We start from the raw sequence: 54,090 nt of genomic DNA, 5'->3' as shown, positions 1-54,090 counted from the left end.
ATCGACATTGCCTTGCTCCATCAACACGGTTTCCTGGTCAGGACCGACGAGGATCGCGCCGAACGGATGATGACCGAGCAGCGTTGCACGCTCGGCGATAACGCTCGAATGCCGCAGATGCCGGATGATCTGCTCGCGCGTGGGCGTGAGACCTTGCGGCGGAAAAGCGTCGCTTTGCTGCTTGGGCGCGGGCGCGGTAATGCTCATGGACTTGTCTCCTGCAATCGCCGTTGGAAGGAAAGGCAGCATAGCGCAGGCAAAAAGCCGCTAGCGCGTGCGAGTCGCATGACGCGTATCAGCGCGAAAGGTGAGGGTATTCGGGAGGCATGTTCGCGGTTGGCACGGAGCCTTGAAAACAAAGGGCTTTTCCATCGATTTGGTGGCTTTCGAGCGTCTAAAGGTGAGCGCTTTCGGGAGCCGTCGTATTCGGCTGCTTACGAAGCCGAGCTTCATTGCGCCCGGAAGTAGTCCGCGCTTCGGTCAGGCGCGCTCGCCGGGATTGAGACAGCCGAGTCCGACGAGCGTGGCTTCGACGGCTTCATCGAGCGGCGTATGCGGTTCGTGGCCGAGCGTATGGACGAGCAAGGCGTTGTTCATGCGCACCGGCGTGCGCCATAAGTAGCGCATCTCGCGCAGCTCTCGAAACGTCGTATTGAAGGGCGATGCCAGCGCGAGCAACCACCACGGAAACCCGACGATGCGCGGCCGGTTGCGCGCGGCGACGCGCTGGATAGCACGAGCGAACTGCATGCCGTCTTCGTCCCAATGTCCGCCCATGTGAAAGCGCGCGAAGGGTTCGAGCGTATCGCGGCGTCGAAGCAACTCGATCATCGTGCGCGCCACATCGGGTAGATACGACCATTCATGCCCGACACCGCGCGCACCGGGACAACTGATTTTCCTGACCGGTTTGCCCGGCGTCACGAGTCCCTGCGAAAACCAGTTGTTGCCCGCTCTCGGCCCGAAGAAATCGCCCGCGCGCACGATCAGCACGCGCGCGCCGTCCTTGCTCGCGCGTTCCAGTCGCGCTTCCATCTCCACGCGTATCGCGCCTTTTTCCGTGAGCGGACGCTGTGGCGCGCGCTCATCGATGAAGGGCAGCGCGTCCGGCCCGAAGTTGTACACCGTGCCCGGCAGCACGATGGTCGCGCCCTCGGCTTTCGCGGCGGCGATGGTGTGATCGATCATCGGCAAGACGAAGTCGGCCCAGCGCTTGTAGCCCGGCGGATTCACCGCATGCACGATGACCGCGCAGCCCCGTGCGGCGCGCTTGACATCCGCGCGGTTCATGGCATCGCCCTGAATCCATTCGATGCCGTGCAGGTCGGGCCGCGCGTCGGGTGCGCCCCGTTTCATACCGCGCACGCGCCAGCCCGCGTCGCGCAGCTGTCGCGCCACTTCGCTGCCAATTCCGCCGCTCGCCCCGAGCACCAATGCCTGTTCGCCGTGTGTCATGTCTTGCGCCTCTCTTGGATCGAAGACCTTATTCTGTGCCGTGCGACGATACAATAAAATTGCCTAACCTCGTTGAGCAGATATACAAATTCGTATGGCAGACAATATTGGCTGGGAGCTGTACCGCACTTTTTTGGCGGTCTTGCAGGAAGGTTCGCTTTCGGGCGCGGCGCGTTCGCTCGGCATCACGCAGCCCACTGCGGGACGGCATGTCGAGGCGCTCGAAAAGGCACTCGGCGTAAGCTTGTTCACGCGCTCGCAAACCGGCCTGCAACCGACCGATGTCGCGCTCGACCTGCGCGCGCATGCCGAGGCGATGCACAGCACGGCCGCATCGCTCGAACGCGCCGCGACGGGTCATGCGGATGGCGCGAGCGTGCAGGGCGCCGTGCGGATCTCGGCGAGCGAAGTCGTGGGCGTCGAAGTGTTGCCGCCCATTCTCGCGGCGTTGCGCGAGCGGCATCCGCGTCTCGTGATCGAACTCGTCCTCAGCAATCGCGTGCAGGACCTGCTCAGACGCGAAGCCGACATCGCCGTGCGCATGGTGCGGCCGAAGCAGACGCAACTCGTCGCGCGGCGCGTCGGGCGGATCGAAGTGGGCTTGCACGCGCATCGCGACTATCTCGCGAAGCATGGCACGCCGCGCAACGTGGCGGCGCTGGATCGGCATGCGATCATCGGTTTCGATCAGCCGAACGCCTTCGTACGCGAAGCGAGCAAGTCGCTGCCGGAATTTTCGCGCGATACGTTCGCCCTGCGCTCGGACAGCGACCTCGCGCAACTTGCGCTGATCCGCGCGGGCGCGGGCCTCGGCATGTGTCAGGTAGCGCTTGCCCGGCGCAACGAGTCACTCGTGCGCGTGCTGCCGAAAGTATTCACGTTTCAGCTCGAAACCTGGGTAACGATGCACGAAGATCTGCGCGGCAGTCCGCGCTGCCGCGCCGTGTTCGACGCGCTGGCGGATGGCATCGAGCGCTATGCGGACTGATCACGCACTGGCCTGCCGGTTCACGTGGGAATCGTGCATGTGCGGGGGTGCTTCGGTCGGCGAGAATATCGGCGGGCGCGAAAGCTCGCGCTCATCGGCAAATACTCGACTCGCCGGAGCCACTCCATGTCTGCTCACGCATTTGTCAGCGCCAACCTTCTGCTGGCCTATTCCGCTTATTTCGTCGGCACGGCAAGCCCCGGCCCGAGCAATCTCGCGATCATGTCGATTGCGAGCACTTCCGGCCGGCGCGCCGCGTTTGCTTTCGCGGCGGGCGTGATCTCCGGCTCCTTCTTCTGGGCGATGCTCGCCGCGCTCGGCCTTTCCGCCGTGTTGACGGCATACACGGGCTTTCTCGTCGCGGTCAAGCTGTGTGGCGGCGTGTATCTCTTGTGGCTCGCGTTCAAGTCGGGCCGCTCGGCGTGGCGGCCGGCGCGCCGTGCATCGTCGGTGGAAACGACTGAGCAACCAGACACGCGCAAGCTCTATGCACGCGGCGCGCTGCTACATCTGACCAATCCGAAGGCCATTCTCGTATGGATGTCGGTGGCAGCGCTCGGCTCATCGGCGGGCGAGGGCACCGCGCACATGCTCGCGGTCGTCGCGGGCTGTCTGTGTATCGGCGTATGCGTGTTCGGCGGCTATGCCGCGCTTTTTTCGATGGCATCGGCGCGCCGCATCTACACGCGCATCCAGCGCGGTCTCGACGCCGCGCTCGCGCTCGTCTTCGCAGTTGCAGGCATTCGACTGCTGACTTCGCGGGTCTGACGCAATCCGCCGTCTTTTTGTCTTGCCTTTGCGCTCGGGCCGCTTCGCGACTACGCTGCAAAGTGCATCCTCGAAGACGCCCCGACAATGCCCAACGAAAACTCGACCCGTGCCGCCCCGCCGCTCGAACGTGACGCCCTGAGCGGCGTGGACGCGCTCGCGCCCGTTCTGCGCGATGCCTTCGTCTCGCTGGGCCGCGAACTCATCGCGATCAAACCGACGCCCGAGCGCGCGCACTTCGCCACGCAGGCGATGTTCTCGGTGGCGCTCGCGGTCGCGCTGGCCTACGCGTTTCACTTGACGCACATCTGGTGGGCCGCCATCAGCGGCTTCGCCGTCATGCAGACCAAGTTCTCCGCGTGCGCGCAACGCGGCGTGCATCGCGTGCTCGGCACGGTGGCGGGCGCGTTGCTCGGGGCGGTGGCCGGGCCGCTCATCGGCGATGTGCCGTGGCTCTTCGTGCCGCTGCTCGGGTTGATCGCAGGCTTCTCGGTGTTTCGCGCGCTCGTTTCGGATGCCGGCTACGCCTGGGTGCTCGGCGCGGTGACCGCGCTGATGGTGACGTTCGAGGCGCATCGGCTCGATTCGGCATCGGCGACGGCTTCGTTCGCGGTGCTGCGCGTGGTCGAGGTGATCGTCGGCACCGTGGCGTGCGTGGCCGTGTCGGCGCTCTTTCACGCGGGCGTGCAGCATTATCGGAAAAAGCGTGGCGCGGCGCTCGTGCCGGGCGCGCAGGCGTCGTCCACGGCCGACAGGGTGAATGCCAACAGCCTCGCCGTCACGCATGCCATCACGCTCGTTCCCTCCGATGCCGCGCAAGCCGTGCAAGCGCTCGAAGCCGCGCACGCGCAGCACGTTGCCGACGTCATGCGCAAGCGCCTGGCATGGCAGTCCGCGTGGTCGATCATGATTCTCGCGGCGCTCGCGTATGCGTGGAATTTGCCCGGCTTCGCGCAGGCGATGGTAACGGCCGTTGCCGTGCTGATCTTGCCCGCATCCGCACTGGACAAGCCGACGAAAAAACCCGTCACGCAGCGCATGGTGCAGCGGCTCGTCGGCTGTCTGCTGGCGGGAGCGGTGAGCCTCGCGCTCTTGCCGCTGCTGGGCGACAACGCGTTCGCCTGCATGCTCGCGCTGTGCGCGGGCGTGTGGCTTGGCTGTCACGTGCAGACGGGCTCGCAGGGCGCGAGCTATGTCGGGCGGCAGTTCAGCATCGCGTTCATCATGGTCTTCGTGCAGGACCACCATTGGTCGTCGGACCCGATGCCCGCCGTGCTGCGGCTGTCCGGCATTCTGTGCGGGATCGTCGTGCTCGCGTGGGTGATGGCGGTCGGCACGGCGTGGTCCGCGCGGCAGGGCGCTCGCTCGATGATGCGATAAAGCGCCCGCCGCGAAGTCATCGTGAAGTCAACGCATCACGCTTCCTCGGCCCACGCGAGATTCTCGCGCGCCATCAGTGCCGATGAAGCCGCCGGGCCGAACGTTCCCGCCGTATAACCGCGCGGCTTGTCGCCGAGTTCCTTCCAGCCGTTGAGAATGGGCTCGACCCACGCCCAAGCCGCTTCGAGTTCGTCGCGGCGCATGAAGTGCGTGAGACGGCCGCGAATCACGTCGATCAGCAAACGCTCATACGCTTCCGCGCGGCGCTCGGTGAACGCCTGCTGCAGATCGAGGTTCAGATTGACGGGCAGCATTTGCATGCCGCTGCCGGGTTCCTTCGCCATCATCTGCAACTGGATTGATTCTTCCGGCTGCAACGTGATGGTGAGCCGGTTGCCGTAATGACGCGGACCCGCCGGAATGATCGAGAACGGCAAGTCGGCAAAGTCGATGACGATCTCCGAGCGCCGGTTCTGCATGCGCTTGCCGGTGCGCAGGAAGAACGGGACGTTGGCCCAGCGCCAGTTGTTGATATGCGCGCGCAATGCGACGAAGGTCTCGGCGCGGCTTTCGGCGGGCACGTTGTCTTCCTGCAGATAGCCTTTCACCGCCTCGCCGCCGACCGCGCCCGCCGCATACTGACCGCGCACGGTGTCGCGGGCGATATCCGCGACCGACATGGGCCGCAGCGACTTCAGCACCTTGAGCTTTTCGTCGCGCACGGCGTCGGGATCGAGCGAGACGGGCGGTTCCATTGCCACGATGCACAGCAGTTGCAGCAAGTGGTTCTGCACCATGTCGCGCAGCGCGCCGGTGTGATCGTAAAAGCCCGCGCGGCTGCCCACGCCCACCGTTTCCGACACCGTGATCTGCACGCTCTTGATATAAGGCGCTTGCCACAGCGGACCGAAGATGGCGTTGCCAAAGCGCAGCACCATCAGGTTCTGGACCGTCTCCTTGCCGAGATAATGGTCGATGCGATAAATCTGCTCTTCCTTGAAGCGCTTGCCGACGGCGTTGTTGATCTCGACCGCCGAGGCGAGATCGTGACCGAGCGGCTTTTCCAGCACGACGCGCGACTGCTCGTCCACGAGACCCGCTGCCGCGAGATTGTCACAGATGGTGGTGAAAAGTTCCGGCGAGGTCGAGAGATAGAACACGCGCTGCGCGTTCTCGCGCGATGCTTCGGCGAGACGGCGGAAGTCGTCCGGGTTTTCGACATCCACGCGCACGTAGTCGAACAGCGCGAGGAATTTGTCCCACGACTGCGCATCGAAGCCTTTTTCGTCGATGAACGGACGCGACTGCTTCTCCATGAAATTCTTCAGATAGTCTTCGCGCGTCCAGTCCTTGCGGCCGATCGCGAGAATGCGCGTGTCGGGCGGCAGATTGCAATGCGAATGAGCCATGTAGAGCGCGGGCAGCAGCTTGCGTGCGGCAAGGTCGCCGCCGCCGCCGAAGATGATCATGTCGAGCGGGCGTTCATTCGAGGAAGATGTTTGATTCGTCATGGTGCGTGAGCCGTTGAAGGTTCAGGAAAGCCGAAGCGCGGCGACCGTGACATCCGGTCGAGAGAGCTATGTTGCATGGTTTGCCGGCATTTTGCACGGGGCGCGCGCTAACGGCCGTTCGATTCGAGCGGACGAGCTTCGAAGCGCGCGTATCTTGCCCGCCGCGCGCAACCAAAAACTAACGCCAGTTCAGCGATGGATTCGCGCGCAACGCAGGCACGGCGAGATCGAGAAACGCGCGCACCTTCTGCGCGACATGGCGCCCCTCGCGATGCACGAGATGCACCGGCAGCGGCGGCGGTTCGAAATCGGCGAGAAGGGTGACGAGCGCGCCTTCGTTCAGATGCGACGCGATCTGATAAGAAAGCAGCCGCGCAATGCCGAAGCCCGCGAGCGCGGCTTCCATCGCCGAGTCGTTGGTCGTGGTGGAAAGGCGCGGCCGCGCGCGCACGACGATATGCCGCTCGCCCTCGTAAAGACGCCATTCGGGCGGCGTCGAGGAGCCGGTGGACGTGATGATCGTATGGTCATCGAGGTCGGCGGGATGTCGCGGCGTGCCGTGTTCATCGAGATATTCGGGCGACGCGCACAGCACCCGCCGCACGTGGCCCACGGTAATCGCCTGCAGCGACGAGTCCGGCAGTTCCGCGATCCGCACCGCCACGTCGATACCTTCGTCGACGAGATTCACCACGCGATCGACAAACCAGCAACTGGCGTCCGCTTCCCGATAGCGCGAAAGGTAGTCGAGCATCACCGGCATGACATGCAGTCGGCCGAACATGACTGGCGCGGTGATGGCGAGGACGCCACGCGGCGACGAATGAGTGCCGGTCGCGGCGAGGTCGGCGCTGTCGAGTTCGCCGAGAATGCGGCGGCAGTCCTCGAAGTAGCCACGGCCTGCGTCGGTGAGACGCACGACGCGTGTTGTGCGCGTGAGCAGCCGCACGCCAAGCCGTTCTTCGAGTTCCGTGACGACGCGGCTCACCACCGATGGCGACACTTCGAGCTTGCGCGCGGCGGACGCGAAGCCTCCGGTTTCGACCACGGTGACGAAGGTCGACATTGCCTGGAAACGATCCATGTTGGGGCGCACGGCCTGCGGGCTGGGAAGTTGCCGTGCATTCTCGGGCATGCTGGCGTGCCGCGCAATCTAGAGATCGAGTAGCAGCGGCGCGCTTTGTTCCGCGGGAAGCGCGCAGCAGATCAAGGCTTCGTCGTCGCCGACATGAAACGCGGGCTCGCTTGCATAGGTCACAGCGCCTTCCCTGATGCGCGTCCTGCACGTGCCGCATGTTCCGCCGCGACAGTTGAACTCCGCGTCGATGCCGTTTGCTTCGGCCAGATCGAGCAACGAGCCGCTTTCGGGCGACCATTGCACGCGCTTGTCCGACTTGAGGAAACTCACCGATACGGCTTGCGTGGCCGCTGGCGGCATCGGCTTCGTCTCGATACCGCGATCGGCCGTGCGTCGCAGCGATGCGGGACCGAAGGCTTCGGCATGGACGCGCGTGTCGGCCACGTTGAGCGCGCGCAAGCCATCGTAGAGCGATTGCATGAACGCGCCCGGTCCGCACAGATAGAAGTCGTAGTCGTTGAACGGCAGAAAGCTCGTCAACAAGTCGATATCGATCCGCCCCGACACCTCGTAATCTTCCTTGAAGGTCGCGCCTTGCGGGTCGCTCAGCACGCGAATCACGCGCACCGCGCCGCCCGCGCTTTGCACGAGTGCATCGATCTCGGCGGCGAACGCGCGATTGGCGAGCGTTCGCGCCGATACGATCAGCCACGTCGGGCGGATGCGGCGCTTGCGCAGGCCTTCGTAGACGACGTGCCGCAGCATCGCAATCATCGGCGTTATGCCGACGCCCGCCGCGATCAGCACGGCCGGGCGTCGCTCCAGCGCGTCGATGGTGAAGTCGCCCCCCGGCGCGCGCGCCTCGACGACATCGCCCACTTTCAATGTGTCGTGCAGATGCGCGGACACGCGTCCTTCGCGCTTCACGCTGATGCGATACATCCCGTCCGATGGCGCCACCGACAGCGTGTACGTGCGGATCAGCGGCTTCGCTTCGCCGGGAAGATGCGCGCGAATCGGCAAATGCTGGCCGGCCGCGTGCGCCACGATGCCCGCGCCATCCGCCGGTTGCAGATGGAAAGAGCGGATGACATCGCTTTCATCGACGATACGGCTCACCCTGAACGGCCGCCACGCGTTGGCGAGCGCGGCCGCCTTCATGCGTTCGGATGCCTCCGCCCAGTCGCCCGTCATCAGCGCATTGGGCGAAAAGCCTTCGCGGCGCAGCGCCCAGCGCAAGGGCAGCGCATTCTCGCACAGCACGACACGACGCGGCGTGAAGCGCCACAGCCTTTCCGCGCCTTGAAACGCGGCGATTTCGGGTGAATCGGTGAGCACTTCGGCGTCGCCCGTAAGTTGCAGCAGCGTGCCGCTTTCGAAGTCCGTGAAGAGCAGACCGGCGCGTCCGTTCACAAGAATATTGCCGAGCGTGTTGAAGAAGAGATTGCCCGCGAAGTCGGGAATGGTGAGCACGCCATCGTCGGAGATGCGCACGAAACCCGCCTTGCCGCCGCGATGCGACACATCCACTTGACGATGCCCGTCTTCGCGGTCGAAATACGATGCCACGAAGAAGGTGTCGGCGCGTTCGATCATCGCCCTTGCGCGTGGCGAGTGCGGATCTTCTTCGATCGGCTTCGAGTTCGAAGGCTCGGAAGGCTCGCGCACGAATTCGAAATCGCGCAGTTGAATGTATTGCGGGCAATTGCCGAAGCTCTGCTCGACGGCCACTTCGAACGCGCGGTCGCCATGGCGATGAATCACGCCGTTCATGCGATTACGCCGCCGCGTATGCAGTTCGATGCCGAGCATGCCGACCGATGCGCCATCGCTCATGCCGGCATCGGCGGGATCGTTCTTGTCGCGCGGATGCCTGACGGCGAGAGTCGTCGCGTCAGGCGTTTGCAGAAAACCGGGACGGCCCGCGAGGAGCGTGGCCCAGGCGTCGCCGTTTCGATCGACCGCGCCCGTGACGATGAACGGCAGCTGCGCGAAGAATTGCCGATGCTGCTCCGGCATGAAGCTGCGCACCACGCGCCGCCCTTGTTCCTGCATGCGCTCGTAGACGCCCGCGGTTTTCTGCAGCGTGATTTCGCCGCGATGCCACGGCGCGTCCATCGTGACGGGACTGGAGAAGGACATGATCGTCTCAGGCCCGCAGCCCGGCCGCCGTCTTTTGGAACTCGATGAATCCGGGCAGCGCTTCCACGCGCGCCAGCCACGCGTTCACATGGCGATAACCGGACAAATCGACGTTGCCTTCGGGCGCGCTGGAGATGTAGCTGTAGAGCGCGACATCCGCGATGGTCGGATGCGAGCTGCCGATATCGGCGATCCAGTCGCGCGACTGCAATTCTTCGTCGATGACTTCGAGCGAAGCGTGCGCCCGGCCGATGACTTCTTCGGTATCGAACTTCCGGCCGAACACGGTGACGAGACGCGCCGCGCATGCGCCGTAGGCGATCTGGCCTGCGGCAACGGAGAGCCAGCGTTGCACCTGGGCCGCTTCGAGGGGCGTTTCGGGGAGCCAGCGGGCATCGCCGCTTTTCTTCGCGAGGTAGACGAGGATGGCGTTCGAATCGGCGATGACGTGATCGCCGTCGGTAAGCACCGGGATTTGGCCGAAGCGATTCAGGCGCAGGAATTCAGGCGACTTGTGCGCGTTGGCGGCGAGGTCGACGACTTCTTCTTCCTGATCCAGGGCAAGAAGGTGCAAGAAAAGCCGCGCCCGGTGGGAGTGGCCGGAGAGGGGATGGTGATAGAGCTTCATGGCGGGCCTGAGTCCTTATGGCTGGTTGTTGGCAGTCTTCTGACGCGGAGGCGCGTTTTGCAGACCTTTACGGAGGGTCTCTCCGTGTACGAACCAAGTATGGGGACTTGTCCTGCTGAGTTGAATACCAGATGGATTCAAATCACTGTTCTTGTTTGGAGAACGGTGAGGTATTTGGGAGGCTGGAATTCCCGCTTGAGCAAGCTGTTTCCTATTTGCAAGATCCTGCGGCTATATCGGGAATGCATGCATCGCCGAGACCTGCGTTCCCGAGCGGGTACGAGATGCGATTTTTACAAGTTGTTGAGGGCCTTCGTTCCCGAGCGGATACCAAGGCAGCCTATTTGAGGCCAGCGTGGCATAATGTTCCCGAGCGGGAACGAGGGGTCAGCCATGACTGAACAACGCAACCAGATAACAGATGTTGTCGCATTAGGTGCGCTAGTGCGTGCCGTACGCATCGCGCAAGGTTTCAAGCGCGACGAGTTGGCAACGGCGACTGGCCTATCGCCTAAATTCATCACTCAAATTGAGTTGGGCAAGGAAACGGCTCAGGTCGGGAAGGTGCTTCAGTTGCTGAGTGAACTCGGCATGCATCTCTACCTGGAAACGCCCGGCACGACATTTACAAAAGAAAGCCTCGAATCCGCATTGAAGCGACGCCGGTCGCGCCGAAACACTCCACCTGAGGCAACCTGATCGTGACGTCTCGAACTTTGATTGCCTATGCCAACGGGCGACGCGTTGGTACGCTAATCGATGAAAACGGTGTCTGGAGCTTTGGCTATGATCCTCACTGGGTCGCAGCGAAGGATGCCTTTCCCCTATCGCCGGCTTTACCTTTAAGCAGCGACCGCGTCGTCGATGGCTCGTCAAAGCGCCCTGTGCAATGGTTCTTCGACAACCTGCTTCCAGAAGAAGCCATGCGCGAGGCGCTCGCAAAGGAAGCGTCGATGGATGCCAGCGACGCATGGGGATTACTCGCTTATTACGGTCGCGAAACCGCCGGTGCGCTTTCGCTAATGGCCGAGGGTGAAACCGAGCCTAGAGCTGACCGGGCCCCGCTGGCGCTGGAAGAACTCGAGAGGCGCATTCAGGCAATGCCGACACACGCGCTGACTGCGACTTCGCCGAAGCGAATGTCGGCGGCAGGTGCTCAGCAAAAGCTGCTCATCATTCTGACGGGAGAGCACCCTAAACATGAGTTGTTCGAGCCAGTGGGCGCCGAGCCATCCATGCATCTACTCAAGCCGGATATGCGGATGGCCGGCTATCCTCATTCGGCCATCAACGAGTTCTTTTGCGCGCGGCTGGCGCGCCAGTTGAGCTTGCCCATACCCAATACCCATTTTCTGCGCGTGCCTTCGGCGTGTTACGTCATCGACCGCTTTGATCGTGACGTCGCGAGCGCACCAATGTCGCGAATTCACATGCTCGATGCGACCCAACTGCTTAACAAGGATAAAGCGTTCAAATACAACAACGCCAGCGCCAAAGCGCTTGGAGAGTGTGTGTCCCTGCTCGGAACGAAAGCATTCGCCCGACTCGCACTTTTTAGATGGACTGTGTTCAACGTCCTCGTGGGCAACGCGGATGCACATCTGAAGAACGTTTCGTTTTTCTCGCGTTCTTCCGGCTACGCACTTGCACCCTTCTATGATCTCGTTAGTACAGTCGTCTATAACACGCCCTCGTACCATGAACACGGCGAGCGCTGGCCTCATGTGGAGCTCTCCATGCCCATCGGCAACGCAAGGCGCTTTACCGAGATATCGCGTGCAAATGTGCTGGCGTTTGCTGAAGAACTCGGAATGCGTGCGTCGGGCGCGGAGAAGGACTTGGAAAAGATGCTCGCTGAACTGCCCGGCGCCATTGGACGAACGCGCGCAGAGGTCAACATCGTTGCTCAGCCTAGCGCCGGTGAAATTCGGCTCCTGGACAGCATCCAACATATGCCGCTGAGCGAAATGAGCCGAGCCCTGAGCTAATAACGAGCGCGTGAAGCGCAAGTCGATCGATGCCGCTGCACGACCGATAGCAACGTCTTCGCGACTATGCCGGAACTGTCGGATAGATATTCGTTTATGGCCAGTGCGCGTTCGGTTCAACGACGCGCCGCCGCGCCTACGCTATCAATCTAGTCCCGCCGCAGCCTGCCATTCCTCCAGCGCTCGTTCGAGACCACTAAACGTCACCGGCTTATGCATATACCCGTCGAACGACGGAAAGTCGTTGTCGCCCAATTCCGTGCGCCCTGTCATCGCGATCATGTATGCATCGTGAGAAGCGCCTTCGGCCCGCAAGCCCTCACACATTTCACGGCCGTCGCCATCGGGTAGCTCGACATCCGCAAGGATCACATCGAAGGTATGTGCATGCGCAAGTTCGCGTGCGACGCCGCAATCGTGAGCAAGCTGAACCTGATGCCCCAGTTTGCCGATCAGCGAAGCAATGCCTGCCGCGAAATCGCGATCGTCGTCCAACACCAGAATTTGCATAAGTCGCCCCGTTCGCGCGTTGGTTGAGTTGCTAGCTTCCTATGCAAGGACAGTGCCATCAGCCCGCGATAAACACAGCGCCTTGCGCCGTGTGGCCGAGCCAACGAAGCGAACGGTCGTATCAGCCGCGATTTGGAATAGTTACCGGGCAAGCGCGCTCATTGTTGACGAGACTGCTACGCGCACCAGACGCCGCGGGCCACGCGCACCTTAATTCTGGGGCGGCACATTCGCCTTGTTCCCCGCCAGCGGCGACCCATACCCGCCACTATTCGCGTTGTTAGGCAGTCCATTGACTAGTTGCGCTCGCGGATCGCTCGGATTCAAATTCAACTCTCCCGCCTGCGCATTCCCGTGCGTCGGGTACTGGCTTCCAAGCGGCGCGTCCGGCATGAGCTTGGGGTTGTTCTGAGGCGCGCTCATATCCGTTTCCGCACTCGGCGGATGCAACTGCGCAAACGCGCTCGACGCCGCGACCAACAAGCCCGTAAGAACACAAAGGCGAACGTTCATGACAAAACTCCCGAGGTGGCGGCGCGAAGCGGTCCGCATTGCTTGAGTCTAGACCCGCGCCGTGCGACGAACGCTGATCTCCCTACCGTCGACCAGTCCAGCGTTTGTCTCAAGCGCGCGCTATTTCTTGTGTTTCTTGAGTTTGGCTTTGCGCTTGCCGCGCTCATCGATTATCCGCACGCGATGCTTGTCCTTCATCTTCTTCCATTCCTTGCATTCTTCCTTCGTGCGCAGGCAACCAATGCAGAAGCCCGTCTTTTCATCGAACTTGCAGATGCTGATGCAGGGCGAATCGACTCCCATGATTTATCCGTGAAAGTGCCGCATGGGCGTGACAGTGGGCCAACAATTTCGCACGCTGCGTGCCCGCGTCGCCAACTGATTGTTTCGATGATCCTCATAGCGCCGCCTAGCGGTGCCCCGCAAACCCTCACCTTTGACCCGAATTGCGGCATGACGCTTGCTTCATGCGGACAAATGCGTGACACGTCCGTTGCGCCGATGACGCTTTTCCCTCCTCACGAGCGAGCGAATAATTCAAATGCCTCCCGCACCCGGCTCGCGCCGTCCACCCGCTAAGATTCTGCCGCCCGACGCGCCCGGCCTGCGCGCGCTGGCGTCGCTGGTGACTGGTGTCATCGTAATATGCGCTTTGTACTTCGGGCGCGCGGTACTTATTCCGATCATCCTCGCGATTCTGCTGAGCTTTCTGCTCGCGCCTTTCGTCGATATGTTGCGGCGCATTCGCTTCGGGCAAGTGCCATCAGTGATCGTCGCGGTGTTGCTGGCGTTGTCGGTGCTGACGGCTGTCGGCGCGCTGATCGGCGCGCAGGTCGCGCAACTTGCGGGCGATCTGCCGAAGTATCAGGTCGCGGTAGAACGCAAGATCGACTCCGTGCAGCGCCTGACAGTCGGTCGCGCCGATGAATTTCTCGGGCGCGCATCGCGTGCGCTCAAACGCATTTCGCCCGCGCGCGAGCAGGAGCAGCGCACCGCCGAGAACAATCCCGCCGCCTCGCCGATCGATCAGCCGATGCCGGTGGAAGTGCACGAACCATCGCCGTCGCCGCTGGAACTGGCGCAGCGCTTTCTCTCGCCGGTCATCAGTCCGCTTGAAACGACGGGCATCGTGCTGGTGGTCGCCGTGTTCATCCTGTTGCAGCGTGAAGATCTACGCGACCGGCTGATCCGTCTATTCGGCTCGCGCGATCTGCATCGGGCAACCACCGCGATGGACGAAGCCGCGCGCCGTCTTTCGCGCTATTTTCTGGCGCAACTCGGCATCAACGTGAGCGTGGGCATCATCATTTCGATTGGGCTCGCGGTTATCGGCGTGCCGGGCGCATTGCTGTTCGGCGTGATGACGGCGCTTCTGCGCTTCGTGCCGTACGTCGGGACGTGGATCGCCGCGCTCGTCGCAGTGGTGTTCGCGGCGGCGGTTGGCCCCGGCTGGACCATGCTGATCTGGACCATCGTGTTGTTCGGCGTGACCGACATCGTCGCGGGACAGATCGTCGAGCCGCTCCTGTACGGTCACAGCACGGGGCTTTCGCCGTTCGCGGTGATCGTCGCGGCAATCTTCTGGAGCTGGATCTGGGGGCCAATCGGTCTCGTGCTGTCGACGCCGCTCACGCTGTGCCTCGTGATTCTCGGGCGCCATGTGGATCGCCTCGAATTTCTCGATGTGCTGTTCGGCGACCGGCCAGCGCTCACCCCTGCGGAAAACTTCTATCAGCGCCTGCTTGCCAACGATCCCGACGAAGCGCTGGCGCAAGCGGAATCGCTGCTGACGGAACGCTCGCTGATCGCGTACTACGACGAAGTCGCGCTCGAAGGCTTGCGGCTCGCGCACAACGACGTGCTGCGCGGCGTGGTGACGGTGGATCAGTTGCGGCGCATCAACGAGTCGGCGCTCGACATCATCGAAGGGCTGGAGGAAACCGACGATACCGCCGTGCTGCCGCCGCCTCATCGCGAAGATCCGCCCGCGAGTCTGGAGTCGCCGGACGAAGCGGTGCCGCTCGCCTACGAAGCGCCGCCGCCGCATTTCGATGCGCAAGCGGAAGGTCACACGGCGTCGGTGTTGTGCATTGCAGGGCGCAGCGAACTGGACGATCTGGCCGCGACGATCGCGGTGCAACTCTTTAGGAAGCACGGGCTGGGCGCCGATCTGGCGGGCTACGAACGCTTCTCGCGCGGACGCTTCGGCGAAGTGAACCTGCACGGCGTGTCGATCATCTGCGTGGTCTCGTTCGATGCCGCCGAGTCGCCGCCATATCTGCGCAATCTCTTGCGCCGCCTGCATCAGCGTGCGCCGGCAGCCGAGCTGATCGTGGGGCTCGTGTTCCCCGAAAGTCCGCTGCAGGGCGAAGCGCTGGTGCGCACGAGTTCGGCGGCGGTGTCGTTTAAGGAACTGGTCGAGGCATGCGTGGCGGCGGCGCGCCGTCAATCGACCGATGGCGTCTCATGGACCGGACTCGATCCCTCGGATGGCGAAGCCGCGCTCGAAGGACCGTCCGCGCCCGAAGAGGACGCGCCGGCGTTGCGCAACGGCTGAAGCCCGCGGCCGCCTTAGCGGTTGCCGTCGAACAAGTCGTTGAGCATGGTGTCGAATGCGGCTTGCGCCTCTTCGAGCTCTTGCAGGGCGGCGTCGAAGGCCGTCAGCGCGAGTTGCGTCGGGCGGCCGTCGCCCTCGGGCGCGAACTGCTTCTGCAAGGCAAGAAAGGCGGATTGAACCTGGCGCGTCGCGTTGACGATGCGTTCCATCGCGCGCGCTTCTTCTTGCCGGTTGGCTTCTGCGGTCATGTGGGGCACTCCTTGTTGGCAATGCCCGATATTATCAAGCGCGGAAGCCTTCGCGGTCCAACTCCGACTCAAGCCGTCGCTTTTGGGCCGGCGACCGTGAACAATCTTACCGCTTCCTCCAGCACCGCCGCCACTTCGCCAGGCGCTTGGCCGTCACCGCCGCCTGTTCGACCAGCGCCGCGTTCTGCTGGGTCGAATCGTCGAGATGCGAGACTGCCTGATTCACTTGCGCGATCCATCCGCCTGCTCGCTGCTGGCTTTCGCCACTTCCATGATGATCGTCATACGCGGTTCACTGCTTCGTCGATAGCACGCATCTGGCGCGTCGTGCGCGTGACGAGGCGTGCGTTTCGTGCCGATATCGGTGCCGCTTCGCTGGGCGCTTTATTGCGCGCTCCAGCCGCCGTCGATCTTCAACTCCGAACCGCGCATTTCGCTCGCGGCGTCGGAGCAGAGGAACACGGCGAGATCGCCGATCTGCTCCGTCGTCACGAATTGCGCCGACGGCTGCTTCTCGCCGAGCAACTTCGCGCGGGCGTCGTCGGGCGAGAGCGATTCGCGTGCGGCGAGATCGTCGATCTGCTTCTGCACGAGCGGCGTATGCACGAAGCCGGGGCAGATGGCGTTGACCGTCACGCCGCTGCGCGCGTTCTCGAGCGCGGCGACCTTCGTGAGTCCGAGGATGCCGTGCTTGGCCGCCACATAAGCGGACTTGCCGACCGACCCGACGAGTCCGTGCACCGAAGCGATGTTGATGACGCGTCCCCAGCCGCGCTCGCGCATGCCGGGCAGCGCGACGCGCATGGTGTGAAACGCCGAGCTGAGATTGATGGCGATGATCGCGTCCCAGCGTTCCACCGGGAACTGGTCGATGGTCGCGACATGCTGGATGCCTGCGTTGTTCACGAGAATATCGACCGCGCCGAAGGTTTCGTTGGCGAAGGCGAGCATGGCTTCGATTTCGCCGGGCTTGGTCATATCGGCGTCGTGATGCACCGCTTTCACGCCGATGGCTTCGATCTGCGCGAGGGCGCCGTTCACATCGCCGAAGCCGTTCAGCACGAGATTCGCGCCGGCTTGCGCAAGCGCCGTGGCAATGCCTAAGCCGATGCCGCTCGTCGAGCCGGTGACGAGCGCGGTCTTGCCGGCGAGCGATTTCGATGCGAGTTGAGTCATGGACGGATTTCTCGATGAGTTTGAAGGGAGATGCGCGTTCGGCTGACTTTACAAAACGTCGCTAAGTTTGCCTAGTGCGTAAAACACCGCGCATCGAAACACGGCCGCAAGGAGCCGATGTTATCTTTGCCAGCAAGCCCAAGGAGCCCGACCCATGCTCTCACTCATTTACCGCGACTACATTGCCTGCCTGAACGACAAGGACTGGACGAAGCTCGGGCAGTTCGTTCACGACGAGGTGTCGTATAACGACGTGCCAGGCACGCTGGCGGGCTATATCGGCATGCTGGAGCGAGATTACGAGCAGATTCCCGATCTGCATTTCAATATCGAACTGCTCGTTGAGGACGCGCAGACGGTGGCGGCGCGCCTGCTGTTCGATTGCTCGCCGAAAGGGACGTTCCTCGGCGTGCCCGTGAACGGCCGGCGCGTGTGCTTTCGCGAGAACGTGTTTTATCGGTTTCGCGATGAGCGTATCGAGCGGGTGTGGTCGGTCATCGATAAGGCGGCGATTGAAGCGCAAGTCTTGTGAATGATTACATGCCATGTAATCGTTGCGGCCCGCTAAGCCTTTGCTGGCGGGCCACCGTCTAGAATCGTCTACTATTCGTCTGAAACGATTTATATGGCAATTTTCAATTCCGTCCATTCCGCGCCGCGCACGTCGCGGTACAAAGACGTCATCTCCGCCGACTTGTGACCGAGGAGCGCCTGAGCGAATTTCGCATCGTACTGCTCGGTATAGAGACGTGCCGCAAGACTCCGAATCTCGTGGAACGAAGCCGGTGTGCGACCATCCTCCCACGTTAAACCCGGTGTCGAGTTGCGGGTGTCTGCAAATGCTCGTGTGAGTTTTTCAGCTGTTACGCGGGCGCTTCTTCTCTGACCGCCGCGCGTCTCGGTGTAATGCAGCATGTACGCGGATACGGCGTCGTCTCTGCACCGCTTCACCACGTCGTCAAGCGACAGTTTGATCGCCCCTAGTCGAAGCGACAGCGGAATGCGCAGCCGCACAGATCCTCGCCCTTTGGTCTGAACGACCGCTAAGAATCCATCTTTCGCCTCGACAAACTGCATCTTCGAGACATCCTCCCGGCGCTGCGCAGTGATGAGTGCCAACTCCATGCTTCGCGCGATCCACGGATCAGGCGACTTCTGCGCTTGCTTATAGATGGCGAGGAAGTTCTCCAGGGTGAGCCGCGATCTCACGACTTCAATGTCGGGCCGCCGCGTGACGGAAACAGGATTCTTCCCTCCTTCGATCAAGCCTTTCGTCTCAGCCTCGCGAAACATGTCGTGCATGGTCTTGCGTATCAGAGCGGCCATAGGCGCGCCGCGTGCCGTGGTAGCGGTCAGAATAAAGTCGGCGACCTCGCTTGTTTTCACCTCTCTCAGGAGCCTGTCGACGAACGGCGCGGTGCAAACGGCTCGGATGCCGGCGCGAACAGTCTTCATCGTGCTCGGTGTCGGATTGCGAGTCTCCGCATAGATCACAGCGTACTCTGCCGACCAGGCGCGCAGCGTCCTGTCATCCGGTGCAGTCATGCGCTGCACGATCGATCGATGGCCTCGACTCTGTTCGAGCTCTGCGTTGGCGGCGCGCGCTTCGCCAAACGCCTTCGCCTGATCGCGGCCAATACCGTAATCCTTCTTGGTGTCAGGATTGCGCCAGTAGAAATAGCCCGTGCTGTTCTGATACAGGTTCGCGGGCCAGTGCCGGCGCTTTGCTTCACGACGCCTTGCGGCCATTCCCAAATCTCCGTTGCATCTCGCCTGCATCGTCGTAGTAAACGGCGGTCGGTTCGACAAAATACTTGGCGCCGCATTTGATGGGCTGCGGCACGATACGGCCATTTTTACGCCAGTTGCGCAGCGTGTTTCGATGCGGCTTCTCTTTTCCGAACAGCAGTTCAGCCCACTGCTCAAGGGAGACTAGCTTCGCCATTTCTCGACTCCGAGATACGCGCGCGTCACGCGCATGAATTCTTCGATGTTGCAGGTCACTTCAGTTCCGATTCGATAATGGCGCGCAGCGCGGCGACCAACTCAGGGTTCTCGTCGCGCCATTGCTGCCAGCTTGCATCCGTCAGCTTCCAGGTGATCCAATCTGGATGATCAGGCTTCGCATTGAAGGGCTTTCGGCGCTTCTCGCATCGCTCGCACATCTGAGGACGACGCATCGGCAGGTACATGTGGCGGGCACAGAAGTAAAGACCGCAGCCTCGCTCTCCGCCGAATATGTCGCCGCCACACACATACGACAATCCGCGGTCAATCACCTCATTGCATTCCGGATGATCGCAGTACGTCGGTACGCCATAGCCGACATCGCGCTTCCAGTGTTCGTCGTATCCGATGCTCCAGCCCATCATGCTTCTCCTTCCGTGATATTCATGCTTCCGCAGTGGGCGCACATGGCTTGTTCTTGGCTTCGTTGATGAATGCCTGTGCGGCTTCGCGTGACTTGAACCGCTTGAGGCCGCGGCTCTTCGTGTATATCGCTAGCCACACCTTGAACTCAGGATGACGCGTTTCCACGGAATACACAGGCTCGAGAGTTTTGATGTCTAGCCAAGGTCGAACCCGCATAGGCCATTGAGGATTGAGCGTCTTTGATTCAACTCCTGGAATCTTCATCGCTTTTCTCCTGTCCGGTATGCGCGTCATCCAATACCAACTCGCGAATATCTCGCGCAGTACAGACGAGCGCTAACGCAGCGGTTGCAGTCGATGGAACGCTTTCGAGCGCGGCTGCATTGTCGTCGCACATCTGCGCCGCACGCTCAAGTGCCTGCTTTTCAGCGATGATCCACGCTGCCCATGCGATCGGGTGTGCCTCGATCACGCCAAACTCTTTTTCGAACCGCTCTTGGCTGTCGTTCATTTTCATAGATCCTTCGTGATGGCGGCGTCTCTTCGCACGCCACGTGTGCGGCTTAGCGGGATATTGCTTCCCTTCTGCGTTTCAAGATCGCGCACTGTTCCGAGCAGACCCCATTCGCACGGGCGCATGATTCGCTTTGGTGCGGGTCGCTCCGTGGTGCTCTGCGTTGGTAGTTTTCGAACATCGCTCACGTCTTCTCCTTCGTGTCGGTGGATGCGCTCTCGGGCACAATAAATCGCAGGAAGCCCATGCCATTACATTTCGCGCAATGCACGATTCCCCACGGCGGATCGTCATACGCGCCGCGACCGAGGCAGTCTCGGCAGACCTTGACTTCGTATTTCACTTCGAACCCCCTTCCTCGGATGCGCGGTTAGCTGCGATGGCGGCGACGATGGCTGCTCGAATCGTGGTTATCTCGCCATCGAGTTGAATGACGCTTCTAACTGATACATTTCCTGCTGGCGCGACACTTACACACCATCCCATCTTGAACGGTTTATTGGCCGCGTCGAGCCAGTCGAGTAGCTCCGCATCGCGCACATCTGCGGATGCGATGGGGTGGGCGAGAAGCGCTCGCGCATCATCGCCGGACATATACACCGCGAATCTGCCGCCGTATGAATGGCGGGCAAGTGATTCGATTTGAGCTTTCGTTTGCTGATCGAGTGCCACCGCCTCTTGCTTGTCGCTCTTTGCAACAACCCGAACGCCATCATCAATGTCGCATTCGTCTTCTGGACACACGACACCATCGAATTTCGCGGCATGACAAATATCGTAATAGCCTGTGCGGCAACTCTTCGCCTCTTGCTTGTCGCTCTTAGTTGCAACACGACTCTTACGGCAATACGTGCACAGTTCGATTCCTGATGCCGGATCGACTTCGAAATGGTGCTCATGCGTATCGGGGCCGATCGTATCCGGCGCATCGCCCATAGCAAGCGCTTTGCGATAGATTGCGTCGCGTCTGTTTGCCTCTTGCTTGTCGCTCTCTGCTAACACTGCACGGCCATCTCTCAACCGATCCGCAAGTTCCATCGCAGCGCCAACAAAAACTGCGTGATGCGAGATTTCTAATATCGCAATAAGTTCTTCGTTTGAGCGTTCATCAGTCATTTATTCATCTCCGCAATGATTGCGCGTATCAGGCGCCGTGTACCTTGTCGACAGCTTGAATTCGCTCGCCGATCCATCGCATCACAGGCACGGCCATGCTGTTGCCGAGCGCCTTGTATCGAGGGCCATCAGCCGCTGGTTTACCGCGTACGTTGATTAGCGTGTAATCGTCGGGAAATCCTTGCAGGCGCTCGCACTCTCGGGGCGTGAGGCGACGAACTGCGCTGCCGTGCAACACCGCCTGATGGCCACCGCCGTTCTGATGCGAGTCCGAATGGCCCATGCTTCGCATCGTCGAAGCGATGTCACCAACGCCAAAGCCTGTTTGCCCTGAAGCCTTGCAGTCGAATGCGATCGCGTGCAGCACGCTTCCTTTTGTCAACGTCGGCGCTGGTCCGGGTACAACGCGCGACCGGTTCTCAGCGCTGGTGATCTGCTGAAGGTCGAATGCAACAGCGCCAACGCCAATGACGCCACGACCGCCGTTCGGCGTCAGGATCGCGTTCGCAGTCCCGTCCTGTCGATACTCGAGCGCGTGCCCATCGTCACGGCCTCGAATCGCGAGCGTGTATGGTTGACACGGCACGAGCGGCGTGCCGCGCCCGGTGCCGTCTTCGCTCGCGTCGAATCCCTCGCCGCGCAGCGAATGAGCGACTAGGAACTTGCCGTCATCGTCCTGTCCGTTGTGGCCACCTGGGTGAGCGCCCGATGCAAGGGTGCCGGCAATTCTTTGCCCCGATTCCCGGCGCGGCGCAGGATGCCCGAGCATGCTTTCGCGCTCAAAAAGTACCGCTGCGGCACGTCGCCAGTCTCCAAGATGTCCAACAAGGAACACACGGCGGCGTCGCTGGGCCACTCCGAAGTACTGAGCGTCAAGAATGCGGTAGGCGAACCCATACCCGAGTTCTGCCAGCCCTCCGAGGAGGGTGCCAAAATCCCGTCCTCCGTTTGGTGACAAAACACCGGGGACGTTTTCCCAGACCAGCCAGCGGGGAGCCCATCGTGCAGCAATGGCAAGATAGGTGAGCATGAGGTTGCCACGTGGATCAGCCAGTCCCTTTCTGAGTCCGGCGACGCTGAAGCTTTGGCAGGGAGTTCCGCCGACGAGAAGATCGAGAGTTGCATCGGGCCAATCCTTGAACTTGGTCATATCGCCGCGGTTGTCCACGGTCGGGTAGTGATGAGCGAGAACGGCAGACGGGAACGGCTCGATCTCGCTGACGAACTGCGCTTTCCACCCGAGCGGATGCCACGCACAACTCGCCGCTTCGATACCGCTGCATACGCTTCCGAATCTCACGTTCTTCTCCTTTATGGGCGCGGGTGCGATACGCGCCCGGTGGGCTTCCAATCGACCATCGGCGTGTTATAGCCGAGCATTAGCGGGTGCTTCGGATCGCCGCCTTTGGTCAAACCAAAGTGCCGTACCGGCTTTCCGCTCGTGAGAAGCATCGCGAGCACGGTGTCGAAATCGTTGTGCATGTGGCGCGGCACCTTAGAACGGCACCCCCAGCATGGGATTAGCACGTCCGCATCGGCGATGATCTGCAGCAGATGCTGAAGGTTCTCGCGATACTGCTCCGGCGATAGAAGTAGCCGACTGAGTTCGCGCACATCCGTAGCGCGAACAGCCGAGACATTCCCGACAATGAAGCGGCGGCCACCGTTGACCTTCGTGAATCCAATCCATTTACGCACCGTCGCGTCATCCAGCCGCGCATCCGCTGTCGATGGATTCACCCCGAAGTAGGCGAACGTCAGGCCGTCCATTTGAACGTCGCGCTCAAGCCTGAAACGATATGCGCCGCAGGAGCTGAATACTGCGCTCACGCTTTCTCTCCGGTTGCCTTGAAAATCGCCTCTTCAAGTCGGACGATGGTTCCGTTGCCGTTCCGAGGCGGCTTGATGACGCGGATGACGTGGAGAGCTTCGCGCGCGACTGCGAGTAGATCGGGAGCGGTTTCGATCAGGCGGACGTTTGCGAGCGTTTCTTCCGCTTCCCATTCGGGCGGATCTTTATAGATCGGCTTCAGAACGTTGGCGATTTTGAAACGTGTTCCGGCGAGTGAGCCGCGGATCCTCACGTACGGCTTGTCATCTTCATCCGGCAGCACCATCCACGGGCCGCGAGTGTGCTTCGTGCTCATGCTTCAATCCTTTTAAATTCGACGACCCAGACCCATGGATTCGCATCCCATGCGCCGCCACCATTGATTCGGTCCCAAAGATCAGCGAAGACGACGCGCGCATCGCGATCCGCACCGCCGAAGTACTGCTCGCCTTTCTGAACGACGTATCTGCCTAAAGCGGGCAGACGGTACAGTCCTTCGTTCGCCGCATCGGCCTCGCTGATGTCGTTCAAGCGCTCGACGCGCACGCCGGTGATTTCGAGCGTGATGCGCGACGCCCAGCGCGGCATGTGGATGGAAGCCGTCCAACCGCGGCTTTCCGTTTCGTCGAGAGTTCGATAAAGCCGCTCGGTAATGTCTGCCTCGTGCCGCCCGTCGTCTGCTTTGTAGGCGATACCCGCATAGAAGCGCTCGCAGCCATCCGGAAAGGTCTCGACACCGAGGCGATTGACGTCATGCGTCTCGCGCACCCACAGGCGATCACCGGGCGCGCCGTACGGGCACTTCGAACCCCAATCGCCGTCATCGCTGTACGCGCCGAAAATCTCTTCGCCGGGCGCTTCCTCGCCGTTGCGCAGAATCACGGTAGGGTGATAGCGATCGACGACGATCGGCGAAACGTCTTCGGGTGGCTGGTTCTTCACGACGCGCCGCGTCTGCGTCTTGCGTCCTTCGAGAATGGCTCGTACCATCGGCCCGGAAAATAAAATCGGGAGTTCACGCATGGAAAAGCTCAAAAGTATTTGCTTGCTCGCGTTGGGTTTCCTTGCAGGAATGTTGATAGTCGCGTTCATTCATTGGCCGCCGACGCAAAGTTCGGACTGGGCGTCTTGGATGCAAGCGATTGGAGCGATCGTAGGTATAGGCATCGCCATCGCCGTGCCGGCTTATCAGAAGTTTGAAGCAAGGCGAGAATCGCGTAACGCCGCTGCGGCTTCCCTCCGCGCGACTGCAGAAATCGTTAGATTGACGATGCTTGCGGCGAGTGATGCTGTGGACAAAATCGCGCGTGCCTTTGCAGGCCCCAAGTTCGAAAGCGTTAGGTTCGTGGAAACCCGTTTCGAGGAGTTGGCTGACCTTACCTTGCAAGTTGAAATTCACACTCTTCCCACCCCTGGTGCGGTGAAAGCCATGGTAGAGGGCAGGCATGCCACCGAGTCGTTGCGCCGTGCTATGAGAAAAGCCAAGGACGAAAGCATCTCTACGTTTTTCGTTTCGGACGAGGTAGAGAGAGCCATCGTTGATGCGCGTGATGCTTTGATACAAAGCTTCAACGAGCTGGTGAACGAGTGCGTCGAAATAGAAAAAGGCCATGCTCGATGGAGCAAGAAAATCGAACACGTCGTTGCAATGAAGCTTTAGATTTTGTGTCAAAGCAATAACTCCGTCAGTTACCGGATGAAACGCGCGTCGACTCGGGCTGCGCTACCGCATAGACTTGCTTGCCATCAGCGTTCGTCGTCGTCGTTTCCGTCTCGCCCTTGAGCAGCTTGTGCTTCAAGAAGATCGAACGGACTTTCGGGTCGATGGAAGCGAGGATGTCCAACGCTGCCGATCGGAGTTCTTTTGCGTTTTCGGGATCAGATACCGCGGCTTGCTGCACGCGTTCGAAGGTGCGGAGCATCACGCACGCCTCGTCGATCTTTGGCGCGCCAACGCTTACCGCGAAACCCGGTCCGCCAGCGGCAAGGCCAGCCGTTCCGCCGCAATAGTCACCAGAGAACGAGCCTGCGAAGCCAGGGAGGACCGCATTGCCGGTCGTGCGCGCCGTGTAGCTGCCGCTGTACTCGACCTTGTTGGGGCTGTTGAAGGTGATCTGTTGAGCGTTGCCTTGATTCGTCGCGCCTGCCACGGAAGACGTGGTTGACGTGTTCTCTGCGTTGCCCGACACTTGAGCCATCGCGGGTGCAACCGCGAAGAGCGCTATGAGGGCGATGAAAGTCGTTTTCATGTGAGGCTCCTGGGCGCGGGGTCGGTCGCTCGACCCCGCTACCGGTTATGGGAAGCGCTGCGCTTAGTGGATGAACGAGATACCTGCGATACCGCCAATTGCACCGACCGCACCGATAGCGCCGGTTGCGAACTGCGCGCTGCCCTGTGCTGCCGTCGTCGTATTGCCGTATGCCGCGCCGCCATTTGCGATGCTGTTGCCGACGTTCGTCGGGGCATTGCCGACCGCCGAACCCGTCACACCTGAGTTCGAAAACTGCGTCGTGTTGGTGACGACCGTCGCGCCGACGCTATTCACGCCACCGCCAATCGTTGCCGTGCCGCCCGTGTTGTTGAACGCGTTCTGATACGAAGCGCCCGTGGCGCCGACCTGCGCGGCCGTCACTGCATTGCCGTTGCTGATGCTGGCAGCCGAGCCCGACACGCTGCCGCCGAATGCCGATGCTCCGGCGCCGACGACGATCCCGCCTTCGATACCCGTTGCGTGAGCGACATTGAACAACGATGCGAATGCTGCTGCGACGACTGCCAATGCGATTTGCTTCTTCATTTCTGGTGCTCCTCGTGTAATGCACGTGGCGGACGTGCGGCCGGTTTATATGTGCCGGTTACCCTTCGTCCGGCGCCGGGAATATTCACCATCTCCGGCGGGTGGCTGAGGTGCCCGTCCCCAGCTACGGCCTACGCCTGCGGCTTCCGCGTAGGTGCTCAGCGTCCTGTTCAAGGGTGGCGGCTGGTACTGATTTCCAGCACAGAGCGGCGCGCATGTTTTCATAGCAGTCGGATGCATCCCGACCTAGGATGTCTGCCCGCCCGGTTGACTCCACTCGCCGCGCATCAGCCTGCGCATTCGCCACCCTTCAACAAGCCGGATTACGCGCCGGCACGCGGTGGGTTGAAATTCAGTGAACCTCGCGGGTATCGCGCCGTTCGTCGGTGTTTCGGACGATCAGATAAGCGCCGTATCCAGTTACAAGCCAGATGATGAGGAGTGCTACGAGCCAAGGTGTCATGATCGGTGAGCTTTATCGGGATGCGGTTAGCGAGGGCTGACGTCGATGTACGCGAACTGACGCGCAACCTTCGCCGGAACGTGGAACTTGCCAATCTGCACACGCGGCTCGGTCAATCCGAGTGCTTCGCGCTGACGCTTACGCAGGATCGCGCGGCGCTCTTCGATCGTGAGTGCGCTGCTCGTATCGAGGTGGCGCAGGTCGGTATTGCGGGCGGGCGTCTTCATCACAGAAGCCCTTGCAGGTGGGCGCAGATAACCGTGGCAGTAGCGCCTACGAGGCAGATAACGCCAAACGCTGCCGTGAAGACATTCACGGTCTTGAGGTCGGTGTCGTTGATAACGCGGTCCATCGTCTATCCCCGGTTAGATGGTCAAGAGCCAAAGACCACCCGCCGTCGCGAGGATGCCAACGAAGAGACCTACGCTTATTGCTGCGAGCTTTCCCATGTTCGTCTCCCGAGATCCGTGGGTGAGTGCACGGGAGTTACTATACGTCGATGAATAGACATAGTCAATACGCAAATGAATAGATCGATGGATAAATTTGTAACATGCGGGGAAGGTGCTGCGTGTAGGCAAAAAAAATCCCGCACCGGGGAGATTGGTGCGGGATTGGCCTCAAGTCGCGTGGACGACTGAAGTTGAGCTATGGCCGATTCGAGTATAGGAGACGCATCAACGAAGGCAAACGTGCGGCCAACAAAAAACCCGCCGAAGCGGGTTGATGCGCGCAGACCGAAATTTCCCTAGGCAGGGTCTGATGGTGGGTCACGCTCAAGAGGCTCTGCCAAAGTGGAGAAAATGTTGGCAAGGTCTGCGTAACCAAGAATCCCCTTGGCCACATCAACCATTATCTCTTCTAGGGCCGGTGTACGTTGCACTAAGAAGAAATTCAAAGCGAGATAGACAAGGGCAGCCATCAATGCCGTACGCTTGTTTGCGTCGGTGAATGCATGCCCTCTAGCGATAGCTTCAGCGTACATGCCAGCTATCTCGAAGACATCCTCTAGCTGCTCGTAATATCGTTTTGCTTCAATACGAGAAAGCGCGCCCTCGAGCGCGCTTCTATTGATACCTTGTACACCCGGTTCCTCGCTCAACACCACGTCATGAATGACGATAACCAGGTCACAGTCGAGAATCATCGGAACGCTAGCGCTCGGATAACATCATGATGTTGTTCGAGCACAAGTTTCGCCGCTGCAACAACCTTTCGGCGCCCTTCGGTCGTGCGAATATTGATGTCGACGGTAGGTTGTTGTTGATGGGACCGAGCTTTGACTTCGATACCGTGGATGGTCCCGGTCTTTCCTTGGCGAATCATTTGGGCTCTCCTTCGGGTGTTGAACTTTCCTATTGACGGCATTCTACGGCGAAACTGTATGGCAGTGCACAACTGAAACACTTTTAAAGCGTGTCATCGTACACGTCTATTGAAACTGAACACCTTAACAGTCTACCGTTGGACTCTTGGCCTAACATATGTGGTCATTGTTAAGCAGATTTCAAGCCTGAACACCCCTGAACACACGAAGCCTGAACAAAACTGAACATCGCCCCTATTTCGTTGCGTGGGTGTGGTGTTCATCGCCATCACAAACACTTCCTCACCACATCAACGTACCTCTGCTCGCCGAAGGCGGCCCGGCGATGCGTAGCTTCACCGGGCCTTATTTGTCGAGCAGCTCAGCTACGTCGACTGTGGTACTGACAACTAGGCCGGCGATTTGGTCGAGAAACGTGCGCACCTCTTGAGTAAGCGCAGCCCCTTTCAGCTGCCCAGAGAAATCGTCTGCCCGAGCGGAGATCTCTGCTAACCCGGTTTGGTAGGCCCGGATGGCTTTGAACATCTGAATTTTCGTCCAGGCGACATCTTTTTCATTCATAGGTCCGCCATCTTGTGGAAAGACATGGGCGTCACAAACACTTCCGCGCCACATCGATGTACTTCTGCTCGCCGAAGACGGCGCGGCTGTAGAACGTCACTCGCCGCGTATCGCTATCCGCCACAACGTCGAGCAGGAGATATGTTCCCGAGACACCAGTGGTGCTCAACGTAACGCCGCCGGGCGTAGGGACGAAATTGACGCCAAGGTAACCGGCGTCGATCCAACCCTGTTGCACGCAGCCGGCATATTCGACTGCCGGCCGGGAGGTCTTTCCAGAAAATACAGGCGCGCGCTCGCGCATGTCGCCGCTCGATGCGCAGCCTACGATCGAGGCGCTAAGCACTAAGGCGAAAACGTATCTGCGCATGCGTTCAGCCTCTGTAGACAATTGCTTCGTTCAAGGCATATACCACGCGCCGGACGAAATCCTTGTCGCGGGAGGTCAAAGCTTTGATTTCGCCAGACGCGGTTTGCAGTCGGACGTCGTATCTCCCTTTTCCTTTCCACAGATAGATGGCACCGCCCAAGACGAAAATGACGCCCATCGCGATCAAGCTTGGGCTTAGACACAAGAAGACACCGCCGATGATCAGAAGGTAGCCAAAGACGAGCGCCGGATCTTTCTCGATATGTCTCACCGAAGTGACGCCGCTCATTGCGAAGGTGTTCCCCGGAACCAGGAACCGCGCGCTCGTCACGCGAATAGGCCCCTCGTCCATGAATACCCGCTCAGTCCTCGATGACGCTGCCGTCGTTTCTTCCTGCCATGCCGGCTCTCTCGTGGTGTTCATATTTTCCTTGTTGTTTTAATCAGGGCGCCATGCAGAAGGCTTGGCGATCCATCCTACGTAGTGCATCTTCTCGATTTCTTCATCCGCAAACGAGATGGTGCCGTGCTGCTCGTTCGTTGAGATCAAATGCACGCGCCCAGATCGCTTGTACAGGAACTCCTTTACCATCACCCGGCCGTCCTTCGACTTCACGAGCACTTCGTCGCCTGGCTCGATCGGATGGTTCGGCTCGATCACAACGAACTCACGATCCTTAATCCGCGGGCGCATGGAATCCCCGCTGCAACGAATGGCGTACGCGTCCTTGTCCTTCGTCGGCACATCTACGAAGCCATCGCCTTGGCCGACGGGGTACTCCACGTCAGCCCAAAAACCGTTGTCTCCTAACTGGGCCATTCCCACTACCGGTACACCCCGCCAGCCTGTGACAGGGATTGGTTCATACGGGTCGTTGTGCCGGATAGCTGTCTTCCGCGGACCCTTCCCGAGCATCAACCAGACTGAGTTGACACCGAAGGCCTCCTGCATCGCAACCGCCAAATCGACGTCCAGACGCTGAATCTTGCCGCTGAGAAGGTCGAGCACCGTCGCGAGATCTGTCTTCGCGCCCGCTGCTAGGCGGGTCTCGTTCCCGCCTAAGTCCTCCAGCAAAGACTTAATTCTAGCGGCGAGGCCGCCGTCCCCAATCCCGTGAATAACGGGGTCTTTTGGCCGGTGATCGGGGCTATCAGGCCCTGGACCGAGGCCCTCGGCGAGCCAGTTCACATTGCTCTCGAGCGCAGTCGCGAGCTTCTGAAGCGTCGGAACGTCCGGACTGGCGGTCGTGCCTTTCAGGATACGGTTGATAGTCGGCTGAGGAACTCCTGAGCTGCGCGCGAGCGCGCTTTGGCTGCCGATGTTGCGAAGTTTCATCAGCAAATCGAGACGGTCTGAGATGTTCATCCCGTGAATATACGCGGGCGTATAAGAACTAGACAAACAAGTATCCATTGATGTATTGACCGTCTATCCATCTGCGTATAGAATGATTTTTATGAACACGCCAACTGCCCGCCAAATGCTGAAAGAGATCAAGTCCGCTTTGGGGCTTGGTGAGATCGCGCTCGCCGAGAAATTGGGCACCTCGCAGCCGACCGTCAACCGCATCCTCAATGGTCAGCCTGACTGCAAGGGCACAACGCTGCAGGCGATTGTCCGGCTGTACGAGCAGGTGGTGTCTCAGCGGGCGGCTGCATGACCGAGACGCCAATCAGCGCGGCTGTCCAGAAAGAGATTCGAACGATGCTATTCGGTCTTATCGCGGCGGGGATTCGAGGTAACCAACTCGACGAGGCGCGTAAAGAAGCGGTCCTGCAAGCCCGCAAACTGCAAACGGACTCAGCAGGACCAGCAAAAGTAACGAAGTAAGCGGCGCCGAGTCTGCTGCCGGTTTGAGTGGATGGCTCACCGGTCTGTGATTCGCAGTACTAACGGCGCTTTGGTCACTCGCGCTTGTTGTCATTTTTGTTTTACCCCGTCAAACGTGTCGTTTTTTCTTATGACGCCACTTTATACGGGTGAACCCTCAGAAGAAACATTCGTTTGGAGTTGCCGTGAACACAGCCGACGCAGCATACGCAGTAGCACATGAATATCCAGGCGGATGCGAAGCGCTCGCGCCGCGCCTCGGCATGTCTGGCGCTCTCTTGCGCAACAAGGTCAACACGAACCGAACGCCTGAGAACCGCAACGTGCTGAACTTGGCCGACGCTGTCCGCATGACCGACCTGACGGACGACGAGCGAATCCTCGAAGCCTGGCTTGCTCAGCGCAACGCCGTCATGGTCAAGCTTCCGGACGCTTGCGAAGAGCCCGACAACGAAGAGATCGTCGACAAGTTCATGAGTCTGACCGTGCATTACGGCCAGCTCGCCAAGCGCTTCCGCGAAGCCACCGCTGATGGCGAAGTCGACGATCAAGAGATGGCAGACCTTGAACGCATCGGCGGTTTGATTCACCGCGCCGTCGAGGAAATCAACATGCTGACGAAACGCATCTACCGTCGCGAGCCGCAATCGGCTGCCGCGTCGCTCGTGAAGAAGGCTTCGTGATGAGCGCGAGTCCTGACTTCATCCCTACTGCGTTCCCCGACTTCATCACGACCGGCCGCATGTTCGATGGTCCGCTCACCGCCGAATGGCAAGAGCGCGAGCGCGCGCAGCAGCCGAAGAAGATCTGCATCGCGTGCGGTGCGAAGCAAAACGCCGACGGCTCTTTGCCGTGCGGTCACGACAACGACCTGTGAGGTCATCCATGAATCTCATCGCCATCCATTCGCGCCCCATCGGTGATCAGCCTATTCAGACTGCGAACGCACGCGAGCTGCACGCCTTTCTTGAAGTCGGAAAAGATTTCTCTTCGTGGATCACCAATCGCATTGAGCAATTCGGTTTCATAGCGAACATCGACTACGTGACTTTTCACCAAAACGGGGGAAAAGGTCGGCCGACGATCGAATACGCGGTGACGCTCGACATGGCCAAAGAACTGTCGATGGTCGAGCGCACGGAGAAAGGCAAAGAGGCGCGCCGGTACTTCATCGAGTGCGAGAAGCGTGCAAAAGAACAGCCGGTTTATAGCGTCGCATCGGCGTCAAAGCTGGTTGGCGAACTGGCTATTCTCGAATGCTACAAGCGTTTGCTGAACCCATCGCCGTCTAGCCAAGTGGCAATGCTCGCGCATATCGCAGAGTTTCTGACGTACACGCTGCGCTTCTGGCTCGAAAACATCGAGCAGGAGATCGGCGGCGCCCTGCTGACGGCTCTTGAGCGCGACAAGTTTTACGCGGAGTTCAACGTCGAAGGCTTGCTGCGTGCCGACAGCGCTGCCCGCGCGCAGTACTACACATCGGCGCTTCAAAACGGTTGGCAAAACCGTAATGACGTCCGGAAGAAAGAAAACTTGCCGCCCTTCCAGGGCGGCGATGTCTTCACGGTCCAGTCGAACATGATTCCGCTGGATCAGCTTGGCAAAGCTGCGGCGCGACGAGGGGGTGAAATACACCCGCTACCTCGACTCGAAAGGGATTCCGACAACCGGCGTGGGGCACAACCTGCTAGCGAAGCCGCTGCCGGCCGGATGGACCTATCCGCTGTCAGATAGTCAGGTCGATCAGCTGCTCGAGGACGACCTCGACGACGTGTACGTCGATCTCGATCGCAACCTGTCGTGGTGGCGTGCGCTCGACGATGTTCGGCAGCGGGTCATCGCGAACATGTGTTTCAACATGGGCATTGGACGTCTGCTCGGCTTCACGAAGATGCTCGCGGCGGCGCGCGCAGCGAAATATTCGACGGCCGCGGCCGAGATGCTCGATTCGAAGTGGGCGCGCGAAGACGTCGGCATCGGTACGGCCGCGAAGCCAGGCCGCGCGCTGCGTCTCGCCAACATGATGAGGGACGGCAAATGATTCAGCTTCTAAGCAGTATCGGCCCGTGGATCCTGACTGGCCTCCTGGGTGCATGGGCAATCTTCACGCATCTCAGCGCCAAGGCGAAGGTGGCTGACGCCAAGCAGAAGGCGCAGACCGATGTCGAGGCAGCCCAGACGAAGCAGAAGGTCGCGGAAGACAACCTCAACGCTCGCAAAACGGCGGACGTCCAAGCTGACGCCGATGCGGCAAAGACTGCGGCCGTGGCCGCGCAGGAGAGAACCGATGTTGAAAACACTCAGGCGCGTCTCGATGATGACGCTGCTCGCGACGAGCTTCTCGGGCTGCTTCACGGCTCCGGTACAGACAACCCCGGAACTGGTCAAGGAAGTGCCGGGACCGACCCGGGTCGTCGATAACTCGTGTCTGTATTTCAAGCCCGAGACGCCGACTGATGCCGACGTGCGCGCGATGTCTCGACCGTTCCTTGACCAGGTAACGGCGAACCTCAAAATGGGCATCGCGCACTGCGGCTGGAAGTTAGGCGACCGAAAGTAACGCCGTCTAGAATGCCGCTGTATGTCTTTGATTCTAGTAGTGCCGTGTTGTGCATTTCAGGGCTTGCGATTTCGTGCGGAAAACGAACCTAAGTGGATGACAGGAAAGAGAAAAGCGCGAAAACGCCTAATTACATGCCATGTAATTGGCGAGCCTCACGCGCGCTCCTACTCTCTCATCATCGCGATGCAGCCATGTTGGCCGCAGCGTTCGAGAACAAGGAGCCTCTCATGTCGAACCATACCGTTCATACGATTCAAACCGCCCCCGAGCAATCGAAGCCTGTGCTCGAACGCCTGCAACGAACCTTCGGCCTCGTGCCGAACATCGCGGGCGCGATGGCTGCATCGCCCACGCTGATCAATGGCTTCATCGGCTTATTCGAGCGCGTGCACGCGAGCAGGCTCAGCGAGCCGCAGATTCAGACGCTGCTGCTCACCAACGCGGTGACGAACCGCAGCGAATGGGCCGCCGCGTTTCATACGGCGCTCGCGTTGCAACAGGGCGTGAGCCGCGCCGATGTCGATGCCATCCGCGAAGCACGCTTGCCCGCCGATGGAAACCTCGCCGCGCTCTCGGCGCTGGCGCGCACGCTCATCGACAGGCGCGGCCGGATCGATTGCGCCGACGAGAAGCGTTTCATCGATGCCGGCTTCGGCGCCGCGCAGATACTCGATGTAATCGCGGTCGTGGCGGCATCGACCATCACGAACTACACCGGTAGCGTCACGCAACCGCCGCTCGAAGCGCAGTTCGCCGAGTATGCGTGGCAAGCGCCGACACGTTGAGGAAAGCACATGACGACAGCCGCTCACGCCGAGAAAAGTCGAACGTCGAACGCTATCGGCGACCTGCTGCGTTACTGGCGCAATGTGCGCGGCGTGAGTCAGCTCGGCTTGTCGCTGGACGCGGGCGTATCGCAGCGGCAGATTAGCTTCATCGAAAGCGGCCGCAGCGTGCCGGGCCGGCAGACCGTACTCGATCTTGCCGAGACGCTCGACGTGCCGCTGCGCGAGCGCAATGCGCTGTTGCTTGCAGCAGGCTATGCGCCGCTCTATTCCGATGCGCCGTGGAACGCCGAAGAGATGCAGGGCGTCGTGCGCGCGCTCGAACGCGTGTTGCGTCAGCACGAGCCTTATCCCGCCATCGTCATGGACCGGCATTGGAACGTGCTGATGACCAACGCTGCCGCGCCGCGCTTCTTCAATCGTTTCATCGATATGTCCGCGCGCACGGGGCCGCGCAACATGCTGCATCTGGTGTTCGATCCGCTGGGCATGCGCCCGTTCATCGCGGACTGGGGTAACGTCGCGCGCAGTCTCTTGCAACGCGTGCATCGCGAAGCAGTAGGGCAGTTTGTCGATGAAGGCACGCGTAATCTCTTCGATGCCTTGCTCGCTTATCCCGATGTGCCGCGCGACTGGCGCTCGCGGGAAGTATCGCGCGGCGCTTCCGCGTTGCCGGTCGTGCCGCTCGGCTTCGTTTTCGAAGGTACGGTGCTCGACTACTTCTCGATGGTGACGACGGTCGGCACGCCGCGAACCATCGCCGCGCAGGAGTTGCGCATCGAGTGTCTCTTTCCCGCCGACGATGCAACGGAAGCGCGGCATTTGGCGACGTTCTCGACATAGGCGCTTGCAGCGCATAGAGTGCTTCATTCGACTCTATGAAGGAGAAACGTATGACGACCACGGACAAGGTTGCACTGATCACGGCGGCGGGCAAGGGCATGGGCGCGGCCATCGCGAAGGAACTCGCGGCCAACGGCTACAAAGTCGCGCTGATGTCGCCTTCGGGCAGCGCCGTTACGCTCGCGGAGCAGTTGAACGGCTTCGGCATGACGGGTTCGGTGGCGCAGGACGCGGATATCGAAAAGTTCGTGCAAGGTACGCTCGAAAAATACGGCCGCATCGATGCCGTGGTGAACAACACGGGGCATCCGCCCAAAGGCGATCTCCTCGCACTCGACGACGCCAAATGGCACGAAGGCCTCGACCTCATCATCCTCAACGTGGTGCGTGTGCTGCGCCGCGTAACGCCGGTGTTTCAGAAACAAGGCGGCGGCGCCGTCGTCAATATTTCGAGCTTCGCAGCGGTGGCGCCGGAGCCGGTGATGCCGGTTTCATCGGCGTTGCGTGCGGCGTTGAGCGCATTCACGCGCCTCTATGCGGAGCGGCACGCGGCGGAAAACATTCGCATCAATTCCGTGCTGCCGGGGTTTATCGATAGCTGGCCGGAAACGCCGGAGATCGTCGCACGCATTCCGGCAGGGCGCTTCGGTAAGACCGAAGAGATTGCGAAGACCGTGGCGTTTCTATTGTCGGACGGCGCGGGCTATATCACCGGACAGAACATCCGCGTCGATGGGGGAATCGTTCGGGCGCTTTGAATGCGATGCCCTGCGTCCGGCGTCGCATCGTGTGGCCGTGATCTCAAGGCGCGATGGCGTCCGCCGTTTCCTGATCCCAATACGGCGGCAGCGCCTTGTAAGGATTCGAACCGGCAAGCGACGTGACATACACGCCGCCCGCGCCATGTGTCTTCGCATACTGAACGACGCCCGGCAACTGCGCGGCCGTTGCGCCATACACCATATGCACGAAGCGGTTCTTCGGATATGCGGCTTGCCAGCTCATCGGTTGATAGCGCGCGTAACTCTTGACCGTGTTTTCGAAGACCACGAACTGATCGGCGGTCGGCAGGCTCGCATAAAGCTCGGGAACGTTCGTTCCCGGGTTACCCATGACCGAGTATGTCGACTTCAATCCCTTGATGTAGTTGTAGATGGACTGATAGAACTGGACGTGCGACATCTGGCTATCGGCCGTCATCTCGTCGATGAAAAAGCCATCGACCTTATAAAGCGTCACGTACGCGTTGATGTCCGCCACGACCGCCGACAGAGAGCGCTTTGCATACGACGTCGATACATAGCCAATCACCTTACCGCCCGCCGCATGAAGTCGTGTTACGGCGGCGGCATAGGCGACGTCTTCCTTGATACCGGGACCGCTGTTCGGATTCAGAATGGCCGTAGTCGGAACCTTGCGCGCGGTGGCGGTCAAGCTGTTCCAGTTCGAGACGCTGCTCGTGGCATTGAAATACGAGGGGATGACGACGCTGGTGGCCGTGTTGACCGTTGTGGCCGCGAAGGCTGTGCTAGCGGTGCCCAACAAGGCGGCGAGAGGCATTGCCCACTTCAGACAGTTCAAGCATTTCAAAGCTGCGTTCAGCATTTAGCCTCCTGACGCGGTCATTCGAGCCGCTGTCTTTTGGCCCGCCGCACAGACGGCGGGCAACTGGCAAACTCTCGTTAAGAAAGTCCCTTTAGTTTTGCGTCGCCGGATCACTCCGGTTTTGCCCCTCTCCCCTAACGGCAGGCTTTAAGATTTCTTTAGCGTATTAAAAAGAAATCTTTGGCATCGCTTGATGACGCTTGGACGACTCGTTATCTCTCAGTGCGTTGCCAAACGTTTGCCTTAAAGTTCTATTGAACATGGTCGTTAATGCCTAGCAACGTGCACTGGTTTGTTCAATGCATAAGCGGTCTTGAGCGGCTAAAGGTCATGTGCTATCGTGCGCGCCCTTGGCATTTGAGCAAAAGAATATTGCTTCGCGACCCGCGCAACGCGGGCTTTGCGTAGCGCGATTGCGGCTAGCCGAATGAGCTTGCGGTGACGATTTCCTCAAGGCGATGTCCTTGAGAAAAGCGCGCTGCACTCGTATAAAAATCAAACGGGGAAAAGATCTTGCCGATGGAGAAGTGGACCCGGGCACGCGCCGGTATGTTCTCTTGCGCGCGTGCGGAACGTGCGCCTGAACGTTTCGTGATGCGCGTAATGGCAGCCGTTCTGTTGAGCACGGCGGGCCTTGATCCGTTCATCGCTTATGCGCAAGCGGCGGCGCTGCAGTCCAATGCGCCGCGCGCTTCACAGTCCGCTGCATCTCAACCCAATATCGCTTTCTATTACGCGGCGAATCCGCCTGTCGATCAATTGCAGGCATTCGACGCAGTGGTCATCGACCCGGTAGCGGGCTTCGATCCGTCCATGCATCCGCTCGCGCATACGACATGGATCGCGCGTAGTCAAAGCGGAAATGCCGCTGAAATCGAAGCGCTGTGGCAGCGTGGTTATCGCGGATTTTTCCTCGATACGCCAATCGCTCTTGCCGCAGCCCTTCGAATTCATGCGGCGCATCCGGACGCGCGTCTTATCGCGGGTGGCGAGAACATTGCGCAAAGCGCGTTGCCCTATGCAAGCGCGCTATACGCGGTTGTCGGCGATTCGCTGATTCGCGGTATAGACGAAAGTGGTCAGTTCACGGAAGTTCCTGAAGCGTTGCGCGCACGGCGCATGGCGGCGGCGCGCGAATTCACGCAGCAGAGCGGCGTGCCGGTCGTGTCGATCGAGTATTGCAATCGCAACGACCGGCAGTGCGCGCGCGAAACGGCGAGCCGCGTCGTGTCCGCAGGCATGCTGCCTTACGTGACGAGCAAGGCGCGCGATGTGGTCGGCATCGGCAAGATAGAAGTGCTGCCGCGCAAGATTCTCGTCGTGCAGGACCGCGATACCAAGGACCCGCTCGATTTAAGCGCGGGTGTGCGTGACCTCGCCACGCCGCTCAATTACATGGGCTACGACGTCGAGTACGCCGACTTTTCGTCGCGCTTGCCGGATAACATCACACCCGACCGCTACGCAGGCGTGGTCGCATGGATTCAGCGCGGCGCGGTGCCCGATGCACAAGTCTGGCAACGATGGGTTGCCGCGCGCATGGCGGATCACATTCCTGTCGCGTTTCTCGGTCAGTTCGGTTTCGATGCAGCCGGTTCCGCTGGCGCCGCGCTCGATCTGCAACCGGTCGGCGGAACGTTCGCGGCGCCCGTCACGGTCGTCAAGAGCGATCCGATGATCGGCTTCGAGATCAGCCCGAAACCGGAACCGCGCGATCTGCAAGGCGTGCGCGTGGGTCCGCGCAGTCAAGCTTTGTTGCGCGTCTCGGCAAGCGGAGCAGAGGTGGACCAAGTCGCGCTCACGCCGTGGGGCGGGTACGCGCTGAGTCCTTACACAGTCGTATCGTTGGACAGCATCGAACAGGAACGCTGGGCCATTCAACCGATGGCTTTCATGAAGGCGGCGCTGCATCTGCAAGACATGCCCGCGCCGAGCGTGACGACGGAAAACGGCCGACGCCTTTTCATGTCGCACGTGGATGGCGATGGCTTCGCCTCACGCGCGGAATTCCCCGGTCCCGACTACTCGGGCGAAGCGTTGTATCAGCAGATTTTCACGCGCTATCAAGTGCCGATGACGCTCTCCGTCATTGAAGGCGAAGTCGGTCCTGCCGGTCTGCATCCGGATATCTCGCCCCGTCTGGAAGCCATCGCGCGCAAGATGTTCGCGCTGCCGCACGTCGAGATCGGCACGCATACGTACTCGCATCCGTTTCAATGGGAACAGGTCGACAGCAAGGGCGCACAGATGGATCGCGGCGGTGGCGACGCGGCGTTCTCGTTGAATATCCCGGGATATCGCTTCAATATCGATCGTGAGATCACGGGCTCGATCGACTATATCAACTCGCGTCTTGCACCTGCCGGCAAGAAGACCGTGCTCCTGCAATGGTCCGGCGACTGCCGTCCGCCTGGCTTCGTCGTGCGCAAGGTGGCCGAGGCGGGCGTCTACAACTTCAATGGCGGCGATACCGTCATCACGAAGTCGGCCAATAGCTGGACCAATATCGCGCCTGTCGGTGTGGACAAGGGACCCCGCGCGTATCAGGTCTATGCGCCGAATCAAGACGAGAACGTCTATACGAACGACTGGCAAGGTCCGTTCTATGGCTTCACGCGCGTGCTGGAAACGTTCGCGATGACCGAGCGTCCGCAGCGCTTCAAGCCGATCGACATCTATTACCACATGTATAGCGGCACCAAGGTGGCGTCGCTGCGCGCGTTGGATCAGATCTTTTCGACGACACTCAAGCAGCCGGTGATGCCGGTCTATGTGAGCGAGTACATCCGCAAGGTGCTCGACTGGCATACCTTCGCGGTGGCAAAAGACATCGATTCGAAGTCCGGTCAATGGCTCGTGCGCGGCAATGGCGAAGTGCGCGAATTGCACTGGCCGCAAGCGGCAAAGCCATCGGTCGATGATGCTTCGGGCATCACGGGTTTCGCGCCGGGGCCTGACGGTACTTACATCCATATCGATAACGGCAGTGCGCGTTTTGCCATGGGCGGTACAACGACCGCGCCGTATATCGAAGAGGCAAATGGTTTCGTGCGCAACTTTAGCCGCACGCCGCAAGGCATGCAGTTCGAATTTGCCGGCCACTATCAGCCGTTCGTCAGGGTAGCGAACGCGCAGCAGTGCAAGGTCCGCGTCAACGGTCAGAGCGTTGCTGCCCGACGCGATGGCGATCTCCTGCGCTTCGACACATCGGCCGATGTCGGATCTATCTTGAACTACAAGCTGGTCGAGGTCGCCTGTGCTCGTTAATCGCCCTCGTATTGCGCCAACGTGGCTCGTGATGTTGCTCGCGGGCGTCGTGTTGATCACGCTATGGTTCATGCATCCGCGTGGCGGATTGCGCAACCGCTTGACATCCACCGATGCACCGAGCGATCTCAGCATCGCTTATCTCGAAGCGTGGCTGCGCGTGCAGCCCGGCAACACGGAGATTCTCTCGGTGCTCGGCACGCAATACGTGCGTCTCGGGCGCGATGAAGATGCGCGCCGCATTGCTGACCGCATGGCCGCCGCGCCTGGTGACGAGCTTCATCGCGCCGCACAGTTGCTGCGCCTGACCGTGGATACGCGCGAGACCTTCGCATTGCCCGCGAACGATCCGGGCCGCGAGGCCGCGCTGGTTCGCCTGCGCACGCAACTGACCAACGCGGCGGCGCTGTCGTGGTCGAATGCGGACTTGCAAATCCTGGCCGAAGCGGCTGCATCCGCAAATGCGCAACAGCTTGCGGGGCAGCTCTATGCGCGGCTTGCCGTGCAGGACCCGGCACAACAGACGCGCTGGAATCGCGAAGTGGTGCGCTTTGCCATGTATGGCGGCGACTATCGCGGCGCGGCGGAAGGCTGGTTCCGTTTGCAAGCGAAGGCACCCACGTTCGATGCGAAGCGTGATTGCTTCATCAACGGCATTCGCGCGCTGCAGTCGGGCAATCTGCTCGATGAAGCGCTTGGCGCCGCGAAGGAACATGGCGCGGCGTTCGCGCACGATCACGCGACGCTTGTCGTGCTGCTGAATCTGGCCCGCGCGGCGCATCGGCCGGACCTCGTGGATCGTTATGCAAAGGCGCTCGCGGGTTATGCGCAAGCGCAGCCAACGGATGAAGACGGCGCGCTACGGCTGGTCGCGTATCTTCGCGAGCGCGCATCACAGAAAGAATATGCGTATATGGATGGTTCGCAGCCGATGCATACGCACCGTCACGATGTGCATGTCGTTCGTGTTGCTACGCCTGCATCGGCTCCGAGCGCCACGGACGATGTCCCGGGTCTCCTGTATCAATCGTTCCTCGAATCGAACGACTTGCAGAACGCACAGCGCGTCGCGAGCGAACAGGTCGAGAAGAATCCCGGCTCGACGGTGTGGACGAAGCGGCTCGCTCAAGTATCCGAATGGAATCACGCGTCGCCGCTCGCGCTCAAGATGTGGCTCGCTTACGCGCAAGCCACGCACGACCCGGAAGGCTGGAAAAACGTCATGCGTCTGGCTCCGATGCTCAACGACGACAACGCGTATCTCGCCGCGTTGATCCAGGCATCGAATGCCGCACCCGCCGATCTCAAGCTGCTCGACTCGGTCGTCGCGGCATACGAACGTCTCGGCCGTCCGGACGATGCACTGGCGTTCCTGCGCACCCGTCAGCGCACGATATCGAACGAGGCCATCGTTTTGCGGCTTGGCCAACTCGCGGAACGCTCGGGCCACGACGACGAAGCGCTCGCCGCTTATCGCGCGTTGAACAAGCGCAATCCGGCGAACACGCAATACGCATTGCGCACCGCGAGCCTTTTGTATCGTCATGGCGACTACAAGGGTGCGCTCGATGCCTTGCTCGCTGCACGCCAAGGCGCCAGGAACGATGACATTCTGTTCTGGCGCAACGCGGCGCAACTCGCGCGTCTTCTGCAACGCGATGACATCGCCAACGACGCGTACAAGCATCTGCTTGCAAGCGGCGAGGCCACGCCCGAAGACTTGAGCGCGATGACGTACTTCTACGACGCTTATCCAGTCGATGCCGCTCGTACCTCGGAGTTGCAGTATCGCCGCGATCGTTCGCCGCGCTCACTGGAAAGCGCAGTCCACTATTACACCGATGCCGAGCAATACGATCGCGCCGATGCATTGCTCAAGAGCCTGAGCCCGGAGCAACTCGCCGTTGCGTCGGAGTCGCCGTCGTTCCTGCGCATTCGCGCCGAATACTATCGACAGACGAACCGTCCGCTCGATGCGCTCGCCGATCTTCAACATGCCGTCACGCTGCCGGGTGCCGCGCTCGACTTGCGCGCGGCATTGCTCTGGACGCTCGTCGACTACGGCACGGATGCGCAATTGCACGACGCGCTCAAGCCATGGCGCGATACGCCTGCGCAAGAGCCCGCGTTGTGGGGCCCGCTCGCTGCTGCCTATATGCGCTTGAACAAGCCTGAAGCCGCGCTCAAGTACTTGCGTCTGCAAGCGGCGTCCGCATCGCGTGATCCGCTGTGGCAGTTGAGCTATGCCGAGGCGCAAGAGATGGCCGGACGCAGCGAGCTCGCATGGTCCATTCGCCGCAATGTCTGGCGCCAGATGCAGGACGAGGAAGCGGCCGTTCGCGCGAACACGGCGGTGGGAAGGAACATCGTGCAGACGCGCCAATCGCAAGGCAGTGAAGTGCGTGAACAACTGCAAGGCCGGCGCGTGACGCTGGCATCGATATTCGAGAACGCGGATGTATCGAAGGCATTGCTGATCGACCTGCTCGCAACCGATGCCGGGCGCAACGACGACACCGCCGCACGCCGCACCTTGCTGGGCGATACGGCCGGTCTGCCTGCTGCGCAATTGAAGGCATCGAACGCAAGTGCATCTGCGAAAGAGTCACAACTGACGTCGTCCGTTGCACGCGATGTCGCGCTTGCCTGGGCCATGTCGCACGAAGCGAATCCGTTGGCGAAGCGCTGGCTCGCGCGTCAATACGCCGACGTGCTGGTTCAGCCTTCGGAGCAGTTGATCGCCATTGCGCTTGCCGACAACGACAAGCCCGCGATGGAACGTCTTCTCGATGATCAGAAGGCGCGCCTGCCGATCTATGACCGTATCGATGCATCGATCGCGGTGGATCGTCCGGGCGATGCACAAAAGCTCGCGTTTCAAGGCCTCGAAGATGCGCCCTATGACGATGAACTGCATGGCCGCCTCGTGCAGACCTCACTGACGTGGCCGCAATCGCTCGATGCAAGCGTCACGAGTTATGTCGAACATCCGCTCGATTACATCGAGCAGACGCTTGGCGGCAGCCTCAAGATCGCGGACAAATACATGATCGGCGTGAAGGGCGTTCAACGCTTCCAGCATTCGACGGATTCATCGCAACTCACCGATGTCCCTTCGGTGGATCGCTCGTTGGAAGTCTTCGCGCGCCGCCAGACTTACGACACGGCGTTCATGGTCACCGTGGGCCGCCGCGAAGCGCTCGACAGTTTTTACAGCGTATCGGCGGGTGCGGAATGGGGCCGAAATTCCGCGTTGTCGCTCGCCGTGAAGGCGGGCTACAACCAGACCGCACGCGAGTCGCAAGTGTTGCAAGTGGGCGGTGTGAAGGACAACGTCGCAGGCACCGTGACGTATCGCGCGACGGAAAGCCTCTATGCCACGGGCACGGTCGAAGCCGATCGCTTCTATAGCCAAGCGCGTAACTATCTCGGTAGCGGCGTGCTGTCGACGGGCGAGATCGGTTATCGCATTCGCACGAATTATCCGGACTACACGCTGCGCCTGATGGGCGCGCATGGCGGATACGGCGCAAGTGGCGCCGCCGATGGCCTGATCTCGCGCCTCATTCCGGTGACCGCCGGTCCGGTGAGTGCGGCGAGCTTCATTCCGCAAAGCTACTCGCAATACGGCCTGTTCTTCGGTTTCGGCAACGATCTGCTCGATCAATACACGCGCGCATGGCGGCCATTCTTCGATGCAGGCGTGCTGCACGACTCGAATCAGGGCTGGGGACCGTCCATCAGTCTTGGCCTCGCGGGCACTGTGTTCGGCGGCGATCATGCGGCGCTTTACTTCTCGCATCAGCGTGTGTCGCGTCTCGGTACGCCGGTCACGCAAATCGGTGCGCGCTATAGCTGGTTTTATTGAAACGATTCTGGATCCACGGAAGGGGAAGCAACATGCACGGTATCAAACGACTCGCGCGTTCAGGCGCATGGTGTGTGGCGGCAACCGCGCTCGCGCTTGCAATGAGCGCATGCGGAACGGTGCGTCAGACGGCCGGCCCGACGCTCACGCATGGCGACAAGGTGGCTGTCGTGTCCATCGCCAACTACACGGAAACGCCGGATGCGGGCAAGAGCGCCGAATCCATCGCGGCGAATACGCTGCGCGCAGGCGGTATCGGTGATGTATGTATCGCTCCCGCCGATACCAACCGCAACGCGCTCTTCGATAACGCGCAACGCGGCGATGGCGACAAGTCGCTCGAATGGGCACGCTCGCAAAACGCGCGCTATGTGCTGACGGGCGCGGTCGAGGAATGGCGCTACAAGACCGGCGTAGATGGCGAACCGGTAGTGGGCGTGACCTTCGAACTGATCGATGTCGCGAACGGCTCGGTCGTCTGGAGCGCAACGGGAACGCGTACGGGCTGGAGCCGCTCGGCATTGTCGAGTGTGGCGACCACTTTGATCGGCAATGTGCTGTCGCCGTTGCAAGCGCGCCAGTAAGTCGCCGATCAAGCTTGCCCGCCTGCCGCCGACATACAGAATGCAGGCCGATACGAAATAAGCACGAGACAAGAAAAGGAAATGGCCGTGAATACCGCAGCCGTCGAAACCAACCCGGGCGCCGCCAAGCGCCACGCGCATCCGTTCGGCAATTTGGGCCGCGTGCGCCGCTTTCTCGCGCCCGCGGTGGCGCGGCCCTTCGCTATCGTCGAAAGCGTCGCGCTGATGCTCATCATGCTGTCTGTCGCGCGCTGGCTTCAGCATGACGATCCCTTACTCGTGCGCGGCGGCTTTCCGTGGCTATGGATGGTGCCGCTGCTCGTCGCGTTGCGCTACGGTACGCTGCTTGGCTTGCTGTCCAGCTCCATCATGTTCGGTGTGTGGGAGTTGTTCTATCCGCCGGGCGGCACGTTTCCCGCGTTGTATTTCGCGGGCGGTCTTTGTCAGACGATCCTTGCCGGTCATTTCGGCGATACGTGGGGCAGCCGCGCGGAACGTGCATCGTCGCTGAACGACTATCTGAACGACCGCCTCGTTGCGTTGACCAACAGTCACTACTTGCTGCGTCTTTCGCATGAGCGGCTTGAGAAGGATCTGCTGTCGCGTCCGACGACGTTGCGCGATTCGATCACCGAGTTGCGGCGGCTTTCCGTCGCCGGCGACACGGCGAAGAACGATTCATCGATGCGCGGCGCGGATGGCCTGCTCGAGTTCATCGCGCAAGCATGTCAAATTGAAGTGGCCGCGCTTTTTCCGGTGCATCGGGGCAAACTGGGCATGGAGCCGATCGCCCAACTCGGCGATGCCTTCACGCTCAAGCTCGACGATGAACTCGTCATGCATGCGCTCGCCACGCAAAACGTCGCGCATCTGAAGAACGTCGATTCGACCGTGCCGGTCAGCGAGTATCTCGTCTGCGCGCCGCTGGTTTCCGCCGATGGCGAATTGCGTGCGTTGCTCGTCATCAAGCGCATGCCGTTCCTGTCGCTCAACTTCGACAATCTGCAACTCCTGCTGGTGCTGTTGGGTTACTACGCCGATGGCGTGGCGCACGCGTCCTTCGTGCAGCGCATCGTCGATCAGGTACCCGATTGCCCGCATGAATTCGCGCTCGATCTCGGCCGTCTGACGCGTCTGCAGAAGAAGGCGGGCGTGGCTTCCTCGCTGGTCGCGCTCGTGTTTCCGCGCGATGAAGAAGGCGATGAACTCTTCGAACACGTCATACGCCGCCGCCGTTCGCTCGACGTCATGTGGCCCGTGCAGACGCCGCGGCAATCCGTGCTGCTCAATCTCATGCCCGCAACGGATACGACCGGCATCGACGGCTATCTCGCGCGTATCGAAGCAAGTCTGAAAGCGCAGTTCAATACCGACCTCGAAGGCGCGCGCGTTGGCGTGCATACGCTGCATCTCGAAGGCGAGGAACCGGGTGCGGCGCTCAAGCGTCTTCTCAAGCGAAGTGGCCTCGATGTCTAAAGGGTCCTCATTCCTCGTCGGCGCGCTCGCGGCTATCGTCGCGGGAACGGTGCAATACCTTGCGATTGCGAGCCTGATGCAGGCGCCGGGCGCGTTCGATCCGCTCATGCGCTTCCTGGCTTGGCAGGCCGCAGCGGGTCTGGCCGAAGCCGTTGCGTTTCGCGCCTGGTTGCCGCGGAACTATCGCAAGCCGCTTGCGTGGTCGTTGCTCTCGTTGTGGCTTGCGTGCACGTTCGTACCGCTCTTGGGTGGCGTCGTGGTGCTCGTGAGCTGTATCTGGGCAGCGCTCTTCCCCGCGCTTAAGGAAAGCGGCGAACTCGACGATGTCGCGCGTCCCAAGTTCGTCACGTATCTGGTATCGCGCGTTCAGCATGGCGGCGGCGCGCGCTTGCAGGCACGTCTTGCGAACACGCAGGTGGCATCGACGGATCGACTGTCCGCGTTGGTTGCCATTCAGAGCATGCCGACCCGCACCACCGGCACCTTGCTGCGCGACTTGCTCGCCGATCCCCTGGAAGACATTCGCCTGATTGCATACGGCACGTTGGACCATGCCGAGAACGAGATCATGCAGAAAATCTTCAGAACGAGCAAAACGCTCGAAGCAACCGAGAAGCCCGCCGAGCGTCACGCGCTGAATCGACTGCTTGCCGAACTCTACTTCGAGCTCGTGTACCAGAATCTCGTGCAAGGCGCGGTCTATAAGCACACGCTGCAGCAAGCCGACCGCTACGCGCAAGCCGCGCTCGAAATCGATTCATCGGATGCCGCACTGTGGCTCATTCGCGGACGTCTGGCGCTTGCAAGCGGCTTGCCCGATGAAGCGCATGAACACATTGGCCGCGCGCTCGAGCTCGGCTTTCCGCGCGAACGTCTCGTTCCCTGGCTTGCCGAAGCGGACTTTCTGCGCGGCGAATATTCACGCGTGGCGAACCTTCTGGCGACGCTCGGCAATGCCGCTTCGTTGCCCACGCTCAAACCGGTTGTGAAGTACTGGTCATGATGAAAGAACTCCCGATCCGCCGCGCCGCCGATGCCGATGTCTGCCTTCTCCTCGAAGGCACGTTCCCGTTCGTGCGCGGCGGGGTATCGAGCTGGGTCAACGAGATGATCCGCTCTTACCCCGACACACGCTTCGCGATCGTCTTCATAGGCAGCCAGAAGTCGGACTATGCGGGCGTCGCTTATGCATTGCCCGACAACGTCGTGCATATCGAAACGCATTACCTGTACGAGCCGACCACGGCGGATTTTACGCCGCGCGCGGCCGCTGGCGACAGCGCCGCATTCGTGCGCTCGCAGCAGCTGCACGACACCTTGCGCGACCCGCGTAACGGCCGCGATGCTGGCGCGTTGCTCGCCGACATGATCCCGATGATCGGCACGAGCGGCGCGCTCAACGAAGAGCAGTTCCTCACGAGTCGCGCGGCGTGGCATACCATCGTCGATCAATACGAGCAGTTCTGCACGGACCCGTCCTTCACCGATTACTTCTGGACCGTGCGTATCATGCACAAGCCGCTGTGGCAGCTTGCGCGCGTGGCGGAGCAGTTGTTGCCGGCCAAGGTTTATCACACGGTATCGACGGGATATAGCGGCTTTCTCGGCGCGTTGATGCACTACCGTACCGGAAGGCCCTTGCTGATCTCCGAGCATGGCATCTATACGAAGGAACGCAAGATCGACTTGCTGCAAAGCCAGTGGATTCGCGACAACCGCGGTGTGTTCGAACGCGACATCTCGCGCGTGAGTTACTTCCGCGAACTGTGGGTGCGTTTCTTCGAAGCGATCGGCAAGCTTGCCTACGACGCCGCCGACGATATCGTCGCGCTCTACGAAGCGAATCGCCAGCGTCAGGTGACGGACGGTGCGCGTGCCGAGCGCACGCAGTGTATCCCCAACGGTATCGACGTCGATGCGCTCGGGCCGCTCGTCGCGCAACGCAAGCCGCGTTCGAATCGCGTGGTTGCGCTGATCGGACGTGTGGTGCCGATCAAGGACATCAAGACTTTCATTCGCGCGATCTTCATCGCGTCGCGCAGCATGCCGGACCTGGAAGGCTGGATCATCGGACCGGAAGAAGAAGATCCCGCCTATGCGCTCGAATGCCGCGCATTGGTGGAGAGTCTCGGCTTGAGCCGCAATCTCAAGTTTCTCGGCTTTCAGCGTATTGACGACATGCTGCCGCAAGTCGATGTCATCGCACTGACCTCGATCAGCGAAGCGCTGCCGCTCGTGGTGCTCGAAGGTTTCGCAGCGGGCGTGCCGGCCATCACGACGGATGTCGGGTCGTGCCGCCAATTGATCGAAGGCGTGGATGAGGAAGATCGCGCGCTCGGATCGGCGGGCGGCGTCGTGCAGCTTGCGGACCCGGCCGCGTTCGCGCAGGCCGTGCTGTCCTTGCTCGCGGATGAAACGCGCTGGCAAGCCGCACAACAAGCCGGTCTCGCACGCGTGCGCCGCTATTACACGAAGAAGCAGATGATCGACCGTTATCGCGCGCTGTATGACCGTCTGTCGGCACTGCCGGATCGAGCGCGCAGCGGCATGTCGGCCAGCGCCGCGCAATGCCCGATGCATCATCACAAACCGGCAGGCGCCGCGAAAGAGCCGCTTGCATCGCAGGAGTCACGCTGATGGCCGGCATTGGTTTCGAATTGCGCAAGATCATGCGCCGCGACACGCTCGCGGGCGTGGCGCGCGCGTATGCCTATGCAGGGTTGATCAGTTCAGGTCCGCTCATTCTGTCGATCTTCGGCATTTTGATCATCGGGCTCATCAGCCTGGCTTCAGTCATACCGAAGTTTGCGATCGTGCAGTTTCAGGTGTCGGTGACATATTTGATCGCGCTTAGTCTGATATTGACAGGACCGTTGCAACTCTCGTTCACGCGCTACATTTCCGACCGCTTGTTCGAGAAGCGCGATGACCTCGTGCTGTCCAATTACAACGGCGTCGTGCTCGTGTCTTCGGCTCTTTCGAGCGTGGTTGCGGTCGTTGCGATGTTGCTGGGCTTTCGTGAAGAGCCGATCGTCTATCGCCTGTTGATGATTACCGGCTTCGTCGTGGTCAGCAATATCTGGATCGCGGTGATCTTTCTGTCGAGCGTGAAGCAGTATCGGCAGATTCTTTACGTGTTTGCCGTGGGTTATGCGTGCGTCGTTTGTCTTGCGCTCGCATTGAACGGCTATGGACTCATCGGTTTGCTGGGCGGTTTCGTGGCCGGCCATATCGTCTTGCTGGCGGGTTTGTCGGGCTTGATCTACCGGAACTATCGCAGCGAGCGCTTCGTGTCGTTCGAAGTGTTCGAAGGACGTTATGCCTATCCTAGTCTCGCGCTCGTCGGCTTGCTGTTCAATATCGGCGTGTGGCTCGACAAGTTCATGTTCTGGTATGCGCCGGGCACGGGTACGCGAGTCATTGGGCCGCTGAATGCATCGGTGATCTACGACATCCCCATTTTTATCGCTTACGTATGCGTGATGCCGGGCATGGCGACGTTCCTCGTGCGTATCGAAGCGGACTTCGTCGAATACTACGACGCGTTCTACGACGCCGTGCGCAGCGGCGCGACGCTGCGCCATATCAGCGAGATGCGCGACATGATGGTGGGCAGCGTGCGTGCCGGACTCTATGAAATCATCAAGGTGCAGACGGTGGTGCTGCTGCTGATCGTCGCGTTCGGTGAGCGCGTGCTGGGCTTGCTCGGCATCTCGCCCTTGTATATGCCGCTTTTGGTCGTCGATGTTGTGTCCGCGAGTCTGCAAGTGCTGCTGCTCGGCCTGCTCAACGTCTTCTTCTATCTCGATGGACGACGCACCGTCATGAAGCTCACCGGCGCGTTCGTTCTGTTGAATGGCCTTTTTACGGGCATTACGTTGCGGCTCGGACCGGATTTCTACGGCTATGGGTTCGCACTGGCGTTGCTCGTCGTCGTGGTGGCCGCCGTGAAGGTGCTCGACCGCAAGTTCCTGTCTCTCGAATACGAGACTTACATGCTGCGCGGCTGAGTGGCTTAACGACATGAACAAATTCGTCCGACGATCTGGCCTGCGCGCATTGCTGCATTTCGCGAGAATCGCCGCCTTCGGGGCGATGGTGACTGCCGCGCACGCGCAAACGACATCGGTCGCGCTGTATTACGGCGCAAATCCGCCTGTCGAGGAACTCACCGGTTTCGATGTCGTCGTAGTCGAGCCCGATGCACATTTCGATCCGCAAGCTCATGCGGATACGCACACGGCGTGGTTTGCTTACGTGAGCATCGGCGAAGTGAATCCGCATCGCGCTTACTTCAAGGCGATTCCGTCTGCGTGGATGCCTGGCGTGAATCAGGCGTGGGCGTCGCACGTGGTGGATCAAACGGCGGCGCAATGGCCGGCGTTCGTCGTAAACAAGGTTATCGCGCCGTTGTGGAAGAAGGGTTATCGCGGCTTCTTTCTCGATACGCTCGATTCGTATCAGCTGATCGCCACGACCGATGCCGCGCGTGCGGCACAGGAAGCGGGACTCGTGCGCGTCATTCGCGCCATCAAGGCGCGTTATCCGGAAGCGAAGCTGATCTTCAATCGCGGCTTTGAAGTGCTGCCTCAAGTGCATGAATCAGCCTGGATGGTCGCGTTAGAATCGCTGTATCGCGGCTGGGATGCAGGCAAGCAACGCTATACGGAAGTACCGCAGGCCGACCGCGACTGGCTGCTGATGCAGGCCACGACCATACGCGATCGATACCATCTGCCGGTCCTTTCGATCGACTATTGCGCACCCGCCGATGCCGATTGCAAGGTCGCGACGGCCGCACGCATCGCGGCCGACGGCATCGTGCCCTATGTCACCGATGGCGCGCTCGCTACGGTAGGCACAGGAGCGCCACTAGCGAATTGAACGCAACGAAGAACAACATCATCTGAGAGAGCAAAGCCATGTATGGCATCGTCGGCGCCATACCCAACGCAATATCGTTCCCGTATTGATCGAAGGGCTGCACGGATGTGGATAAGCCGCGGACTCTGGCTGAGTCGGTCACGGTGGAGTGAGGGGCCATTGCGAACACTGAGCAGCAGCGTGTTCCTTGGTCTCACCCATTATCCCCACCCGCCACGGCCAGCACCGCACCCGTGATATACGCCGCCTCATCCGAGGCAAGAAAGAGAATCGGCGCTATCTGCTCGTCGAGCGTGCCGTAACGCTTGAGGAAGGTCGACTCGGTGACCTGCTTGACCGCCTCGCCCATCCATGCTTTCTCTTGCTCGCTATCGCCTGAGGCGTTACGAGGCACTCGTCGCGGAGGTGCCTCTGTCCCGCCGGGCGCAGCCGCAACGACGCGGATGTTGTACGCGCCGTACTCCATCGCAAGCGATTGAGTCATCGCGTTTACGCCGCCCTTCGCCGCGGAGTACGGTACGCGCCGAATCCCGCGAGTCGCATTCGATGAAATGTTGACGATGGTGCCGCAACCCTGCGCGAGCATGTACGGAAGCACGGCATGACACGCGTAAAGCGTTGGCATAAGCGAACGCCGGATCTCCGCATCGATATGCGCGGGCTCGAACTCCGCGAAAGGGCGCATGCGAATGGCGCCGCCCACGCCGTTGATGAGAATGTCGATCCGACCGAACCTGTTCTTTGCAAAAGCCATTGTCGATGCCGCACCGTCGTAGGTTTCGAGATCGGCGATAAACGCAACCGCATCATGGCTTTGTGCTTCAGCGGCGACTTCCGTCACGAAGTCCGCTCGATCGACGAATAGAACCTTCGCTCCTTCCGCGATCGCACGAAGCGCAACGCCCCGCCCGATCCCTTGCGCCGCGCCTGTGACCACCATGACTTTGCCGGCGAATCGGTTGGTGTTCATGCGGTCTCCGGCGCGGCGTTAGGGGTGAACTTCTCGTAGTGAAAGCTATTCGGCTTCACGCCGGTATCGTCGAAGTACTTGCGCACGGCATCGACCATTGGAGGAGGACCGCAGAGATAGACATCGACGTCACCGTCATTCAATGACTCTGCCGACATGTGCTGCGTGACCCAGCCTTTGCGTGGATGATCCGATTCGGCATCGGCCACGACGGTGCTGTAAGTGAAGTGCGGGAGCTTCATGGCATACGCAGCTATTGCATCGGTTTGCACGAGGTCGAGGTCTCGCGTCACACCGTAGATGAGATGAACCCTCTGCTGCGCGCTTGTCCGGTATAAGACTTCCAGCATCGACAAGAAGGGCGCTAAACCAGTGCCACCCGCAAGAAAGAGCAACGGCCGCTCGACGGGGCGCAGATAGAAGCTACCCAGCGGCCCGGTCAATTGGGTCTTGTCGCCCGGCTGCGCGGATTCGAGCCAGGTACTCATTACGCCGCCCGGAATCTTTTTGATCAGGAAGCTGACCTTGCTTTCACCAGGCGCGGAAGAGAACGAATAGGAGCGATGCTGCCCGCTGCCCGGCACATCGATATTGACGTATTGACCGGCGAGGAACACAGGCGCGGCAGCTTCGACATCGAATTCGAGCACGACGGCTGCGTCGTTATGCGGTTCGACCTTCGCGACGGTCGCGGCAAATTTGCTTTGCTCGGTCTTGCACACTACTGACGATGCCGGCACTGCAATCACGCAGTCGCTTTGCGGCACCATCTGGCACGTGAGGACAAGGCCGGTTTCCTTTTCGTCGTCGCTTAGCGCGTCTTCGATATAGTCGTCGCCGAGGTCGTACGCGCCGCTTTCCGCGCGGCATTTGCAGGTGCCGCATACGCCGTCGGAGCAATCCATCGGCAAGTTGATCCGGGCTCGAAATGCGGCATCGAGGACCTTCTCGCCCGCCTTGCATTCGACAAAGCGAGTCACGCCGTCTTCGAAGTTCAATGCGATGTTGTAGCTAGACATGTTGTCTCCTGCTTCGTGTCTCGTTCCCATCAAGCACTTCAGACGTGATAGACGTCGAGTACCTGGCGGATATAGTCGTTCTTCAACGCAATCTTCTTGCTGGCAATCAAGAGACGGTCATCCACCTTGCGGAAGGTAACGAAAATGGTGCCGAAGAAATAGTCGGTCATCTTGTAGCGATGGCTCTGCGTAGTGAAGTTGTAGCGCACGTCCACTTCGTTCGCGCGTTCGGCCAGCAGCTCGACGTTCGTCACGTTGTGGCTGGTGCGCGGTTCCGGCATCGACGCACCGCTGCGCTCGGTCTTGATGCGGAACACTCGATCTTCCAGGCCGCCACGGTCGGCGTAGTACATCAAGGAGATTTGACTGTGCGGGTCGTCGGTGAGCTTGTCATCGTCGTCCCAGGCGGGCATCCAGTACTCGACGTCTTCGGTGTAGCAAGCGAGCCACTCGTCCCACTGACGGTCATCCAGAAAGCGCGCCTCTTGATAGAGCGCGGCACAGACCTTTTGATAGTCGATGCTCATACCGTCGCCTCCGTCTGTTCCTTGCGTAGAGCTTCGCGCATGATGTGCATCCAGTACTCGTGTTGCACCACGAAGAGCCCTTCGTCTTCGCTGCGCTCGCCCGAGACAAGCGGCTTCAGTCCCATGCCTTTTGCGTTCGCATCGGGTCCGTGCACCCATAGCGGCGCGCCGCGCGACATGTCATTCCACATCGATGTCGTGCTCGCATAGCCCGCCTGACACGCGCGAAATTCTTCGAGGTCGTCGCTCGTGCCCATGCCCGAGACGTTGAAAAAATCTTCGTATTGACGAATGCGGATGGCACGGCTTTCCGCGCTCTCGCCTTTGGGTGCGAAGCAGAAGATGTTCACTTCGGTCTTGTCGACGCTGATCGGGCGGATCACGCGAATCTGCGTGCTGAACTGGTCCATCAAGAACACGTTCGGATACACACAAAGATTGCGCGTCTGATTGACGATGTACTTCGCCTTTTCGTCGCCCACGCGTGCTGCGATCTCATCGCGATGTTGATACACCGGACGCACTTCCGGATTCATCGTGTTGGTCCAAAGCAGGATATGTCCATGCTCGAAGCCATATACGCCAGCGACGGACTTGCTCCAGCCGTTGGCATCGACGGCCTTCGTGCCTTCGACCTTGCGACGGCCCATGGTTGCAGCGTAGTTCCAGTGCACGGTGCTGACGTGATAGCCGTCGCAGCCATTTTCCATCTGCATCTTCCAGTTGCCGTCGTAGATGTACGAGGAATTGCCGCGCAACACTTCGAGACCTTCAGGCGCCTGCGAGACGATCTGATCGATGATGACCTTGGTCTCGCCGAGATAGTCTTCGAGCGGCATGACGTCTTCGCTCAGGCTGCCGAAAAGGAAGCCACGGTAGTTCTGAAAGCGCGCAACCTTCTTCAAGTCGTGCGAGCCTTGCTTATTGAACTGCACCGGGTACTCGGTCGTCTTCTCGTCCTTGACCTTCAATAGCTTGCCTGCGTTGGAAAACGTCCAGCCGTGGAACGGGCACGTGAAGCTGCCCTTGTTGCCGTGCTTGCGACGGCAGAGCATCGCACCCTTGTGTGCGCAGGCATTGATGACGGCGTGCAATTCGCCGACCTTGTCACGCGTGATGACGATCGGCTGACGGCCGATCCACGTGGTGTAGTAGTCGTTGTTGTCCGGAATCTGGCTCTCGTGCGCGAGATACACCCAATTACTCTCGAAGATGTGCTTCATTTCGAGTTCATACAAATCGGCGTTCGTGAAAATATCGCGGCGGCAGCGGAACACACCGCTTTCCTTGTCATCCTGAACGGCGTTGTTCAGCAAGTCGTCCAGTTGTCGCGCTTTATCGATGGTTGCGGGCATGACTCGTCTCCCTATGCAGGCTTCGTGCGAAGCGCTTGCATCGGTTCAAAGAATTTGTGAAAGAGGTTTGGCCGCGTAACAGCGGCGGCCGCGCGGGCGGTTAAGCCGCGACAGATACGCGAGGGCGATTGACCAGCTGGTTGTCCTTACCCTGAACCAGCGGAGTCAACTCGATGTTGAATTCGATTTCCTTGTACGCGTCGGACTTGAGTCCCAGC

Annotated in this window: 61 protein-coding genes, 2 pseudogenes and 1 riboswitch (2 of these 64 cut by a window edge); of the genes and pseudogenes, 28 read left to right on the top strand and 35 right to left on the bottom strand. The window is 60.5% G+C overall.

From position 1 onward, the window contains the following. Together LDZ28_RS20660 and LDZ28_RS20655 are read right to left on the bottom strand one after the other, a co-directional pair. On the bottom strand, positions 1–207 hold the start of the coding sequence (locus LDZ28_RS20660; protein WP_244828949.1) for a nucleoside deaminase. It extends 333 nt beyond the left edge of the window; 207 of the gene's 540 nt are visible here — the first part of the coding sequence; the start codon lies at positions 205–207; its stop codon lies off the left edge, out of view. A gap of 273 nt (positions 208–480) precedes the next feature. Further along, positions 481–1,455, bottom strand: coding sequence for an NAD-dependent epimerase/dehydratase family protein (locus LDZ28_RS20655; RefSeq protein WP_244828948.1), 975 nt, complete (start codon positions 1,453–1,455; stop codon positions 481–483). Between the two features lie 94 nt (positions 1,456–1,549). On the opposite strand from LDZ28_RS20655, the gene LDZ28_RS20650 reads away from it, so the two are divergent. From LDZ28_RS20650 to LDZ28_RS20640, 3 genes are all read left to right on the top strand, one after another. Continuing rightward, entirely contained in the window at positions 1,550–2,443 is an 894-nt protein-coding gene (locus LDZ28_RS20650) for a LysR family transcriptional regulator (protein ID WP_244828947.1), read from the top strand. A gap of 126 nt (positions 2,444–2,569) precedes the next feature. Then, entirely contained in the window at positions 2,570–3,211 is a 642-nt protein-coding gene (locus tag LDZ28_RS20645; protein ID WP_244828946.1) for a LysE family translocator, read from the top strand. An 87-nt stretch (positions 3,212–3,298) separates the two neighbouring features. Continuing rightward, positions 3,299–4,591 carry an FUSC family protein gene (locus tag LDZ28_RS20640; protein WP_244828945.1) on the top strand — a complete coding sequence of 431 codons (1,293 nt, stop codon included), beginning with the start codon at positions 3,299–3,301 and terminating at the stop codon, positions 4,589–4,591. Positions 4,592–4,626: 35 nt separating this feature from the next. On the opposite strand, the gene zwf is transcribed toward LDZ28_RS20640, so the two are convergent. From zwf to LDZ28_RS20620, 4 genes are all read right to left on the bottom strand, one after another. Further along, entirely contained in the window at positions 4,627–6,102 is a 1,476-nt protein-coding gene (gene zwf, locus LDZ28_RS20635) for a glucose-6-phosphate dehydrogenase (protein ID WP_244828944.1), read from the bottom strand. Positions 6,103–6,280: 178 nt separating this feature from the next. Beyond that, positions 6,281–7,186 carry a LysR family transcriptional regulator gene (locus tag LDZ28_RS20630; protein WP_244829737.1) on the bottom strand — a complete coding sequence of 302 codons (906 nt, stop codon included), beginning with the start codon at positions 7,184–7,186 and terminating at the stop codon, positions 6,281–6,283. Between the two features lie 69 nt (positions 7,187–7,255). After that, a complete protein-coding gene (locus LDZ28_RS20625) occupies positions 7,256–9,322 on the bottom strand; it encodes a pyridoxamine 5'-phosphate oxidase family protein (RefSeq protein WP_244828943.1) in 2,067 nt (688 codons plus the stop codon). A 7-nt stretch (positions 9,323–9,329) separates the two neighbouring features. Next, a complete protein-coding gene (locus LDZ28_RS20620) occupies positions 9,330–9,950 on the bottom strand; it encodes a glutathione S-transferase family protein (RefSeq protein WP_244828942.1) in 621 nt (206 codons plus the stop codon). Between the two features lie 393 nt (positions 9,951–10,343). Here LDZ28_RS20620 and LDZ28_RS20615 point away from each other — a divergent pair, with 393 nt between their 5' ends. Beyond that, the gene (locus LDZ28_RS20615; RefSeq protein ID WP_244828941.1) at positions 10,344–10,649 is read left to right on the top strand and encodes a helix-turn-helix domain-containing protein; all 306 of its coding nucleotides are present in this window, start codon (positions 10,344–10,346) and stop codon (positions 10,647–10,649) included. Positions 10,650–10,651: 2 nt separating this feature from the next. Continuing rightward, positions 10,652–11,938 carry a HipA domain-containing protein gene (locus LDZ28_RS20610; RefSeq protein ID WP_244828940.1) on the top strand — a complete coding sequence of 429 codons (1,287 nt, stop codon included), beginning with the start codon at positions 10,652–10,654 and terminating at the stop codon, positions 11,936–11,938. 144 nt (positions 11,939–12,082) lie between these two features. Here the strand turns inward: LDZ28_RS20610 and LDZ28_RS20605 are convergent, their stop codons facing one another. From LDZ28_RS20605 to LDZ28_RS20595, 3 genes are all read right to left on the bottom strand, one after another. Beyond that, complete coding sequence (locus LDZ28_RS20605; protein WP_244828939.1) at positions 12,083–12,448, bottom strand: response regulator; 366 nt, start codon at positions 12,446–12,448, stop codon at positions 12,083–12,085. 210 nt (positions 12,449–12,658) lie between these two features. Next, positions 12,659–12,961: a hypothetical protein gene (locus LDZ28_RS20600; protein ID WP_370652172.1), complete on the bottom strand. Its 303-nt coding sequence runs from the start codon at positions 12,959–12,961 to the stop codon at positions 12,659–12,661. A 120-nt stretch (positions 12,962–13,081) separates the two neighbouring features. Further along, positions 13,082–13,264, bottom strand: a complete 183-nt coding sequence (locus LDZ28_RS20595) for a DUF1289 domain-containing protein (RefSeq protein ID WP_244828938.1) — start codon at positions 13,262–13,264, stop codon at positions 13,082–13,084. Positions 13,265–13,502: 238 nt separating this feature from the next. On the opposite strand from LDZ28_RS20595, the gene LDZ28_RS20590 reads away from it, so the two are divergent. Then, positions 13,503–15,518 carry an AI-2E family transporter gene (locus LDZ28_RS20590; protein WP_244828937.1) on the top strand — a complete coding sequence of 672 codons (2,016 nt, stop codon included), beginning with the start codon at positions 13,503–13,505 and terminating at the stop codon, positions 15,516–15,518. A gap of 14 nt (positions 15,519–15,532) precedes the next feature. On the opposite strand, the gene LDZ28_RS20585 is transcribed toward LDZ28_RS20590, so the two are convergent. The 3 genes and pseudogenes from LDZ28_RS20585 to LDZ28_RS20575 form a co-directional block, all read right to left on the bottom strand. Next, on the bottom strand, positions 15,533–15,766 hold the full coding sequence (locus LDZ28_RS20585; RefSeq protein ID WP_244828936.1) for a hypothetical protein: 234 nt from the start codon (positions 15,764–15,766) through the stop codon (positions 15,533–15,535). Between the two features lie 68 nt (positions 15,767–15,834). Further along, positions 15,835–16,107, bottom strand: a pseudogene (locus tag LDZ28_RS20580) (chemotaxis protein); the annotation flags it as partial. Between the two features lie 43 nt (positions 16,108–16,150). After that, entirely contained in the window at positions 16,151–16,942 is a 792-nt protein-coding gene (locus tag LDZ28_RS20575; RefSeq protein ID WP_244828935.1) for a 3-hydroxybutyrate dehydrogenase, read from the bottom strand. Positions 16,943–17,096: 154 nt separating this feature from the next. Here LDZ28_RS20575 and LDZ28_RS20570 point away from each other — a divergent pair, with 154 nt between their 5' ends. Next, a complete protein-coding gene (locus LDZ28_RS20570) occupies positions 17,097–17,474 on the top strand; it encodes an ester cyclase (protein WP_244828934.1) in 378 nt (125 codons plus the stop codon). An 89-nt stretch (positions 17,475–17,563) separates the two neighbouring features. Here LDZ28_RS20570 and LDZ28_RS20565 read toward each other — a convergent pair whose 3' ends face one another. From LDZ28_RS20565 to LDZ28_RS20525, 9 genes are all read right to left on the bottom strand, one after another. Further along, positions 17,564–18,691: a tyrosine-type recombinase/integrase gene (locus tag LDZ28_RS20565; RefSeq protein WP_244828933.1), complete on the bottom strand. Its 1,128-nt coding sequence runs from the start codon at positions 18,689–18,691 to the stop codon at positions 17,564–17,566. Beyond that, positions 18,672–18,887 (bottom strand): excisionase, encoded by a 216-nt coding sequence (locus tag LDZ28_RS20560; protein ID WP_244828932.1) that lies wholly within the window; start codon positions 18,885–18,887, stop codon positions 18,672–18,674. The genes LDZ28_RS20565 and LDZ28_RS20560 overlap by 20 nt, the downstream gene beginning before the upstream one ends. Positions 18,888–18,942: 55 nt before the next feature. Then, positions 18,943–19,314 carry a hypothetical protein gene (locus LDZ28_RS20555; RefSeq protein WP_244828931.1) on the bottom strand — a complete coding sequence of 124 codons (372 nt, stop codon included), beginning with the start codon at positions 19,312–19,314 and terminating at the stop codon, positions 18,943–18,945. A 245-nt stretch (positions 19,315–19,559) separates the two neighbouring features. Next, positions 19,560–19,826, bottom strand: a complete 267-nt coding sequence (locus LDZ28_RS20550) for a hypothetical protein (protein ID WP_244828930.1) — start codon at positions 19,824–19,826, stop codon at positions 19,560–19,562. A gap of 342 nt (positions 19,827–20,168) precedes the next feature. Next, positions 20,169–20,945: a hypothetical protein gene (locus LDZ28_RS20545; protein ID WP_244828929.1), complete on the bottom strand. Its 777-nt coding sequence runs from the start codon at positions 20,943–20,945 to the stop codon at positions 20,169–20,171. 28 nt (positions 20,946–20,973) lie between these two features. Then, the gene (locus LDZ28_RS20540) at positions 20,974–22,245 is read right to left on the bottom strand and encodes a DNA cytosine methyltransferase (RefSeq protein WP_244828928.1); all 1,272 of its coding nucleotides are present in this window, start codon (positions 22,243–22,245) and stop codon (positions 20,974–20,976) included. Between the two features lie 11 nt (positions 22,246–22,256). Further along, the gene (locus tag LDZ28_RS20535) at positions 22,257–22,775 is read right to left on the bottom strand and encodes a DUF1643 domain-containing protein (RefSeq protein WP_244828927.1); all 519 of its coding nucleotides are present in this window, start codon (positions 22,773–22,775) and stop codon (positions 22,257–22,259) included. Then, positions 22,772–23,092, bottom strand: a complete 321-nt coding sequence (locus LDZ28_RS20530; RefSeq protein ID WP_244828926.1) for a hypothetical protein — start codon at positions 23,090–23,092, stop codon at positions 22,772–22,774. Before LDZ28_RS20530 ends, LDZ28_RS20535 begins: the two co-directional genes overlap by 4 nt. Then, entirely contained in the window at positions 23,089–23,799 is a 711-nt protein-coding gene (locus tag LDZ28_RS20525; RefSeq protein ID WP_244828925.1) for a hypothetical protein, read from the bottom strand. Before LDZ28_RS20525 ends, LDZ28_RS20530 begins: the two co-directional genes overlap by 4 nt. Between LDZ28_RS20525 and LDZ28_RS20520 the strand changes: the two genes are divergently transcribed. After that, positions 23,798–24,436 carry a hypothetical protein gene (locus LDZ28_RS20520; protein ID WP_244828924.1) on the top strand — a complete coding sequence of 213 codons (639 nt, stop codon included), beginning with the start codon at positions 23,798–23,800 and terminating at the stop codon, positions 24,434–24,436. The two genes, LDZ28_RS20525 and LDZ28_RS20520, sit on opposite strands and share 2 nt — an antisense overlap. A 25-nt stretch (positions 24,437–24,461) precedes the next feature. Here the strand turns inward: LDZ28_RS20520 and LDZ28_RS20515 are convergent, their stop codons facing one another. The 4 genes from LDZ28_RS20515 to LDZ28_RS20500 form a co-directional block, all read right to left on the bottom strand. Beyond that, complete coding sequence (locus LDZ28_RS20515) at positions 24,462–25,025, bottom strand: hypothetical protein (RefSeq protein WP_244828923.1); 564 nt, start codon at positions 25,023–25,025, stop codon at positions 24,462–24,464. Positions 25,026–25,088: 63 nt separating this feature from the next. Then, positions 25,089–25,574 carry a hypothetical protein gene (locus LDZ28_RS20510; RefSeq protein WP_244828922.1) on the bottom strand — a complete coding sequence of 162 codons (486 nt, stop codon included), beginning with the start codon at positions 25,572–25,574 and terminating at the stop codon, positions 25,089–25,091. Positions 25,575–26,063: 489 nt separating this feature from the next. Next, a complete protein-coding gene (locus tag LDZ28_RS20505; protein ID WP_244828921.1) occupies positions 26,064–26,264 on the bottom strand; it encodes a hypothetical protein in 201 nt (66 codons plus the stop codon). 521 nt (positions 26,265–26,785) lie between these two features. Beyond that, on the bottom strand, positions 26,786–27,184 hold the full coding sequence (locus LDZ28_RS20500) for a type II toxin-antitoxin system death-on-curing family toxin (RefSeq protein WP_244828920.1): 399 nt from the start codon (positions 27,182–27,184) through the stop codon (positions 26,786–26,788). Positions 27,185–27,210: 26 nt separating this feature from the next. Between LDZ28_RS20500 and LDZ28_RS20495 the strand changes: the two genes are divergently transcribed. Beyond that, a complete protein-coding gene (locus LDZ28_RS20495) occupies positions 27,211–27,399 on the top strand; it encodes a hypothetical protein (RefSeq protein ID WP_244828919.1) in 189 nt (62 codons plus the stop codon). 310 nt (positions 27,400–27,709) lie between these two features. Here LDZ28_RS20495 and LDZ28_RS20490 read toward each other — a convergent pair whose 3' ends face one another. The 4 genes from LDZ28_RS20490 to LDZ28_RS20475 all read right to left on the bottom strand — a co-directional run bounded on the left by LDZ28_RS20490 (position 27,710) and on the right by LDZ28_RS20475 (position 29,631). Continuing rightward, a complete protein-coding gene (locus LDZ28_RS20490; protein ID WP_244828918.1) occupies positions 27,710–27,925 on the bottom strand; it encodes a hypothetical protein in 216 nt (71 codons plus the stop codon). A 31-nt stretch (positions 27,926–27,956) separates the two neighbouring features. Continuing rightward, positions 27,957–28,229, bottom strand: a complete 273-nt coding sequence (locus LDZ28_RS20485; protein ID WP_244828917.1) for a hypothetical protein — start codon at positions 28,227–28,229, stop codon at positions 27,957–27,959. A 70-nt stretch (positions 28,230–28,299) separates the two neighbouring features. Continuing rightward, on the bottom strand, positions 28,300–28,719 hold the full coding sequence (locus LDZ28_RS20480; protein WP_244828916.1) for a DUF6232 family protein: 420 nt from the start codon (positions 28,717–28,719) through the stop codon (positions 28,300–28,302). Between the two features lie 15 nt (positions 28,720–28,734). Next, positions 28,735–29,631 (bottom strand): XRE family transcriptional regulator, encoded by an 897-nt coding sequence (locus tag LDZ28_RS20475; protein ID WP_244828915.1) that lies wholly within the window; start codon positions 29,629–29,631, stop codon positions 28,735–28,737. A gap of 121 nt (positions 29,632–29,752) precedes the next feature. Between LDZ28_RS20475 and LDZ28_RS20470 the strand changes: the two genes are divergently transcribed. From LDZ28_RS20470 to LDZ28_RS20425, 10 genes are all read left to right on the top strand, one after another. After that, a complete protein-coding gene (locus tag LDZ28_RS20470; protein ID WP_244828914.1) occupies positions 29,753–29,956 on the top strand; it encodes a helix-turn-helix transcriptional regulator in 204 nt (67 codons plus the stop codon). Beyond that, complete coding sequence (locus LDZ28_RS20465) at positions 29,953–30,126, top strand: hypothetical protein (protein WP_244828913.1); 174 nt, start codon at positions 29,953–29,955, stop codon at positions 30,124–30,126. Before LDZ28_RS20470 ends, LDZ28_RS20465 begins: the two co-directional genes overlap by 4 nt. A gap of 149 nt (positions 30,127–30,275) precedes the next feature. Beyond that, positions 30,276–30,809 carry a YmfL family putative regulatory protein gene (locus LDZ28_RS20460; protein ID WP_370652171.1) on the top strand — a complete coding sequence of 178 codons (534 nt, stop codon included), beginning with the start codon at positions 30,276–30,278 and terminating at the stop codon, positions 30,807–30,809. Then, complete coding sequence (locus LDZ28_RS20455; RefSeq protein ID WP_244828911.1) at positions 30,809–31,003, top strand: hypothetical protein; 195 nt, start codon at positions 30,809–30,811, stop codon at positions 31,001–31,003. Before LDZ28_RS20460 ends, LDZ28_RS20455 begins: the two co-directional genes overlap by 1 nt. A gap of 8 nt (positions 31,004–31,011) precedes the next feature. Further along, positions 31,012–31,860: a phage portal protein gene (locus LDZ28_RS20450; protein ID WP_244828910.1), complete on the top strand. Its 849-nt coding sequence runs from the start codon at positions 31,012–31,014 to the stop codon at positions 31,858–31,860. Further along, the gene (locus tag LDZ28_RS20445; RefSeq protein ID WP_244828909.1) at positions 31,799–32,167 is read left to right on the top strand and encodes a glycoside hydrolase family protein; all 369 of its coding nucleotides are present in this window, start codon (positions 31,799–31,801) and stop codon (positions 32,165–32,167) included. Before LDZ28_RS20450 ends, LDZ28_RS20445 begins: the two co-directional genes overlap by 62 nt. Then, positions 32,164–32,547 (top strand): hypothetical protein, encoded by a 384-nt coding sequence (locus LDZ28_RS20440; protein ID WP_244828908.1) that lies wholly within the window; start codon positions 32,164–32,166, stop codon positions 32,545–32,547. Before LDZ28_RS20445 ends, LDZ28_RS20440 begins: the two co-directional genes overlap by 4 nt. A 369-nt stretch (positions 32,548–32,916) precedes the next feature. Next, positions 32,917–33,474: a carboxymuconolactone decarboxylase family protein gene (locus LDZ28_RS20435; RefSeq protein WP_244828907.1), complete on the top strand. Its 558-nt coding sequence runs from the start codon at positions 32,917–32,919 to the stop codon at positions 33,472–33,474. A 9-nt stretch (positions 33,475–33,483) separates the two neighbouring features. After that, entirely contained in the window at positions 33,484–34,317 is an 834-nt protein-coding gene (locus tag LDZ28_RS20430) for a helix-turn-helix domain-containing protein (RefSeq protein ID WP_244828906.1), read from the top strand. 50 nt (positions 34,318–34,367) lie between these two features. Continuing rightward, the gene (locus LDZ28_RS20425; RefSeq protein WP_309848310.1) at positions 34,368–35,075 is read left to right on the top strand and encodes an SDR family oxidoreductase; all 708 of its coding nucleotides are present in this window, start codon (positions 34,368–34,370) and stop codon (positions 35,073–35,075) included. Positions 35,076–35,118: 43 nt separating this feature from the next. Here LDZ28_RS20425 and LDZ28_RS20420 read toward each other — a convergent pair whose 3' ends face one another. Further along, positions 35,119–35,751 (bottom strand): spherulation-specific family 4 protein, encoded by a 633-nt coding sequence (locus LDZ28_RS20420; RefSeq protein WP_370652170.1) that lies wholly within the window; start codon positions 35,749–35,751, stop codon positions 35,119–35,121. On the opposite strand from LDZ28_RS20420, the gene LDZ28_RS20415 reads away from it, so the two are divergent. The 9 genes and pseudogenes from LDZ28_RS20415 to LDZ28_RS20375 all read left to right on the top strand — a co-directional run. Beyond that, positions 35,741–35,926, top strand: coding sequence for a hypothetical protein (locus tag LDZ28_RS20415; protein ID WP_244829746.1), 186 nt, complete (start codon positions 35,741–35,743; stop codon positions 35,924–35,926). The genes LDZ28_RS20420 and LDZ28_RS20415 overlap by 11 nt on opposite strands. 51 nt (positions 35,927–35,977) lie before the next feature. After that, positions 35,978–36,058: riboswitch (cyclic di-GMP riboswitch) on the bottom strand. A 467-nt stretch (positions 36,059–36,525) separates the two neighbouring features. Beyond that, entirely contained in the window at positions 36,526–39,189 is a 2,664-nt protein-coding gene (locus LDZ28_RS20410) for a sugar ABC transporter (RefSeq protein WP_244828904.1), read from the top strand. After that, positions 39,179–43,057, top strand: coding sequence for a tetratricopeptide repeat protein (locus LDZ28_RS20405; protein ID WP_244828903.1), 3,879 nt, complete (start codon positions 39,179–39,181; stop codon positions 43,055–43,057). Before LDZ28_RS20410 ends, LDZ28_RS20405 begins: the two co-directional genes overlap by 11 nt. 32 nt (positions 43,058–43,089) lie before the next feature. Then, positions 43,090–43,641 carry a penicillin-binding protein activator LpoB gene (locus LDZ28_RS20400; protein WP_244828902.1) on the top strand — a complete coding sequence of 184 codons (552 nt, stop codon included), beginning with the start codon at positions 43,090–43,092 and terminating at the stop codon, positions 43,639–43,641. An 87-nt stretch (positions 43,642–43,728) separates the two neighbouring features. After that, the gene (locus LDZ28_RS20395; protein ID WP_244828901.1) at positions 43,729–45,117 is read left to right on the top strand and encodes a PelD GGDEF domain-containing protein; all 1,389 of its coding nucleotides are present in this window, start codon (positions 43,729–43,731) and stop codon (positions 45,115–45,117) included. Next, entirely contained in the window at positions 45,110–46,120 is a 1,011-nt protein-coding gene (locus tag LDZ28_RS20390) for a hypothetical protein (protein ID WP_244828900.1), read from the top strand. The genes LDZ28_RS20395 and LDZ28_RS20390 overlap by 8 nt, the downstream gene beginning before the upstream one ends. Further along, positions 46,117–47,754: a GT4 family glycosyltransferase PelF gene (pelF, locus tag LDZ28_RS20385; RefSeq protein WP_244828899.1), complete on the top strand. Its 1,638-nt coding sequence runs from the start codon at positions 46,117–46,119 to the stop codon at positions 47,752–47,754. The genes LDZ28_RS20390 and pelF overlap by 4 nt, the downstream gene beginning before the upstream one ends. Next, positions 47,754–49,127: an exopolysaccharide Pel transporter PelG gene (gene pelG, locus LDZ28_RS20380; RefSeq protein ID WP_244828898.1), complete on the top strand. Its 1,374-nt coding sequence runs from the start codon at positions 47,754–47,756 to the stop codon at positions 49,125–49,127. The genes pelF and pelG overlap by 1 nt, the downstream gene beginning before the upstream one ends. 13 nt (positions 49,128–49,140) lie before the next feature. Beyond that, positions 49,141–49,983, top strand: a pseudogene (locus tag LDZ28_RS20375) (endo alpha-1,4 polygalactosaminidase); the annotation flags it as partial. A 211-nt stretch (positions 49,984–50,194) separates the two neighbouring features. Here the strand turns inward: LDZ28_RS20375 and benD are convergent. The 5 genes from benD to catA form a co-directional block, all read right to left on the bottom strand. Beyond that, positions 50,195–50,971: a benzoate diol dehydrogenase BenD gene (gene benD, locus LDZ28_RS20370; protein WP_244828897.1), complete on the bottom strand. Its 777-nt coding sequence runs from the start codon at positions 50,969–50,971 to the stop codon at positions 50,195–50,197. Next, on the bottom strand, positions 50,968–51,990 hold the full coding sequence (gene benC, locus LDZ28_RS20365; protein ID WP_244828896.1) for a benzoate 1,2-dioxygenase electron transfer component BenC: 1,023 nt from the start codon (positions 51,988–51,990) through the stop codon (positions 50,968–50,970). Before benC ends, benD begins: the two co-directional genes overlap by 4 nt. Positions 51,991–52,028: 38 nt before the next feature. Next, the gene (gene benB / locus LDZ28_RS20360) at positions 52,029–52,517 is read right to left on the bottom strand and encodes a benzoate 1,2-dioxygenase small subunit (RefSeq protein WP_244828895.1); all 489 of its coding nucleotides are present in this window, start codon (positions 52,515–52,517) and stop codon (positions 52,029–52,031) included. Continuing rightward, positions 52,514–53,872: a Rieske 2Fe-2S domain-containing protein gene (locus LDZ28_RS20355; protein ID WP_244828894.1), complete on the bottom strand. Its 1,359-nt coding sequence runs from the start codon at positions 53,870–53,872 to the stop codon at positions 52,514–52,516. The genes benB and LDZ28_RS20355 overlap by 4 nt, the downstream gene beginning before the upstream one ends. 100 nt (positions 53,873–53,972) lie before the next feature. Continuing rightward, positions 53,973–54,090: the end of a catechol 1,2-dioxygenase gene (gene catA, locus LDZ28_RS20350; RefSeq protein ID WP_244828893.1), read on the bottom strand. The gene runs 818 nt beyond the window's last position; 118 of the gene's 936 nt are visible here — the last part of the coding sequence; its start codon lies off the right edge, out of view — the gene reads right to left on this strand; it ends in the stop codon at positions 53,973–53,975.

This window comes from Caballeronia sp. TF1N1, assembly GCF_022878925.1.
In the GTDB taxonomy this organism is placed as follows: Bacteria; Pseudomonadota; Gammaproteobacteria; order Burkholderiales; family Burkholderiaceae; genus Caballeronia.
Note: the sequence above shows the minus strand (reverse complement) of the source record. Positions and strands in the feature narration are given on the sequence as shown.

Excerpts from the sequence above, each read along its gene's own strand:
- LDZ28_RS20655 (WP_244828948.1), bottom strand. The coding sequence starts at position 1,455 with ATGACACACGGCGAACAGGCATTGGTGCTCGGGGCGAGCGGCGGAATT.
- LDZ28_RS20650 (WP_244828947.1), top strand. The coding sequence starts at position 1,550 with ATGGCAGACAATATTGGCTGGGAGCTGTACCGCACTTTTTTGGCGGTC.
- LDZ28_RS20645 (WP_244828946.1), top strand. The coding sequence starts at position 2,570 with ATGTCTGCTCACGCATTTGTCAGCGCCAACCTTCTGCTGGCCTATTCC.
- LDZ28_RS20640 (WP_244828945.1), top strand. The coding sequence starts at position 3,299 with ATGCCCAACGAAAACTCGACCCGTGCCGCCCCGCCGCTCGAACGTGAC.
- zwf (WP_244828944.1), bottom strand. The coding sequence starts at position 6,102 with ATGACGAATCAAACATCTTCCTCGAATGAACGCCCGCTCGACATGATC.
- LDZ28_RS20630 (WP_244829737.1), bottom strand. The coding sequence starts at position 7,186 with ATGGATCGTTTCCAGGCAATGTCGACCTTCGTCACCGTGGTCGAAACC.
- LDZ28_RS20625 (WP_244828943.1), bottom strand. The coding sequence starts at position 9,322 with ATGTCCTTCTCCAGTCCCGTCACGATGGACGCGCCGTGGCATCGCGGC.
- LDZ28_RS20620 (WP_244828942.1), bottom strand. The coding sequence starts at position 9,950 with ATGAAGCTCTATCACCATCCCCTCTCCGGCCACTCCCACCGGGCGCGG.
- LDZ28_RS20615 (WP_244828941.1), top strand. The coding sequence starts at position 10,344 with ATGACTGAACAACGCAACCAGATAACAGATGTTGTCGCATTAGGTGCG.
- LDZ28_RS20605 (WP_244828939.1), bottom strand. The coding sequence starts at position 12,448 with ATGCAAATTCTGGTGTTGGACGACGATCGCGATTTCGCGGCAGGCATT.
- LDZ28_RS20600 (WP_370652172.1), bottom strand. The coding sequence starts at position 12,961 with ATGAACGTTCGCCTTTGTGTTCTTACGGGCTTGTTGGTCGCGGCGTCG.
- LDZ28_RS20595 (WP_244828938.1), bottom strand. The coding sequence starts at position 13,264 with ATGGGAGTCGATTCGCCCTGCATCAGCATCTGCAAGTTCGATGAAAAG.
- LDZ28_RS20590 (WP_244828937.1), top strand. The coding sequence starts at position 13,503 with ATGCCTCCCGCACCCGGCTCGCGCCGTCCACCCGCTAAGATTCTGCCG.
- LDZ28_RS20585 (WP_244828936.1), bottom strand. The coding sequence starts at position 15,766 with ATGACCGCAGAAGCCAACCGGCAAGAAGAAGCGCGCGCGATGGAACGC.
- LDZ28_RS20575 (WP_244828935.1), bottom strand. The coding sequence starts at position 16,942 with ATGACTCAACTCGCATCGAAATCGCTCGCCGGCAAGACCGCGCTCGTC.
- LDZ28_RS20570 (WP_244828934.1), top strand. The coding sequence starts at position 17,097 with ATGCTCTCACTCATTTACCGCGACTACATTGCCTGCCTGAACGACAAG.
- LDZ28_RS20565 (WP_244828933.1), bottom strand. The coding sequence starts at position 18,691 with ATGGCCGCAAGGCGTCGTGAAGCAAAGCGCCGGCACTGGCCCGCGAAC.
- LDZ28_RS20560 (WP_244828932.1), bottom strand. The coding sequence starts at position 18,887 with ATGGCGAAGCTAGTCTCCCTTGAGCAGTGGGCTGAACTGCTGTTCGGA.
- LDZ28_RS20555 (WP_244828931.1), bottom strand. The coding sequence starts at position 19,314 with ATGATGGGCTGGAGCATCGGATACGACGAACACTGGAAGCGCGATGTC.
- LDZ28_RS20550 (WP_244828930.1), bottom strand. The coding sequence starts at position 19,826 with ATGAACGACAGCCAAGAGCGGTTCGAAAAAGAGTTTGGCGTGATCGAG.
- LDZ28_RS20545 (WP_244828929.1), bottom strand. The coding sequence starts at position 20,945 with ATGACTGATGAACGCTCAAACGAAGAACTTATTGCGATATTAGAAATC.
- LDZ28_RS20530 (WP_244828926.1), bottom strand. The coding sequence starts at position 23,092 with ATGAGCACGAAGCACACTCGCGGCCCGTGGATGGTGCTGCCGGATGAA.
- LDZ28_RS20520 (WP_244828924.1), top strand. The coding sequence starts at position 23,798 with ATGGAAAAGCTCAAAAGTATTTGCTTGCTCGCGTTGGGTTTCCTTGCA.
- LDZ28_RS20525 (WP_244828925.1), bottom strand. The coding sequence starts at position 23,799 with ATGCGTGAACTCCCGATTTTATTTTCCGGGCCGATGGTACGAGCCATT.
- LDZ28_RS20515 (WP_244828923.1), bottom strand. The coding sequence starts at position 25,025 with ATGAAAACGACTTTCATCGCCCTCATAGCGCTCTTCGCGGTTGCACCC.
- LDZ28_RS20510 (WP_244828922.1), bottom strand. The coding sequence starts at position 25,574 with ATGAAGAAGCAAATCGCATTGGCAGTCGTCGCAGCAGCATTCGCATCG.
- LDZ28_RS20505 (WP_244828921.1), bottom strand. The coding sequence starts at position 26,264 with ATGAAGACGCCCGCCCGCAATACCGACCTGCGCCACCTCGATACGAGC.
- LDZ28_RS20500 (WP_244828920.1), bottom strand. The coding sequence starts at position 27,184 with ATGATTCTCGACTGTGACCTGGTTATCGTCATTCATGACGTGGTGTTG.
- LDZ28_RS20495 (WP_244828919.1), top strand. The coding sequence starts at position 27,211 with ATGATGTTGTTCGAGCACAAGTTTCGCCGCTGCAACAACCTTTCGGCG.
- LDZ28_RS20490 (WP_244828918.1), bottom strand. The coding sequence starts at position 27,925 with ATGAATGAAAAAGATGTCGCCTGGACGAAAATTCAGATGTTCAAAGCC.
- LDZ28_RS20485 (WP_244828917.1), bottom strand. The coding sequence starts at position 28,229 with ATGCGCGAGCGCGCGCCTGTATTTTCTGGAAAGACCTCCCGGCCGGCA.
- LDZ28_RS20480 (WP_244828916.1), bottom strand. The coding sequence starts at position 28,719 with ATGAACACCACGAGAGAGCCGGCATGGCAGGAAGAAACGACGGCAGCG.
- LDZ28_RS20475 (WP_244828915.1), bottom strand. The coding sequence starts at position 29,631 with ATGAAACTTCGCAACATCGGCAGCCAAAGCGCGCTCGCGCGCAGCTCA.
- LDZ28_RS20470 (WP_244828914.1), top strand. The coding sequence starts at position 29,753 with ATGAACACGCCAACTGCCCGCCAAATGCTGAAAGAGATCAAGTCCGCT.
- LDZ28_RS20465 (WP_244828913.1), top strand. The coding sequence starts at position 29,953 with ATGACCGAGACGCCAATCAGCGCGGCTGTCCAGAAAGAGATTCGAACG.
- LDZ28_RS20455 (WP_244828911.1), top strand. The coding sequence starts at position 30,809 with ATGAGCGCGAGTCCTGACTTCATCCCTACTGCGTTCCCCGACTTCATC.
- LDZ28_RS20450 (WP_244828910.1), top strand. The coding sequence starts at position 31,012 with ATGAATCTCATCGCCATCCATTCGCGCCCCATCGGTGATCAGCCTATT.
- LDZ28_RS20440 (WP_244828908.1), top strand. The coding sequence starts at position 32,164 with ATGATTCAGCTTCTAAGCAGTATCGGCCCGTGGATCCTGACTGGCCTC.
- LDZ28_RS20435 (WP_244828907.1), top strand. The coding sequence starts at position 32,917 with ATGTCGAACCATACCGTTCATACGATTCAAACCGCCCCCGAGCAATCG.
- LDZ28_RS20430 (WP_244828906.1), top strand. The coding sequence starts at position 33,484 with ATGACGACAGCCGCTCACGCCGAGAAAAGTCGAACGTCGAACGCTATC.
- LDZ28_RS20425 (WP_309848310.1), top strand. The coding sequence starts at position 34,368 with ATGACGACCACGGACAAGGTTGCACTGATCACGGCGGCGGGCAAGGGC.
- LDZ28_RS20410 (WP_244828904.1), top strand. The coding sequence starts at position 36,526 with ATGGCAGCCGTTCTGTTGAGCACGGCGGGCCTTGATCCGTTCATCGCT.
- LDZ28_RS20400 (WP_244828902.1), top strand. The coding sequence starts at position 43,090 with ATGCACGGTATCAAACGACTCGCGCGTTCAGGCGCATGGTGTGTGGCG.
- LDZ28_RS20390 (WP_244828900.1), top strand. The coding sequence starts at position 45,110 with ATGTCTAAAGGGTCCTCATTCCTCGTCGGCGCGCTCGCGGCTATCGTC.
- pelF (WP_244828899.1), top strand. The coding sequence starts at position 46,117 with ATGATGAAAGAACTCCCGATCCGCCGCGCCGCCGATGCCGATGTCTGC.
- pelG (WP_244828898.1), top strand. The coding sequence starts at position 47,754 with ATGGCCGGCATTGGTTTCGAATTGCGCAAGATCATGCGCCGCGACACG.
- benD (WP_244828897.1), bottom strand. The coding sequence starts at position 50,971 with ATGAACACCAACCGATTCGCCGGCAAAGTCATGGTGGTCACAGGCGCG.
- benC (WP_244828896.1), bottom strand. The coding sequence starts at position 51,990 with ATGTCTAGCTACAACATCGCATTGAACTTCGAAGACGGCGTGACTCGC.
- benB (WP_244828895.1), bottom strand. The coding sequence starts at position 52,517 with ATGAGCATCGACTATCAAAAGGTCTGTGCCGCGCTCTATCAAGAGGCG.
- LDZ28_RS20355 (WP_244828894.1), bottom strand. The coding sequence starts at position 53,872 with ATGCCCGCAACCATCGATAAAGCGCGACAACTGGACGACTTGCTGAAC.